The organism is Paraburkholderia aromaticivorans (assembly GCF_012689525.1).
In the GTDB taxonomy this organism is placed as follows: domain Bacteria; phylum Pseudomonadota; class Gammaproteobacteria; order Burkholderiales; family Burkholderiaceae; genus Paraburkholderia; species Paraburkholderia aromaticivorans_A.
This window is the reverse complement of the sequence record NZ_CP051516.1, coordinates 57672-115342: the sequence shown is the minus strand read 5'-3', so window position 1 is coordinate 115342 and position 57671 is coordinate 57672. Positions and strand designations below refer to the sequence as shown.

Here is a 57671-nt window from a genome sequence, read left to right as displayed (position 1 = left end):
GTTAACGCCCGCCGCATATTCAGGGATCGGGCCAGGTAAAAATAACCCCTCTGCGCAAATGCAGGAGGGTACCGGTCCGATTCCTCGTGGCACATGGACAATTGGCCATCCGTTCACGCACCCGCACGCCGGACCTTGCACACTGCGACTCTCCCCGCAACCGAGTACAGTCACCTTCGGCCGCTCGGGTTTTCTGATTCACGGCGATAGTAGCGCCCATCCGGGTCAGGCTTCAAATGGCTGCATCATTACCGGCATGCACAACCGCCAACACATATGGGCGAGCGGCGACCACACGCTTATCGTGACGCAATGAACGCCGTCACGCGCGTTGCCGCCCTCGCGCTGGTGGCCCCTGCCCTGTGCTTCGCAGGCTCACCCCTTGGGTGCAAGAGTTGGCCAACGAGTATCGCAATCGTCTATTTGAAAAACGCGGGGATAACCGATCCGACCAGGCTGGACGAATCGAAAACCCGGGCGGTTCGTCTTACCTCGGAGAAGATCGGCAAAGATCTTTGGCGCGATGTCTATGACATCACGTTTCGCGAGCACAGCGGACGCACGATCGAGGTCATCACATCGAGCGCGGCCAGTTCGGTAGAGTGCTCGATGTCTGATCCGGTTGTGTGGGTCGTCTCGGAAAAACTCCCCAAATAGTCAAGGCCACTTACAGGTCGGCACGAGCGTCGAGAAGACGCGCGCGTCGAAACTAATCACCCGACCGGCCATCACGCGTCGTGCTTGGCCCGGCATCCCACGATGCTTACTTCGTCCGTCCAAGGTTGATTCTTGACTGGCAGCGTTGGATGTTTAGGTTTCGTTAGCGGGTTGACGCAATGTCTTCTGTCTTCGCGTTTGGGTTTGGGTTTGGGTTTGGGTTTGGGTCCAGGATTAATATCGCACAACTCGGCTTTGCGCTTGGAACGGGTTATGGACTCTTGAATGTACGAACGCAACATTGCATTCTGAATTTTAATAAATCCTATCCGATGCAAACTTCATCGCCGAGGCTTCAGAGATGAGGCAATCAGGCTTATTCAAATGGCACCACTGAAAATTGGGCGACTATCCAGATTTATAAACATTGCAAAATTAGATAAATAGCCATTTGATTTCTAATTAATATCGGTTCGAACTGAATCCCTCAAGCAAGGTTGTACGCAGGATAAAAAGTGGGGCTTTGCTTTTCTGGGTGGTCTGCGATACGCAGCATAAGAGATGCATGCGACATCGGTTCTGGCAGATCACCGCAAGGAACTGCGTGAGATTCTCCAGACAGCGCCGGATACGAGGAAGGCGCGCGCCGAGAACGGGCTTGAGCGCTTCCAGTACGTACACACCGGTAGGGCGACTGGCGCCTTTATCGTCGTGGTGACGCACTGCCAGTTACGCCCATCAGCCGCGCTCAGCCTCAGGCCGTTCCATAGCATCGAATCGATATGGGGTTGGGCCAGCGACATGAGATGCATGCGGGCCAGTAAAAGAGCTCGGCCGACAACTCGCGGCGCGCCTTGCTGAAAGCCTCGCGCCTTAAATTAAGAACATTGCCCAGCACAAGGGCAACAGGAAAAGACCGATAAGAATTCGAGGCAAAGCCAACACCCTGCCAGCGCCCCGCGCAAAAAACCCCTCATAGCGCCCCAGCCCAATTTGTGCTTTACTTTTCGGCAGCCTTATAAAAAACCGAAGCACCCCAATCGGACCCGCGAACAGGCAACGAAAGAAAAAAGCAAAAGGTCCGGTCTCACCCCATAAGGAGACAACTTCATGGCGATCAGCATCAGTCTGACGGTGAACGGCGCGCCCATCAGCGCGTCAATCGACCCTGGCACCCTGCTAGTCCAGTTCCTTCGCGATCAGCTCCGTCTCACCGGCACGCACATCGGCTGCGACACGGCCCAATGCGGCGCATGCACAGTCCACCTGAACGGACGCGCGATCAAATCCTGCAACATCCTCGCGGTGCAGGCGGAAGGCGCGGAAATCACCACCATCGAAGGGCTCGCCAAAGACGGCGCACTTCACCCCATGCAGACGGCCTTCAAACACTGCCACGGCCTGCAGTGCGGCTTCTGCACGCCCGGCATGGTGATGAGCGCGGTCTCGCTCGTCCAGCATCAACCGGATCTCACCGGCGACGACGTGCGCGCCCAACTCGACGGCAATCTGTGCCGCTGTACGGGCTATCACAACATCGTCAAAGCCGTGCTCGAAGGCGCCGAAGGCATGAAGTCCTCCGGCTCGGCCAATTCGGCCGGGAATGCCAACGCACAGGCCGACGCGCAAGCCAACGCACCGGCCACCGCCTGAGGAGCCGACGATGAACGCACCCGACACTCACCTGATTGGCGCTTCCGTCGAACGTAAGGAAGACTATCGGTTCCTGACCGGCAACGGCCAGTACACGGACGACATCGTCCTGCCCCAGCAAACCTACGCGGTATTCCTGCGCTCGCCTCACGCGCACGCGAAGATCAACAGCATCGACACCGCCGCGGCCAAACAGTCGCCCGGCGTGGTCGCGATCTTCACCGGCGCGGACATGGCGGCTGACAACGTCGGCGGCCTGCCGTGCGGCTGGCTGATTCACAGCACCGACGGCAAGCCGATGAACGAGCCGCCGCATCCGATCATCGCGCATACGAAAGTGCGTCACGTCGGCGATCAGGTCGCGCTCGTGATCGCCGATTCGATCAAGGCCGCTAAAGACGCCGCCGAATTGATCGAAGTCGACTACGACGTGCTGCCAGCCGTCGTCGACACCGCGCATGCAGCCGACGCCGGCCAACCCGCCGTGCACGACGAAGTGCCGGACAACATCTGCTACAACTGGGGCCACGGCGACAAAGCCGCCACCGACGCCGCCTTCGCCAAAGCCGCGCACGTCACCACGCTCGACATCGTCAATAACCGCCTGATCCCGAACGCGATCGAACCGCGCGCGGTCAATGCGAGCTATTCGATGCAGGACGAGAGCTACACGCTCTACGTCGCGAATCAGAATCCGCACGTAGAGCGCCTGCTGATGGCCGCATTCGTGCTGTCGTTGCCGGAATCGAAACTGCGCGTGATCGCGCCAGACGTGGGCGGCGGCTTCGGATCGAAGATTTTCCTGTACGCGGAAGACGTCGCGCTGACCTGGGCGTCGAAGAAAATCCGCCGTCCAGTGAAGTGGACCGCCGAGCGCTCGGAAGCGTTCGTCTCGGACGCGCACGGCCGCGATCACGTGACCAAGGCCGAACTGGCCATGGACGCGGACGGCAAATTCCTCGGCATGCGCATCCACACGACCGCCAACATGGGCGCGTATCTGTCCACGTTCGCGTCGAGCGTGCCGACCATTCTGTATGCCACGCTGCTCGCCGGCCAGTACACCACGCCCGCGATCTACGCGGAAGTGAAAGCGGTCTTCACCCACACCGTTCCCGTCGATGCCTATCGCGGCGCGGGCCGCCCCGAAGCGACGTACGTGGTGGAGCGGCTGGTGGAAACCGCCGCGCGCGAAATGAAGCTCGATCCGGCGGAGATTCGCCGCCGCAACTTCATCCGCGAGTTTCCGTACGCGACGCCGGTCGGCCTCACCTACGACACCGGCGACTACGAGACCATCCTCGCCCGTTCGCTCGAACTCGCGGACGTCAAAGGCTTCGAGGCGCGCAAACAGGAATCCGAAAAGAACGGCAAACTCCGAGGCCTCGGCTACTCGTGCTACATCGAGGCGTGCGGTCTCGCGCCGTCGAATATAGCGGGCGCGTTAGGCGCGCGGGCCGGCCTGTTCGAAGTCGGCCAGATTCGCGTGCATCCCACCGGCTCTGTCACCGTGTTCACGGGCTCGCATAGTCACGGCCAGGGACACGAGACGACCTTCGCGCAAGTGGTGGCCGACCGGCTCGGCATTGCGCTGGACAGCGTCGAGATCGTCCACGGCGACACCGGGCGCATTCCGTTCGGCATGGGCACGTACGGCTCGCGCTCGATCGCGGTCGGCGGCTCGGCGATCATGAAGGCGCTCGACAAGATCGAAACCAAGGCGAAGAAGATCGCCGCGCACCTGCTCGAAGCCGCGGCGGAAGACATCGAGTTCAAGGACGGCGTATTCCGCGTCGCGGGCACCGATCGCACCAAGGCGTTCGCCGACATCTCGCTCGCCGCCTACGTGCCGCACAACTATCCGCTCGACGTGCTCGAACCGGGCCTCGAAGAAAGCGCGTTCTACGATCCGACCAACTTCACTTATCCATCCGGCGCGTACATCTGCGAAATCGAAGTCGATCCGGAGACGGGCGTGTGCCGGATCCAGCAGTTCACCGCGGTCGATGATTTCGGCAACGTGATCAATCCGATGATCGTCGAAGGACAGGTGCATGGCGGTCTCGCTCAGGGCATCGGCCAGGCGATGCTGGAGCGCTGCGTGTACGACAACGAGACCGGCCAGTTGCTGTCGGGCTCGTACATGGACTACGCGATGCCGCATGCGTCCGATCTGCCGAACTTCACCGTCGAAACCGTCAAAGGCACGCCGTGCACGCACAATCCGCTCGGCGTGAAAGGCTGCGGCGAAGCGGGCGCGATCGGCTCGCCGCCGGCGGTGATCAACGCGATCCTCGACGCGCTCGCGCCGCTCGGCGTGACCGACCTGCAAATGCCGGCGACGCCGCATCGTGTGTGGTCCGCGATTCACGCGGCCAAGCAACCCCATTGAGATCCTGAGCGGAGCATTCGACATGTATTCATTCGAGTATCAACGCGCGACGGATCCCAAAGCGGCCGCCGCCAGCCTCACCGCCGACAGCGACGCCAAGTTTCTGGCCGGTGGTCAAAGCCTGCTGCCCACCATGCGGCTGCGTCTCGCCCAGCCGTCGCAACTGATCGACGTGACGCGCATTCCCGCGCTCAAGTCGATTACCGTCGACGCGAACACGGTGACGATCGGCGCCGCCGTGTGTCACGCCGATGTGGCGGATCACGCGGAACTTCGACGTGTATCGCCGGGCCTCGCGGATCTCGCCGCGCACATCGGCGATCGCCAGGTGCGCGCGCTCGGCACGATAGGCGGCTCGCTCGCCAACAACGACCCGGCCGCCTGTTATCCGGCGGCGGCTGTGGGATTGGACGCGACCATCGTCACGGATCGACGGCGCATTGCATCGAGCGACTTCTTCGTCGGCATGTATGAAACGGCGTTGGCGCCCGACGAACTGATCATCGCCGTGGAGTTTCCGGTGCCCGAGCGCGCGGCGTACGAGAAATTCCGCAACCCCGCATCGCACTTTGCGCTGGTCGGCGTGTTCGTCGCGAAGTTTGCGAGCGGTGTGCGCGTTGCGGTGACGGGCGCGGCGTCGTCGGTGTTTCGTGTGCCGGAACTGGAAAGTGCGCTATCGGCGAACTTCACGCCGGAAGCCGCCCGCGCAGTGACGGTGTCGGCCGCCGATCTGAACACCGACATGCATGCGAGCGCCGACTATCGCGCGCATCTGATTCCAGTGCTGGCCGCGCGCGCGGTGACGAAGGCGAACGCTTAGCTTTTTCTCGCTGTTCGCGGCTGATGTGATCTGTGCTCGCGCAGGTCATATCAGCCGCATTCGCTCACGTGCGTGACTGCGGCTTCGTTTCGTTGGCGTCGCTTCATTGCGCAGATTCAGGAACACCATGCAGCCCGCTTCAATCGACGACACCCTCGCTCAACTCGCCGCCCAGAGCTATTTCGCCAGCCGCGAGCTGGCCACTTCGCTGTATCTCGCGCTGCGCATGGAGCGGCCGTTGTTCGTCGAAGGCGAGCCGGGCGTCGGCAAGACGGAGCTCGCCAAGGCCGCGGCGGGCATGCTCGGCACCTCGATGTTGCGCCTGCAATGTTATGAAGGTCTCGATACGGCCAGCGCGCTCTACGAATGGGACTACCCGCGGCAGATCATGGCGCTGCGTCTCGCCGAAGCCGCCGGCGAACGTCCCGACAACGACACCTTGTATCGCGGCGAATTCCTGCTGAAGCGTCCGTTGCTGCAAGCGCTGATGCCGGATGAAAATCATCCGGGCGCGCGGCGCGTGTTGCTGATCGACGAGATCGACCGCGCCGACGAACCGTTCGAAGCCTTTCTGCTGGAACTGCTTTCCGACTTCCAGGTATCGATTCCTGAATACGGCACGGTCCGCGCGGAGCAACCCCCGCTCGTCGTGATGACCTCGAACCGGACGCGCGAAGTGCACGATGCCTTGAAGCGTCGTTGCCTGTATCAATGGATCGGTTATCCCGAGCGCGATCGCGAACTGGAGATTGTCGCCGCTCGCGCGCCGCAAACGTCGGCGGAATTGCAGCGGCGGGCGGTCGATTTCGTGCATCGGCTGCGCGGCATGGATCTGTTCAAGGCGCCCGGCATCGCCGAAACAATCGACTGGTGCCGCGCGTTGGAGGCGTTGTCGGTGACGGAGCTCGATCCGCAATCCGTGCACAACACGCTCGGCGTGCTGCTCAAGTATCAGGATGATCTGGCGCGCGTCGATGCCGCGCAAATCGCGCAGTGTCTCGCCGCGCCTGGATAGCCAGCATGACGAACTCACTGGACGCGGGCAACGACGACGCTCCGGGCGAAAGCTCGAGATTCGACGCAAGCAACCGCGACGCGTCACGCCTAAGCTCCCGCGCGGGCTTAGCCGCTAAACAAGGGGTGCCGTCCGCCACTTCTGGTGAGCCAACTTCACCGCTCGACGACACGCCTACGCTCGCCCGCAACGTCGTCCATTTCGTGCGCGTGCTGCGCGGCGCCGGTTTACCGATGTCGCCCGCGCAATCCGTCGATGCGCTCGCCGCTTTGCACTGGATCGATCTGGGCCGCCGCGACGATGTGCGCGCCGCCCTCGCCGCGTCGCTGGTGTCGGCGCCCGACGAGCGCGATCTGTTCAACGCCGCGTTCGATCTGTTCTGGCGCGATCCCGATTGGGAAGGCAAGCTGCGCGCGCTGCTTCTGCCGAAAGTCCGCGACGGCCTGCCGCCGCCCGAACGCAACAACCGTCTCGCCGACGCGCTGGCCGTGCGCGCGCCAAAGTCGCCGCATAGCAAAGCGCAGCAGGAAACCGAGCAACACGAACTGCATGCGCACGTCACCTTCAGCGCAGAAGAGCGGCTGCGTCATCGCGATTTCGACACGCTTTCCGCCGATGAATGGCGCACCTTGCGTCATCTGATTCGCGGCCAGCGTCTGCCGCTCGCCACCGAGCCGACGCGTCGTCTGAAAGCCGCTTCGCACGGCACGCATGCGGACTTGCGCGCGAGCGCCCGGCACGCGGTGCGCGCGGGCGGCGATTGGACGGTGTGGAAGTATCGCGCGGTGGTCGAACGCAAACCGCCGCTGGTGCTGCTGCTCGACATCTCCGGTTCGATGAGCAGCTATTCGCGCGCGGTGCTGTATTTCTGCCACGCGCTGTTGCAGTCGCGCGAACGCTTGCAAGTGTTTCTGTTCGGCACGCGGCTCACCAACGCGACTCGTGCGCTGCGCGAGCGCGATCCCGACGTGGCGATCGCGACGCTCACCGAGCAGGTAGTCGATTGGTCGGGCGGCACGCGGATCGGCGCGGCGCTCGCCGAATTCAACCGCCGCTGGGCGCGGCGCGTGCTGACCGGGCGGGCCACGGTGCTGCTCGTCACCGACGGCCTCGATCACGAAGCGATCCACGTGCTCGACGCCGAAATGGCCCGCCTGCACCGCTTCGCACACCGTATCGTGTGGCTCAATCCGCTGCTCCGTTTCAGCGGCTTTTCTCCGAAAGCGCGCGGCGTGCAGGCGATCCTGCCGTATGTCGACGCGCATCGTCCGGTTCATAATCTAGACAGCCTGACGGCGTTCGGCCGCGACCTCGCGCAACTCACGCGCGCGCCGCGTCGCAGTGCCGGCGTCACGGGTACCGCAGGAGCGACATCATGGAATTGACCGAAACCCATACGCTGCCCGTTTCGCAGCAGCGCACATGGGACGCGCTGAACGATACCGAGGTTCTGCGCGCCTGCATTCCGGGCTGCGAAAGCATCGACCCGGACGGCGAAAATGCCTATGTGGTGGCGCTGAGCGCCTCAGTCGGCCCGGTCAAGGCGCGCTTCAAGGGACGCATGCAACTCACCGACATCGAAGCGCCGACCTCGTACAGCATCGTGTTCGAAGGCCAGGGCGGCGCCGCGGGCTTCGCCAAGGGCAACGCGCATGTCTCGCTCGAAGCCGACGGCGAGGCCGCCACGAAGCTCAGTTACACGGCGAGCGCGCAGGTCGGCGGCAAGCTCGCGCAGATCGGCTCGCGGCTCGTCGACGGCGCGGCGCGTAAAATCGCAGGCGAATTCTTCAAACGCTTCGGCGCCCAGGTCAGCGGCGACAGTGAGGGCGCAGCGGCCCCGGACGGCGGCGAGAATGCAGCCGATGAAACGGTGCCGCACAATACAGCATCGAATGAAGCCGCGGACGGCGAGTCCGGCGGCGACGCAACGAAAAGGAAGAAATCATGGACAGCGTGGATCTCGAAGTCCTGAAGTCCAGCGCACGTTGGCTGGAAGAGGGGCATCGCGCGCTACTGGTGACGGTGGTGAAGACGTGGGGCTCGTCGCCGCGTCCCGAGGGCGCGATGCTCGCGGTGCGCGACGATGGACTCGTGGTGGGCTCGGTATCGGGCGGCTGCATCGAAGACGATCTGATCGACCGCGTGCGGCAACGCGGTATCGAACAGACGCGGCCGGAGGCGGTCAAGTACGGCATCACGGCGGAAGAAGCGCATCGCTTCGGCTTGCCTTGCGGTGGCACGATCCAGTTGGTGCTTGAACCGTTGACGCTGCAAAGCGGCATCGCAGACCTGTGCAACGCGGTGGAGAACGGACGCCTCGTGGCCCGCGAAGTGAATATGACGACGGGCGCCACGCAACTCGAAAACGCGCAGGCAACCGACGGCGTGCACTTCGACGGCGAGCGTCTGCTGACGATTCACGGCCCGCGTTACCGCATGCTGGTGATCGGCGCGGGACAGTTGTCGCGCTATCTGTGCCACATCGCGGTGGGCCTCGATTATCAGGTCACGGTGTGCGATCCGCGTGAGGAGTACACCGAAGAGTGGAACATCCCCGGCACGAGGATCGTGCGCACCATGCCCGACGACACCGTGATCGAGATGAAGCTCGACGAACGCTGCGCCGTAATCGCGCTGACGCACGACCCGAAGCTCGACGATCTCGCGCTAATGGAAGCGTTGAAAACGCCGGCGTTTTATGTCGGCGCGTTGGGTTCGCGAAGGAATAATCAGGCGCGGCGCGAACGTCTCAAGGAGTTCGATCTGAACGATGCAGAGTTGGCCCGCTTGCATGGACCGGTCGGGATTTACATTGGCAGCCGCACGCCGCCTGAAATCGCGGTGTCGATTCTCGCCGAAGTGACGGCGGCCAAGAACGGCGTTTCGCTGCCGACCTTGCTTCAGGTCGAAGGCGCCAAGGCAGCGCGCGAAATCGCGGCTTCCGGCGGGACGGCTTGTAGCGTTTGAGTTTGACGCGAACACTGCCTGCACATTACATAATTAAACGGTTTGCTCAATCGTAACGCGCGGCATCCGCTTGACATCTGCGCGGCGCAAACCGACTCTAACAGGCGATCCCGTCAACGTCACGTTCGGATACCAGCCTGCCATGCGCCTCTCTTTCCTGGTCTGTCTTGCCTCTCTCGGCTGGCTTGCCGGCATCCACGGTGCGGGCGCGAGCGTCCCGACCAGACTGGATGATCCCTACACCAACGAAGGCGAGACGCAGACCTTCACCGTCAGCGCCGACGGCTCCTTCTCGAAGCTCGATTCGATGACGCTGCACGTGAATAACGAAGCGGGCGTCGCGCGGGTCGCGCAGCAATACGTCTGGTTCAACCGCAATATGGCGGACGTGCAGATCCTCGAGGCCTACACGACCACCGCCGACGGCGTGCGTCACGACGTGCAGCCCGAGCAGATCCGCGATGTCCAGGAAGCCCGTTCGTTCGACGCGCCGATGTTCCAGGACATCCAGGAAAAGGTGATCGTGTTTCCCGCCGTCGAGCCGGGCGCGCGCGTGCATCTCACCTATCGCAAGACGCAGAAGCAGCCGATCGTGCCGGGCGAATTCAGCGACTTCACGCCGCCCGATCTCGCGCCGACGCACAACTTCCGCCTGATCTACGATCTGCCCGCCGACAAGCCGCTTTATGCCGACGCGCGCGGTTTCACCGTTGTGCAACCCGTGACGCGCGACGGCCGCACGCGTTACGAATATCGCTACGACAAGGCGCACTTTAGCCGGCTGGAACGCGGCTCCGTTGCCTACGTGTCGTATGGCGACCGGCTGATGGTCTCGACCTTCCCTGACTACGCCGCGTTCGCCGCGACCTACCGCGAATCCGCAGCGGACCCGAGCGCGCACGACACGGCCGTCATGCGTCTCGCGCAACAGCTCACCGCGCACGACCGCACGCCGCGCGACAAGGCCAAGACGCTGTACGACTGGGTGCGCCGCAACGTGCGCTACGTGGCGATCAACGTCGGACGCGGCGCCGTTGTGCCGCACAGCGCGAGCGCGGTGCTCGCGAATCGCTACGGCGATTGCAAGGATCACGTGGCGCTGTATGGCGCGCTGCTCGACGCGGCCGGCGTGCGCAACGAACCGGCCTTGATCAGCAGCGGCACGATCTACACGCTGCCGAGTGTGCCGGGCTACGGTGTCATCAATCACATCATTACGTGGCTGCCGGATTTGCAACAATACGTTGACTCGACCGCCTCGAATGTCGAATTCGGGTTTCTGCCGTCGTCCGATATGAATCGGCCGACCGTCCTCGTCGGCGAGGGTGTGCTCTCGCGCACGCCGGCCACCGCGTTCATGACGCGCAGCACCGATCTGTCGATCAAAGTCGAACCGGATGGCTCGGCGAGCTTCACGTATCGGCTGGAAGCAGCCGGCGCCTCGGCTGAACAGGCGCGCGCGATGTTGCGCACGCAGACACCCGCACAACGCGAGGAGTCGATTCAGGCCGAATTGCGCAGCGCCAATCTGCGCGGTACTGCCACGCTCGCCACCAATGACCTCAGTGTTGCCGACGGCCCGCTCGTGATCACGATGAAAGGCACGCTGGAAAGTCTCGTGGTGCCGGGCGCGGCTGCATCGATTCCGGCGTTGACGAGTCTGGCCGGCGGCTTCGAAGCAGATACGCGTTACTGGCTCGGCGAGCGTCAGCGCACGCAGCCGTTCGTCTGCCACAACCTGGCGTTGCATGAACGCGCGCGCATCGAGTTGCCCGCCAATTTCCGCGTGCTCGACATGCCGGAGGCGAAACAAACCCAGGACCGCTTCGTCGATTTCCAGTCGCAGTACACGTTCGATCCGCTCAGCAACGTCGTCACGATGACGCGCGACGGCGCCACGCATTTCGATAGCGACGTCTGCACGCCCGACGACTTCGCGCAGATGCGTCCCGCGATCGAAGCGATCGGACGCGACGTGCGTGCGGAAGTGATCGTCAGATCGACGCTGGTGGAGTCGTCGAGCGTTGCTTCGCAGGCGCCGTGAGCGCCTGCGTCAGAGCGCACTCACTCAAACGGGCCAGAGCGGCCCTTCCTGCATCGCGCCGAGTTGCTCGCGCAACTCGAGGATGCGGTCTTCCCAGTAACGTTGCGTGTTGAACCACGGAAACGCCGCGGGGAAAGCCGGATCGTCCCAGCGACGCGCGAGCCACGCCTGATAGTGAATCAGCCGCAGCGTGCGTAGCGCTTCGACCAGATAGAGTTCGCGCGGCTCGAAGTCGCAGAAGTCTTCGTAACCGGCGAGCAGATCCGCCAGCGCGCGCGACGCTTCAACACGCTCGCCCGGCAGCAACAGCCACAAATCCTGCACCGCCGGTCCCATGCGGCTGTCGTCGAAATCGACGAAGTGCGGCCCCGCGTCGGTCCACAACACATTGCTCGGATGGCAATCGCCATGCATTCGCAACATGCGGATGTCGCCGGCCCGTTCGAACGCACGCTCCACGCCTTCGAGCGCGAGGTTCACCACGGTTTCCCACGCGGTGCGCACATCGTCCGGCACGAAACGGTGCGCGAGCAGAAAGTCGCGCGGCTCGTAGCCGAAGGTGTGGATGTCGAGCGTGGGACGTTCGGCGTAATTCTGCGTCTGGCCGACGGCATGAATGCGGCCGATGAAACGCCCAAGCCACTCGAGCGTGTCGCGCCGGTCAAGGTCCGGCGCGCGGCCGCCGCGACGCTCGAAGATGGAAAAGCGGAAGCCGTCGAAGCTATGCAGCGTGCGGCCTTCGAGCGCGAGCGCGGGAACCGCCGGAATCTCAAGCGCGGTGAGACCGGCAACGAAAGCATGTTCTTCGAGAATGGCGGCGTCGCTCCAGCGCTCGGGGCGGTAGAACTTTGCGACCACGGGCGGGCCGTCTTCCACGCCCACCTGGTACACGCGGTTCTCGTAGCTGTTGAGCGGGAGCATGCGGCCGTCGGTGCGGACACCGACTGTGCTGAGCACGCTGTCGAGCGCGTCGAGCACGATTTCCGGCTTGAGCCGGGCGAAAGGCACGGCGCTGTTCGCGCTGTCCTGTGGATCGAGGATGTCGTCGTTCATGCCCGCATTGTGCGCCGCGCCGCCGTCAAAGACGAGGGCGACGGCTCACAAGCGGAACGACCCGCGGCTTACAACTTGCACACGGCTCGCACTCAAACGGCCTTCAATGCATCTGCGCGCTCGACGGTCGGACTTGCTCGCCCGTATCGATCAGGTCTTCAAGGAAAAAGGGTTCAGTATTCAGGTGCGGCGAAGCGCCGGGCTCGCCGGCATACCACGCCACCATGGCCATGTCGCCGAGAATGCGCATGACGATCCCGCGCGCGCCTTGCGGCACCGCGATATGCACCGATCGGACAATCGAACCGATTTGCATGATGTTTCCCCGTTTCTCCCATAGCCGGCTTTATAATTTCGCGCCGGTCAATGTGATGATAAAAGCGTCGCTCCGCCGATAACGTTGCGTACGCACCCAATCTGCTGCGCGTGATACGCGTGAGAGGTTCGAGTCATTGTTCCCGTTTTGCGGGGCCAAGGAAAGCGCGAACTTAAGGCTCTTTACCCCTTGTTTCGCCCTATTCCCATTACAGCGCGCTGGACCGATGATTCGGAGCGTAACGCGTCGCAACGAGATCATCATAAACCCTGCTGGGGTGAGATATCAAAAACGTGCACCAACTAGACCATTTGCTCAATCCGACCGCCGCGCCGGCCTGCCCGCATCGCCGCGGTGCGCGTCACGCTCGCCTCGTCCGCCATGTGGATGGCGCCGCCTTGCGCGGGTTTGAGCGGCTCAACTAGTCATGTGGATCGTTCGTCTCGCGCTGCGGCGCCCCTACACGTTCGTCGTCCTGGCCCTGCTATTGCTGATCGTCGGACCTTTGACGATCCTGCGCACGCCCACTGACATCTTCCCCAATATCGACATTCCGGTGCTCTCGGTGATCTGGTCGTATAACGGCCTGCCCGCCGACGAGATGGAAAAGCGCATCGTGCTCAACTACGAGCGCGGGCTGTCGACGGCGGTCAACGACATCGAGCACACCGAGTCGACCTCGCTGAACGGCATCGCGGTGGTCAAGATCTTTTTCCAGCCGCATGCGAATATCGATGAGGCGCTCGCCGAGGTCACCGCGCTGTCGCAAACGCAATTGCGCTCGCTGCCGCCCGGCATCACGCCGCCGAATATCCTGCGCTACAACGCCTCGACGGTGCCGATCCTGCGGCTCGCGCTGTCGTCCGCGTCGCTTACCGAGCAGGAGCTATTCGACTTCGGCAACAACTTCCTGAAGACGCAGCTCGCCACCGTGCCGGGCGCTTCCGCGCCGCTGCCGTATGGCGGCAAGCAGCGCCAGATCATGGTCGATATCGATTCGCGCAAACTGCAGGAGCGCAATCTGTCGCCGATGGACGTGGTCAACGCCGTCACCGCACAAAATCTGATCCTGCCCTCGGGCACCGCGAAAATCGGCTCGACCGAATACTCGGTAGAAATGAACGGCAGCCCGGATTCGCTGGCAGGCCTGAACAATATCCCGATCAAATCCACCGCCAACGGCACCGTCTATATCCGCGACGTCGCTCATGTGCGCGACGGTTTCCAGCCACAGACCAATACCGTGCGCGTGAACGGCCAGCGCGCGGCGCTCCTCACCATCAACAAGAGCGGCAACACGTCCACGCTCGAAATCGTCGACCGCATCAAGACCATGATGCCGACGCTGCGCAATCTCGTGCCCGCTTCGCTGAATATCGACCCGGTTGCCGACCAGTCGCTGTTCGTGCGTGCTTCGGTGCAAGGTGTGCTGCGCGAAGCGCTGATCGCGGCATGCCTGACCGGTCTGATGATTCTGCTGTTCCTCGGCAATTGGCGCGCCACGTTGATCATCGCCGTGTCGATTCCGCTGTCGATGATCACGTCGATCATCGCGCTCTCCCTGCTCGGCGAAACCATCAACATCATGACACTCGGCGGGCTCGCGCTCGCGGTCGGCATTCTGGTGGACGACGCGACCGTGGCGATCGAAAACATCAGCCATCAACTCGAACAGGGCAAGACACTCGAGCAGGCGATTCTCGACGGCGCGCATCAGATTGCCATTCCGACGCTGGTGTCGACCTTGTCCATCTGCATCGTCTTCGTGCCGATGTTTCTGCTGACGGGCGTCGCGCACTATCTGTTCATTCCGCTCGCCGAGGCGGTAGTGTTCGCGATGCTGGCGTCCTACTTCTTCTCACGAACGCTCGTGCCGACGCTCGCGAAATATCTGCTGCGTCATCACCATAAGCCGGCTGATCTGCATCACGCGCCGGCGCAAACGCGTAATCCGTTCATGCGCGTGCACTACGCATTCGAAGGCGGCTTCTCGCGTTTGCGCGACCGCTATCGCGTGTTTCTCGAAGCGCGCGTCGCGCGGCCGGGTCTGTTCGTGACGCTGTTTCTGGTCTGCTGTGGCGCGTCGATTTTGCTGATGCCGTTTCTGGGCCGCGACTTTTTCCCGGCGGTCGATGCCGGCACGATCGCGCTGCATCTGCGCGCGAAAACCGGCATGCGGGTCGAGGAAACCGCGGTGGTGACCGATCGTGTGGATACGCGAATCCGTCAGTTGATACCGCCGGGCGAGCTGCATTCGATCATCGACAACATCGGCTTGCCGGTCTCGGGCATCAACCTCTCGTACAGCAACACCGGCACGATCGGCACCTCGGATGCGGACGTGCTGATCACGCTCAATCCCGATCATCATCCGAGCGCCGACTATGTGCGCACACTGCGGCGCACGCTCGCCGACGAATTCCCCGGCGTGCAGTTCGCCTTCCTGCCAGCGGACATCGTCAGTCAAACGCTCAACTTCGGCATGCCGTCGCCGATCGATATTCAGATTGTCGGCCGTGACGTGGCCGGCAATCGCGTGTTCGCCGCGAATTTGCTGAATCGGCTGCGCACGGTGCCCGGTCTCGTCGATGCGCGCATCCAGCAGCCCGCCGACTTGCCGCGCATCTTTATCGATGTGGACCGCACGCGTGCGCAGCAAGCCGGCTTCTCGCAACGCGACATCGCGAGCAATCTGCTGATTACACTGTCGGGCAGCCAGCAAACCACGCCGACGTTCTGGCTCAATCCGCGCAACGGCGTGAGCTACAACGTGATCACGGAAGCGCCGCAATACACGATCGATTCGCTGCAATCGCTCGCGAACATTCCACTGAACGCGAACGGCCGCAGCAACATTCTCGGCTCGCTCGCCACCATGAGGCGCGAAGCGGGTAACGCGACGCTCACGCACTACAACGCGCAGACCACCATCGATATTTTCGGCACCGCCGACGGCCGCGATCTGGGCGGCGTGTCCGACGACATCCGCAAGATCATCGACGACGCCAAGGCCGATCTGCCCAAAACCTCGACCATCGAAGTACGCGGCCAGGTGCAGACCATGAACGATTCGTTCTCGGGCCTGTTCGCGGGTCTGGTGTTCGCGATTCTGCTGGTATATCTGCTGATCGTGGTGAATTTCCAGTCGTGGCTCGATCCGTTCATCATCATCACCGCGCTGCCGGGCGCGCTCGCGGGCATCGTGTGGATGCTTTTTCTCACGCACACCACGCTGTCGATTCCCGCGCTCACCGGCGCGATCATGTGTATCGGCATCGCCACCGCTAACTCGATTCTCGTGATCAGCTTCGCGCGCGAGCAGTTGCTCGAACACGGCGACGCCACGCGCGCGGCGATCGAAGCGGGCTTCACGCGTTTTCGTCCGGTGCTGATGACGGCGCTCGCGATGGTGATCGGCATGGTGCCGATGGCGATCGGTCTCGGCGAAGGCGGTGAGCAGAACGCGCCGCTCGGGCGCGCGGTGATCGGCGGCCTGACGATCGGCACATTGGCCACGTTGATTTTCGTGCCGGTGGTGTTTTCGATGATCTACCGGCGACTCGCGGCACGTCGCTTGCGCGCGGCTGAGCACGTGGTGGGGAAGCCGTGATGCAGAGCGCCGTCGCGATCGTGTCAGCAATTGCAGGCAACACAAGAGGCAGCGTCGACTGCCCACGCATCTTCACCGCAACTATTGCATGGGACAAGAGTACGTGCTTTGCATGGGACCAGAGTAAGCGCTTAAGCGCCAACTCTGATCGACAGCTAAAGCGCCAACTCCGGTCGACAGGGGAAGTTTGATGGAAGGAAAACGTCCAGACAGCTCCAGCGCCGCGCACGATCCGCAAAAGGTGAAACGCGCACGCTGGATCGGCATTGCGGTTGCCGTGGCGGTCATCGCGCTGGCGGCCCAAGGTATCTGGTCGCGCCACGATGCGCACGCGGCGCTCGAACGCGATGCCGAGCACACGAGTCAGACGAGCGTCGAAGTCGTGCGGCCGCAGAAGTCGACGGCCGGGCTCGATCTCGTGCTACCCGGCAACGTGCAGGCCTTTCTCGACACGCCAATTTACGCGCGCACCAACGGCTATCTGAAGAAGTGGTACGCCGACATCGGCGCGCACGTCAAAAACGGCCAGTTGCTGGCGGAGATCGACACGCCGGAAGTGGACGATCAACTGCGCGCAGCCCGCGCCGATCTCGCGAACGCCAACGCCAACTATGCGCTCGCGAAAAGCACCGCCGACCGCTGGACCGACATGCTGAAAAGCAAATCGGTCTCGAAGCAGGAAACCGACGAGAAGGTCGGCGACATGCTCGCGAAGAAAGCCACGCTCGACGCCGCGCGTTTCAACGTGGCGCGGCTCGAGAAGACGCAGTCGTTCCAGAAGGTGTATGCGCCGTTCGACGGCATCGTGACGGCGCGCAATGTCGATGTCGGCGCGCTGATCGACGCGGGTAGTTCCGGTGGCCCGGCGAAGGAACTGTTTCATGTCGCGCAGGCGGATCGGTTGCGCGTTTATGTGAATGTGCCGCAGGCTTACGCGCAGCAGGTTCGCCCGCAGCAGAACGCGTTTCTGACGCTGACCGAAACGCCGTCGAAACATTATCCGGGCACCGTGGCACGCACCGCGGGCGCCGTCGATCCGCAACAACGCACGATGCTGGTGGAGGTCGATGTCGACAATCGCAATGGCGACTTGCTGCCGGGCGCGTATGCGCAAGTGCACTTCGCGTTGGGCACGGGCGCGGCACCGTTTACGCTGCCCGGCAACGCGCTGCTGTTCCGCCCGGATGGCGTGAAAGTCGCGACTGTCGACGCGCAACACAAGGTGAAGCTATTGCCGGTGTCGTTGGGAACGGACTTCGGCACGCGTGTGGCGATCGTGTCCGGTTTGCAAGGCGATGAGCAGGTGATCCTGAATCCGCAAGACTCGATCGTCGATGGCGCGCCGGTGCGGATTGTGGCGGCGAAAGCGGGTGCGGCGACGGGTGCGTCGTCATGACCGCGCCGACATCCTGTCGCCGTTTCGTCGCGCCGCCGCTGCGACATGTCTCGCTACGCGCGTCCGCTTTGGTAATGGCGTTGGCTGGCGCGTGCGCACTCACCGCTTGCACCGTCGGCCCAGACTACGTGAAGCCAACCGTCACCGCCTCCGCAACCTACAAGGAACTCGACGGCACAGGCTGGAAACCCGCCCAACCCGCCGACACACTCACGCGCGGCGCGTGGTGGAGCGTCTACGCAGACCCGTCGCTCGACGTACTCGAACAACAGGTCGCGAGCGCGAACCAGAACGTGCAGGCCGCCGAAGCGCGCTTTCGCGCCGCCCGCGCAACGGTGGCGCAATATCGGTCGAGCTTCTTCCCGGTCGTCACCGCGAATGGCGCCTATTCGCGCGCGCGTTCGTCGGAGAACGTGCTGCACAAATCGACCGCCGGCCTCACGCTGAACGATTACCTCGTGCAAGCCGACGCGTCGTGGGAACCCGACCTGTGGGGCCGCGTGTCGCGCAGCGTCGAAGGCGCAAAAGCCGAAGCGCAGGCCAGCGCCGCCGATGCGCAAGCCGCGCTCCTGTCGATGCAGGCCGAACTCGCCACCGACTATTTCGAGCTACGCGGACTCGATCAGGAGCGTCAACTGCTCGACGACACGATCGAGGCCTACAAGCAAGCCCTCGATCTGACGCAGCACCGCTACACCGGCGGCATCGCCACGGATGCCGATGTCGCGCAGGCGCAGACGCAACTGAAGACCACCCAGGCGCAGGCACTCGACCTCGGCGTGCAGCGCGCGCAGCTCGAACACGCGATCGCGATCCTGATCGGCCAGCCGCCTTCCACGTTTTCGCTGCCGGTCGCGCCGCTCGCCGCGGTGCCGGTCGTGGCGGCGGCGGGCGTGCCGTCCGCGCTGCTCGAACGCCGCCCGGACATCGCGGCGGCGGAACGGCACGTCGCCGATATGAACGCGCAAATCGGCGTGGCGACGGCGGCGTTTTTTCCGAACCTCATTTTGTCGGTGACGGGCGGCCTCGAAGCCACCAACTACAGTCAATGGTTGCTCGCGCCGAGCCGGCTGTGGTCGTTGGGGCCGACGTTGGCGGGCACGCTGCTCGACTTCGGCGGACGCGCCTCCGTGAAGGAACAGGCCCGCGCGCATTACGACGAAAGCGTCGCGCAATACCGGCAGACGGTGCTGAGCGCCTTCGGCCAGGTTGAAGACAATCTCGCTGCGCTGCGCGTGCTCGAACAGGAAGCGACCGCGCAAGACGATGCGGTGGCCGCCGCGCAACGAGCGCTGGCGGTCGTATCGAATCGCTATAAGAACGGCGCAATCACCTATCTCGACGTGGTGGTCTCGCAAACCACCGCGCTCACCAACGAGCGCGACGCCGTGTCGATCGCGCGTCGGCGGATGGCCGCGAGCGTCGCGTTGATCAAGGCACTGGGCGGCGGTTGGGACGCATCCGCGCTGCCGACGGACGAACAGATCGTGCATCCGTCCGCACCCGCGAGTGATGCAGCCGCGCGCGGGTAGCCACGGTCCTTCGATGCCGCGAAAGGCCGTCGGGTACGCCGTCTGGTCGCGTCGCAGCGGCGGCCCGCTAAACGCCGCGCCGACTCGCGCGCCCTTTTCAGCGTATCCTTAACTCCTTTGTCCTTTGCATCCCTGAGGAGATTTTTTCGTGACCCCGCCGCCGGACGCCCACCGGACTGCTGCTTCGGCTGCTCCTGCGTCTTCGATCGATTCCTCGCCCGCTTCTTCCAACGCTTCCGCCGTGCCCGACATCCCTTACCTCGAACGAGGCACACGCGCCTACTGGCGCGCCAGCATCGCGCTGCTGTTCGCCGGCTACGCGACGTTCTCGCTTCTCTATTGCGTGCAGCCCTTGCTGCCATCGTTTTCGACGGCGTTCAACGTGACGCCGGCACAAAGCAGCCTGTCGCTCTCGCTGACCACGGCCGCGCTCGCGCTTGCCGTGTTCGTCGCCGGCTTCGTTTCGGAAGGCTGGAGCCGTCACAAGCTGATGACGCTGTCGCTCACCGTTTCCGCGTTGCTGACCGTTGGCGTATCGATCGCGCCGCAGTGGCATCAACTGCTCGTGCTGCGCACGCTCGAAGGTCTCGCACTCGGTGGCGTGCCCGCCGTCGCCATGGCCTATCTCGCGGAAGAAGTGCACCCCGATGGCCTCGGCCTCGCAATGGGACTCTATGTCGGCGGCACGGCGATCGGCGGGATGGCTGGACGCGTGATCACCGGCGTTGTCGCGGATGTGTTTTCGTGGCGCGTCGCGATCGGCACGATCGGCGTGCTCGGCATTCTGTCGATGCTCGCGTTTCGCGCGCTGCTGCCGCCGTCGCGTCATTTCGTGCCGCGGCGCGGACTCGGCTTCACGCATCACCGCACCGCCCTGCTCAAGCAATTCACACGACCCGGACTGTCTCTGCTGTTTCTGCTCGGCTTCGTGCTGATGGGCAGCTTCGTCACGCTGTACAACTACATCGGCTACCGGTTGCTCGCGCCACCTTATCAGTTGAGTCAGACGGAGATCGGCGCGATCTTCGTCGTGTATCTGACTGGCGTGGTCGCCTCGCCGTGGTCGGGACGCATGGCCGATACGTTCGGCCGCGCGCGCGTGCTCATCGCCAGCTTGCTGTTGATGGTGCTCGGTCTCGCGCTCACCCTGTTGCATCCGCTGGCGGCGATCGCGGCCGGCATCGCGTGCGTGACGTTTGGCTTCTTCGCCGGACATTCGGTGGCGAGCAGTTGGGTCGGACGCCTCGCCAAGGATGCCAAAGGTCAGGCCGCCGCCCTGTATCTGCTCGCGTATTACATCGGCTCGAGCGTGGTCGGCTCGTACGGCGGTCACGTGTGGGCCAGTTTCGGATGGAACGGTGTTGCGGGACTGGTGGGCGTGTTGCTCGTCATCGGACTCGTTGCAGCGATGCGCTTGCGCGAGTGTGAGCAACCTCGCATTTGATGCTCGCGCTTCGACCCAGTGCGCATTGAATGACGCTTAAAAGTAAGGACAACGTAAGCGAATGCTTAAAGTTTTTCATCGTAATTGCTGCGTCGCGGCAATCGCGGCGGCCCTTGCCGCGCCGGGTTCAGCGGCTTGCGAATAGCCGCTGCAGCGCCGCAAAGCGTCGCTATATCGACCTGACTTGTCTCCTATACTCAAATCGAGCGTGGGCGGCGCATGACTCTATAAATCGAGCCGCCGCCTTCGCAGGGATATATAAGGAGACGAGAATGACGACCTACTTCACGATCGGCGATTTCATCCTGGTCATTCCGATGGCGTTGGCCGGGGCCTTGTTTGTCGGTGCGCTGCCCTGTAAGACGGAATTCCGGCACAACGCGTTGCGCGTGCTTGGCGCGCTGATCGGCGTGGTGTTCGCCGTCGTGCTGGTGGAAGGTTTGCCGGCGCTCGTCTAGAAGAAAAAAGCCGCCTCGTGGGCGGCTTTTCTATTGCTACCGTGTGAATGGTCAAGTCGCGGGGATCAGATTGCCTGATCCGTCGACGGCTTTTCCCACAGGTTGATGCCACCTTCGGTTGCGTAGCGATCGATCTCGGCCAGTTCGTCCTTCGAGAACGCGAGATTCTTCAGCGCGCCGACGTTCTCGCGCACCTGCTCCGCACGGCTCGCGCCGATCAGCACGGACGTCACGCGCGGATCGCGCAGCGCCCAGGCGAGCGCCATCTGCGCCAGGCTCTGTCCGCGACGTTGCGCGATGTCGTTGAGCTTGCGCACGTGCTCGATGTTCTGCGCGCTCAAATGCTCCTGCTTCAACGAACCGCCGCCCGGCTTGTTGACGCGCGCATCGTCCGGCACACCGTTCAGATATTTGCCGGTGAGCAGACCCTGAGCCAGCGGCGTGAACGCGATGGCGCCCGCGCCGACCTTCTCCAGCGTATCCAGCAGTTCGTGTTCGATCCAGCGATTGAGCATGTTGTACGCGGGCTGATGAATCAGCAGAGGCACCTTGTACTCGGCGAGCAGCTTCGTCATCTCGAGTGTCTTGCTTGCCGAGTACGACGAAATCCCGATGTACAGCGCCTTGCCCTGCTGCACGGCGCTGGCCAATGCGCCCGCGGTTTCTTCGAGCGGCGTATCCGCATCGAAACGATGCGAATAGAAAATATCGACGTAGTCGAGGCCCATGCGCTGCAGGCTCTGATCGAGACTCGCGAGCACATATTTGCGCGAGCCGCCGCCTTGACCGTACGGACCCGGCCACATGTCCCAACCGGCCTTCGACGAGATCAGCAGCTCATCGCGATACGGCTTGAAGTCGTCCTTGAAGAGCCGGCCGAAATTGGTTTCGGCGCTGCCGTACGGCGGCCCGTAGTTGTTGGCGAGGTCGAAGTGCGTAATACCCAGGTCGAAGGCCGTGCGCAGGATGTCGCGCTGCGTGGAGATCGGCGTGGTGTCGCCGAAGTTGTGCCACAGACCGAGCGACAGCGCCGGCAGTTTGAGACCCGACTTGCCGCAGACGCGGTAGTGCATATCCGAATAGCGTTCTGAAGCTGCTTCGTAAGCCATTGCTAGTGTCCTTGATGGTGAAGGCGCCCGACCAGTGCGGGCATGGGCAATTGCATGCTGCGGGAGACGTGCCGCTTTATTTTTGGAGGTGGGGGATGCGGCCAGACCGCTATGGTAGCGAATCGACGTGATGCATGCAGACACCCAGTATGCGGGATGGACGATCGCTTGCGGCTCCCCTACACTTTGCCCGACTCAAGCTCAGGGGAGAGATAGATGACGAAGGCGATTTCCATCGCGTTGATTGTCGGCGGTATCGTGCTGCTGTATTTCGGCGGGCAGGCGTTCAATTCGGTGAGCAGCGACGTCGCGCGCGTCTTTACCGGTTCGCCGACCAACAAGGCGATCATGCTGATCGTGGGCGGCGTCGTGGCCACGATCGCCGGCCTGACGGGAATGGCTTTGTCGGGACGCAAGCGCTAACGGCCAGCGCGACTACGCGGCGCTTCGGATTCTTCGTACGTGGACCCGAAGCGCCGCCGCGAGAGATCAAAAAACCTAGAACGCGACCTCGGGCTTCGCAGCCGAACGGGTCCCCGGCAACGGCACGTTGCTCGCACCGTGATAGGTGTACACCAGCGAAAACTTCACCTGATCGGTGATGTTCTTGCCAGCCGAATGCAGCGTATTGCAGTGAAAGAACACCACGTCGCCGGGCTTGAGTTCAGGTGACACCGCGGTGCGGATCCACTCCTGATTCTCTTCCAGATCGGAGCGGAAAAATTTGGCCTGATCGAACCGGTCGGACGTGAACGCGGCGCTGTGCGACTTCGGCACCAGCCACAGCGCGCCGTTATCCACCGTCTCCGCGCCGACCGCAAGCCACACCGACACCAGATCGTCCCGCTCGAACGACCAATACCGCACGTCGCGATGCCAGCCGGTCAAGCTGCCATGCGCCGGATGCTTGGTCATCATGCAGTTGTGGTGCGCGCGTGACAGATGCGGCTCCTCACCGAAATACAGTTCCATCCAGCCGCGAATTTCCGGCGCGGTCGCCCATTGCGCGAAACTCGGATGGCGTCCATACGCATCCAGCAGCCGCCGCACTGTATGGCCGCCGGGCGCCTGTTTGGAGGTCGGCGCGCCGGGATACTGCAGATCCGCCTCGAACTCGATCGGCGCGGCCGCTTCCTGCAACTGACGCTGCGCAATCTCTTTCAATTCGTCGCAACGCTCGGGCGACACCAATCCGGGCACCACGACAAAACCCTGCTCCCGCAACGTCTGAATCTGCTCTTTCTTGGAATGAAGTGACATGGTGTTCCGTTACTGTCGACAAGCTGATGCACGATTGTAAAACGGGCGCGATCGCAAAGTGTGCTGTTTCAGCCGCTGGAAACCACAGCCTTAGCACTACTTTCATGCGCGGCGCTCAATTTCGCGGCACTTTCACTGGGCAAACGCGCACGAAAATCGACCGCAAAGGGCGCGACCACGCTCGCCGCAAATCGCGAACTACCCCGTAAAAACCCGTATTCGCAGGGTAAAAACCGACTTTATGACGTCACGAATCGCGTGTAACCTGCGCTGCATGTTGATCGCCGCTCCCGCACTTTCGCGCCGCGTACAGGCCGCCGAGGCCGACTCCGCCGTACACCGTGCACTTTTCCGTCGAATTCCAGGCTTTCGCGCCGTCCATCGCGACACCGCCATTGGCACATTTGGTGCTCTTCATGGCGCACATTCCGTCGCGCGGCGCGTTACCTACTTGTGAAGCCATGCATACTCTCCTGAGCACCCGTCTTACCCGTGCAGCACTGAAAGCCGCGCGTCCCGCGCGCCGCCATGTCGTGCGCGCGCTGCGCCATCACGCTACCCGCACCCGCGCGTTGGGCGAACAATGGCGCGAGACCAAAGCCGTCGACGGCATTCGTACCTGGTTCAACACGTTCTTCTCCGCCTTGCGTCTGCAAGGCAGTTCGCGCCGTTTTTCGCTGCGCACGCTGCTGCGCAAACCGACGCCGCTGCGCCTCACCGCGCAACGTGCCCCGGTCGCCGTGCCGCAGAACACGAGCCGCCGCCCGCGTCGCATGTCGACGAATGGCAGCACCGGCTGGTTCGCGTTTGCGTTTGCGAGCCGTTAAGGCGATTACAGAACGCAGCACGCTTCTGGACCGGCGCAGCCTCAACGGCCGCGTTGATGCGAGAACACATCGCGACCGTTGAAGCCGCCGAGCAACTGCGCAGTAAAGCAACCGTCGCAAATGAAAAAACCCCGCCTGGCTCACGCCGGCGGGGTTTTTTGCTGAAACGAACGGCTTGCGCTTAGTCGGCCAGCGCGGCAACCGGTTCCGTGCCGGCGGCTTCGGCGAGTGTCAATGCCTTGTCCGTGGATTCCCACGTGAATTCCGGCTCTTCGCGGCCGAAGTGACCGTAGGCCGCGCTCTTCTCGTAGATCGGGCGCAGCAGGTCGAGCATCTGGATGATGCCCTTCGGACGCAGGTCGAAATGCTCCTGCACCAGACGCGTGATGGTCGCATCCGACACGCGGCCCGTGCCGAACGTGTTCACCATCACCGACGTCGGCTGGGCGACGCCGATAGCGTACGACACCTGAATCAGGCAGCGCGAAGCCAGGCCCGCGGCCACGATGTTCTTCGCGACATAACGGCCGGCGTAAGCCGCCGAACGGTCGACCTTGGACGGATCCTTGCCCGAGAACGCGCCGCCGCCGTGCGGTGCGGCACCGCCGTACGTATCGACGATGATCTTGCGGCCGGTCAAACCGCAATCGCCTTGCGGACCGCCGATCACGAAACGACCCGTCGGGTTCACGAGAAACTTGATGTCGCCCTTGATGAGCTCGGCCGGCAGCGTCGGCTTGATGACTTCTTCGATCACGGCTTCGCGCAGCGTGTCCAGATCGATATCCGGCGAATGCTGCGTGGACAGCACCACGGTGTCGATCGCATGCGGCTTGCCGTCGACATAACGCACGGTGACTTGCGACTTCGCGTCCGGACGCAGCCACGGCAGACGGCCGTCACGGCGCAGATTCGCCTGACGCTCCACCAGACGGTGCGACAGGTGGATCGGCAGCGGCATCAGTTCCGGCGTTTCTTCGCACGCGTAACCGAACATCAGGCCCTGGTCGCCGGCACCTTGATCGAGGTTGTTGTCGTGCGCGCGGTCCACGCCCTGGGCGATGTCCGGCGATTGCTTGTCGTATGCGACGAGCACCGCGCAGCCGCGGTAGTCGATACCGTAGTCGGTGTTGTCGTAGCCGATGCGCTTGATCGTGTTGCGCGCGACCTGGATGTAATCGACGTTCGCGGTGGTGGTGATTTCACCTGCCAGCACGACGAGACCCGTGTTGCACAGCGTTTCCGCGGCGACACGCGAGTATTTGTCTTGAGCCAGAATGGCGTCGAGAATGGCGTCCGAAATCTGATCCGCGACTTTGTCGGGATGGCCTTCGGAGACGGATTCGGAAGTGAAGAGATAGTCGTTTGCCACGTTGCAGACTCCTGTTGTGTGGTTACGGTTGAGTTTCACGTAGCCAGCTTCGGGAGCCTTGAAGCGGCGACGCTTTAGCGGATTACCTTACCGACAGGCGCAAACACATGGTTTGCAGCCACCGGCTTCGCCCCGCAAGTTGTCTATTAACTCGGCGAAGCCCTTATTATAGCGACTTCCTTTGATTGTCACAGAGTGATCACCCGTGCTGTATTTCGACCCGTCTTCAGGTTTCTTGAGCAAAGCGTCGCTCGACGCCCTACACGGAGGGGTGGCATGCTAAATCGTCTTGGTGCCCACCTGGCCATCGGACTGCTGAAATTTCTGGCGTTGCTGCCGTACGGTTTCGTTGCGCGACTGGGCGACGGGCTGGGCTGGCTGCTCTATCAGATCCCCAGCAACCGTAAGCGCATCGTCCACATCAATCTGAGCTTGTGCTTCCCGGAGTGGAGCGCCGAGCACCGCGAGGAGATCGCGCAGAAACACTTCCGCCACGCGATCCGCAGTTATGTCGAGCGCAGCGTGCAGTGGTTCGCCTCGGCGAAGAAGCTCGAAAAGCTCGTGCAGGTGGATAGCGAGATCGACCTGCTGGATCCCGACATGCCGCCCACCCTGTTGCTTGGCGCGCATTTCGTCGGTATCGAGGCAGGCTCCGTGTTCATCAATCACGCGCTGCGCCGGCAGTGCGGCGCGCTCTATCAGCCGATGTCCAACAAGGTGCTCGACGACGTGGCGAAAGCCGCGCGCGGCCGCTTCGGCGCGGACATGGCGAGCCGCGCCGACAGCGCGCGCATCGTCCTGCGCTGGCTCCGCGACCGCAAGCCCGTGATGCTCGGCGCCGACATGGACTACGGCGCGCGCAATTCCACCTTCGTGCCGTTCTTCGGCGTGCCGACCTGCACGCTGACCGCGGTCGGGCGTCTGGCCGCGGTGGGCCACGCGCAGATCGTGCCGTTCATCGGCGAAGTACTGCCGAACTACAAGGGCTACCGGCTGAAAGTGTTCAAGCCGTGGCAAAACTACCCGACCGGCGACGACGACGCGGACGCCCGTCGCATGAATGCCTTCCTCGAAGAACAGATTCCGTTGATGCCCGAGCAGTACTACTGGGTACACAAGCGCTTCAAGACCCGGCCGCCGGGCGAACCGAGCGTGTATTGAACGGCCGCTGGCGCGCCGTCGCCCAAAAAAACGCCCGAGCGCGGAAATAACGCGGCGTTCGGCGCACCCGTGGGCGCGTCACTTACAATAGCGTGATGAAACTGAAATTCACCAAAATGCAGGGCGCGGGCAACGACTTCGTCGTGCTCGACGGCTACACCCAACCGGTCAACCTGACGCCGGCGCAGGTGCGCGCGCTCGCGGACCGGCATTTCGGCGTCGGCGCCGACCAGTTGCTGCTGGTCGAGAAGCCCACGGTGGCGGGCGTCGATTTCAGGTATCGCATCTTCAATTGCGACGGCGGCGAAGTCGAGCATTGCGGCAACGGCGCGCGCTGCTTCGTCAAGTTCGTGCGCGACAGCGGCCTCACCGACCAACGCAGCGTGCGCGTGCAGGTGCAAAAGGGCACCATCACACTGACCATGCAAGAAAACGGCGAAGTGCTGGTCGACATGGGCACGCCGGTGTTCGACCCGGACCGCGTGCCGTTCGCCACCAAAGGCCTGGAAGGCCGCCGCGAAGGCGCGGACACGCTCTGGCCGCTCGACGTGAACGGCACGACGCGCTGGATTTCGGCGGTGTCGATGGGCAATCCGCACGCCGTGCAAGTGGTCGACGACGTCGAAGCGTTCCCGGTGCTGGTCGAAGGTCCAGTGATCGAACGTCATGCTCGTTTTCCGCAGCGGGTGAACGCGGGCTTCATGCAGATCGTCGGCCGTAGCGAGGTCAAACTCCGAGTGTACGAACGCGGAGCGGGTGAAACGCTGGCGTGCGGCACCGGCGCCTGCGCGGCCGTCGCGGCCGGCATCCGGCGCGGGCTGTTGGACACACCGGTGCTCGTGCACACACATGGCGGCAAACTGACGATCACGTGGGACAACGCGCAAGAAGGCGAGCCGCTGCTGATGGCAGGCCCTGCCGCGACCGTCTTCGAAGGCGAAATTGAACTGCCCGACTCACTAGCCGATTCACAGGCCGCTTAAACTCATTGACCGATGCGCCGCCCCAAGGCGTCGCCCCGTAGTCCTTTAGCCGAAACCATGAACGATCGCGAAGTCGCCGAATATCTGCTCGCCAATCCTGAATTTTTCGCCGAACACGCGGAAATGCTCGCGACGATCCGCCTCGCGAATCCACACGGCAAAGCCGCGGTGTCGCTGCAGGAACGGCAGATGGAAATGCTGCGCGACAAGAACAAGCACCTCGAACGCCGCCTCGCCGAACTCCTGCGCTACGGCCACGAGAACGACAGCATCGCGTCGAAATTCAACCGCTGGACCATTCGCGTGATGGCCGAGCGCGATCCGTATGCGCTGCCGCGCACGATCGCCACCGGTTTGCGCGACATTTTCGACGTGCCGCAAGCCGCGCTGCGCGTGTGGGATGTGGCCGAGCCGTATGCTCAGGCCGAGTTCGCGCGCCATGTCGGCGAAGAAGTGCGCATCTTCGCCAACAGCCTGACCACGCCGTATTGCGGCGCGAATACCGGCTTCGAGGCGGCGCAGTGGCTGGCGCCGTCTGTGGCCGCGGTGAGCGACGAGGGTTCAGCCGGCCACGCGGCGTCTGAGTCGGCGCATGCTACCGAATCGATCGCGCTGCTCGCGCTGCGCGATCCGGAAGGCAAGGAAGAAGCGCCGACCTTCGGCCTGCTGGTGATGGGTTCGGCCGACGCGCGCCGCTTTCACGACGGCATGGCCACCGACTTCCTCACGCAGATCAGCGCGCTGGCCAGCGCCGCGCTGAGCCGTCTGCTGCCGCGCTGAGCGGCGTTCCGCTCCGCGCCAGCCGCTCGAAAAACGCACCGTGACCGCCGCCGACCCGATCGCCGCCTATCTGTCGAATCTCGAACACGAGCGGCGGCTCTCGGCGCATACGCTGCGCGGCTACACCCACGAACTGGAAGAACTCAAGCGGTTGGCCAAAGGCCGGCCGCTCGAAAGCCTGACGGCCGTCGACATTCGCGGCGCCGTTTCGCGAGCGCACGCGGGCGGCCTGACGGCGCGCTCGATCAGCCACCGGCTGTCGGCGTGGCGCGCGTTTTACCGCTGGCTCGCCGGCCGCGTCGATCTACCGGCCAATCCGGTCGCGACCGTGCGCGCGCCGAAGCAGGCCAAACCGCTGCCCAAAGCGCTATCCGTCGACGACGCCACGCGTCTGATGGAAAGCCCGCCAGCCGCATCGCCCGAAGGTTTGCGCGATCACGCCATCCTCGAACTGTTCTACTCGTCGGGCCTGCGACTCGCGGAACTCGTCGGCCTCGACGCCCGTTTCGCCGATGCTGACGGCTACCGCTCGGCCGGCTGGCTCAAGCTCGATTCCGCCGAGGTCGAAGTGCTCGGCAAGGGCAATCGGCGCCGCGTCGTGCCGGTCGGCAGCAAGGCGCTGGAAGCCTTGAGCGCCTGGCTCGCCGTCCGTGACCAGATGGTGAAGCACGATCCGTATCCGCTGTTTCTCTCGGCGCGCGGCAATCGCCTGTCGCCGAATGTCGTGCGCGATCGTGTGAAGCGCGCGGCGCTGGTCGCCGGCATTCCCGCCAACGTGCATCCGCACGTGCTGCGGCATTCTTTCGCCACGCACGTGCTGCAGTCGAGCGGCGATCTGCGCGCCGTGCAGGAACTGCTCGGCCACGCCAGCATCACCGCGACGCAGGTCTACACCGCGCTCGATTTCCAGCATCTCGCGCACGTCTACGATCAGGCGCATCCGCGCGCCAAAAAACGCGACTGACTCCGCGGCTCGATTCGCGGCGTGCGGTCTCCGCCTTCGCTTTACCTGCCGCGTGCGCTGTGCCGCGCGGCCCATTGCTCTCTCTGACACCCTGATGAATACCGTTACGCTCAAACCGTCGAAAGAAAAGTCGCTGCTGCGCCGCCATCCGTGGGTCTATGCCAACGCGATCGACCGGATCGACGGCAATCCCGCGCCCGGCGCCACCGTGCTGGTGCGCGCGCACGACGGCCGTTTTCTCGCGCGCGCGGCCTACAGCCCGCATTCGCAGATCCGCGCCCGCGTGTGGAGCTTCGACGAAAGCGAGCCGATCGATCACGCGTTCTTCAAGCGCCGCGTGCAGCGCGCGCTCGCGCATCGTCAGACGATGGTCCACGACACCGGCGCGGTGCGGCTGATTTTCGGCGAGGCGGACGGCCTGCCGGGCTTGATCGTCGATCACTACGTGGCCGAGGACGAAGGCCAGCGCAGCCAGTTAGTCTGCCAGTTCATGGCGGCGGGCGTGGAGGCGTGGAAGGAAGCGATCGTCGCGGCGCTGACGGGCGCGACCGGCTGCCCGAACGTCTACGAACGCTCGGACGTGTCGATTCGTCAGAAGGAAGGACTCGAACAGATCACCGGCGTGCTGGCGGGCGAAGCGCCGTCGGAAGCGTTGATCGCGAGCGAAAACGGCGTGCGGTATCACGTCGACGTGCGCAATGGCCACAAGACCGGCTTTTACGTCGACCAGCGCGACAACCGCCTGCTGGTGCAGCAGCTCGCGCAGGATCGCGAGGTGCTGAACTGCTTCTGCTACACGGGCGGCTTCTCGCTGGCAGCGTTGAAAGGTGGCGCCAAACGCGTGGTGTCGATCGATTCGTCGGGCGACGCGCTGGCGATCGCCCAGCAGAACGTGGCGGCCAACGGCTTCGACGCCGAGCGCGCCACCTGGCTCGACGCCGACGCCTTCAAAACGCTGCGCCGCCTCTACGATGAGGGCGAGCGCTTCGACCTGATCGTGCTCGATCCGCCGAAATTCGCGCCGTCGCGTGAACATGTGGACCGCGCGTCGCGCGCTTACAAGGACATCAACCTGACCGGCCTGAAGTTGCTGCGCCCGGGCGGCCTGCTCTTCACCTATTCGTGCTCCGGCGCGATCGACGCTGAGCTTTTTCAGAAGATCGTGTCCGGCGCGGCCGCCGATGCGCGCGTGGACGCCCGGATTCTCAAGCGGCTTGGGGCCGGTGTGGATCACCCCTTGCTCACCGCGTTCCCGGAAGGCGAATACCTGAAGGGCCTGCTGTTGCAAATCGCCTGATCGCCCATAGGTTCGGGTTTATTTCCGGCGTCGCCGGCATGGCGAAAGCGGGCTCGAACCAGGGTCCGCCAGCGTCGCCTTGACAGATATGTTTCAATAACCGCCTGGACAGGGCAGCGCGCCACCCGGCTGCGCGCCTGGCCCACGCACTCGATTACGCACCGTTACACGACCATACAGGCGACCCACATGATCCCAGTCACCATCCTGACCGGCTTTCTCGGCAGCGGCAAAACCACCCTGCTCAAGCGCATCCTGAATGAAAAGCACGGCATGAAGATCGCCGTGATCGAAAACGAGTTCGGCGAAGAGAACATCGACAACGAAATCCTCGTCCAGGACACGGGCGAGCAGATCATTCAGATGAGCAACGGCTGCATCTGCTGCACGATTCGCGGCGACCTGTCGCGCGTGCTGGGCGATCTGGCGGCGCAGAAACAGTCGGGCAAACTGGATTTCGATCGCGTCGTGATCGAAACCACCGGTTTGGCCAATCCGGGTCCGGTTGCTCAGACGTTCTTCATGGACGACCAGATCGCCAATGAATTCCTGCTGGACGCGATCATCACCCTGGTCGACGCCAAGCACGCGAACCACCAGTTGGACGAACACGAAGTCGTGCAGCGCCAGGTCGGTTTCGCCGACCGCCTGTTCATCACCAAGTCGGATCTGGTCGATGAAAAACACATGGCCGATCTGCGTCACCGTCTGCTGCATATGAATCCGAGGGCGGCGATCAAGGTCGTCAATTTCGGCGAGGCGGACATCAAGGAAATCTTCGACCTGCGCGGCTTCAACCTGAATTCGAAGCTTGAGATCGATCCGGACTTCCTCGTCGAAGACGAGCATGCGCACGGCCACGCTCACGCGCATGACGAACACGGCCACACCCACGACGATCACGCCAACTGCGATCACGAGCACGATCATTGCGATCACGAAGGCCATGATCACGCGCATCACCACCATGCGCACCATGACGACAAGATCAAGTCGTTCGTCTACCGCAACGACCGCCCGTTCGATCCGAACAAGCTGGAAGACTTTCTCGGCGGCATTCTGCAGATTTACGGCGAGCGCCTGCTGCGCTACAAGGGCGTGCTCTATATGAAGGGCGTCGACCGCAAGGTGGTGTTCCAGGGCGTCCATCAGATGATGGGCAGCGATCTGGCCGCAAAATGGCAGCCGGTCGAGAAAAAGACCAACAAAATGGTGTTTATCGGCATCGAATTGCCGCAAGACCTGATCACCGACGGTCTGGACGCCTGCCTCGCCTAAGAAGCGTGAAGCCCCGGCTTGCCCGGGGCTTGTCGTTTATTCAGACCGAAAGCGGTACGACACGGCATGCGCCGTGCTGTAGTGCCTGAAACGCAGATATGCGCAAAGCGCGCGCCGGCCAAATCATCTGCGGAATCCGCCTTAACGGCGGCCGAAAGCTCACTGAAAAGTCGCGTGTATGAAAAGCGCGTGAAAACCCTGCTGTATTAAAGCGTGCACGACCATCGCTTTTTGGTCGTGCGCGCGTTATATTTTCGGGATATCGGGTGCCGTACGGGGATTTTCACCACTTGCGGTGCTAGATTGTGATTCAGTTACAATACGTGCCCACTGGAGAATGACAACGAATTGCCCGGTCAGCGCGTATCCCGCGACGGGCCTGAAAGGCGCCGGAAAATCTTATCCGGACGATACGCCGACAATGCCGGCTGGCAGCGCCTGAAAAGGCGCGCTGTCGGCAAGCAATGCCTCAGGAGCATTTGAGAATCGGTTTCCAGAGGAGTTCGGCCCCGCATTAGCGTTGCGACGCCCGGCGTGTGGGCGCCAGGCGCTTCGGCGTCACGACAGTCCACCGTCCGTGCCCGCCTTGGCGCTCAGCGTCCTCGAGGCGCATTTGCGGGCAATACGAAAGTGCGGGCACTATGTAAGAGTTTTGCCTCACATTGAAGAAGTAAGCCAGATGACGACGAAACGACTCTTGACCGAAGCCGAAATCCTGAAGATGAGCGACAAGGATTACATGAATGAGGATCAGCTCGCCTTCTTCAAGAACAAGCTCGAACAACTGCAGGCGGATATTCTCCGCAATGCCGGCCAGACGACCGAAAACCTGCGCGAGACGGTAATCGTGCCGGACCCGGCCGACCGCGCAACGATCGAGGAAGAGCATGCGCTCGAACTGCGCACGCGCGACCGCGAGCGCAAGCTGCTGAAGAAGGTGCAGCAGTCGATCGCGCGCATCGACTCGGGCGACTACGGCTGGTGCGAAGAAACCGGTGAGCCGATCGGCATCCCGCGTCTGCTCGCACGGCCCACGGCCACCCTGTCGCTCGAAGCGCAGGAGCGCCGCGAACTGCGCCAGAAGCTGTTCGGCGACTGAACGCTTGCGGCGCGGCTTCGGCTCCGCGCCCTGAAAAGCTGCTTCGTCGAGAGGCGCACGGTGAGCCGTGCGCCTTTTTGTTTTGTGTGACGCATGCTTGAGGCATTGCCGTGAGACGGCTACCGGCGGCGATATGCATGAATTCGCGCGCAATCCGGTCGCGTTCGGCGCGTCCGCCTCTCTGCTCTGGTCCGCCGTGATGCAGGCTGTCACCCACCTCGCCTCGACACCGCCTATCGGCGTAACCGCCGCGTTCGCTCCCGAATCCATCTGTATTTGTCCTACGCCATTTGCCGGCTCGCGACCGGGATTCGCGCTATCCCAGCCCCGCGCCGCCCGATGCCGCGGGCCCGCACCCCGCACCAATTCACGTGTTTTTTGTCTTATGCCATTTGCCGGCTCTTGATATGACCGCGCACGCCCTAAAATAAATCGGACATGCGCTGCACGAGCGCGCGCCGGCCGGTTCGTTTGTTAGCGTCGCGCGCCGTCCGCTTTCAGGATTCATGCGGTAGCGCAGTGCGCTGCCGCGTCCTACCCGTTTTGCAAAGAGGAACGCATATGGAGCAATTTCACGGCACGACGATCGTTTCCGTGCGCCGCGGCGACAAAGTCGCGCTCGGCGGCGACGGCCAGGTGACGCTAGGCAACATCGTCATGAAAGGCGGTGCGAAGAAAGTCCGGCGCATCTATAACGGCAAGGTGCTGGTCGGCTTCGCCGGCGGCACGGCCGACGCCTTCTCGCTGCTCGACCGCTTCGAAGCGAAGCTGGAAAAACATCAAGGCAACCTCACGCGCGCCGCCGTCGAACTCGCCAAAGACTGGCGCACCGACCGCATGCTGCGCCGTCTCGAAGCCATGCTGATCGCCGCTGACGCCACCACCACGCTCGTCATCACCGGCAATGGCGACGTGCTTGATCCGGAAGGCGGCATCTGCGCGATCGGTTCCGGCGGCGCCTATGCGCAAGCCGCCGCGACTGCGCTCGCTCACAACACTGAACTGTCGCCCCGTGAAATCGTGGAGAAGTCGCTAGAGATTGCCGGCGACATGTGCATCTACACGAACCATAACCGCGTTATCGAGACGATCGAGTAAGGACACACGATGAGCACCATGACCCCTGCCGAGATCGTCTCGGAACTCGACAAACACATCATCGGCCAAGGCCGCGCGAAAAAAGCGGTGGCTGTGGCGCTGCGCAATCGCTGGCGCCGTCAGCAGGTTGAAGATCCGCTGCGTCAGGAAATCACGCCGAAGAACATTCTGATGATCGGACCGACCGGCGTCGGCAAGACCGAAATCGCGCGGCGTCTGGCAAAACTGGCCGACGCGCCGTTCATCAAGATCGAAGCGACCAAGTTCACCGAGGTCGGCTATGTGGGCCGCGACGTGGACAGTATCGTGCGCGACCTGATGGAAATCTCGGTCAAACAGACGCGCGAAACGGAAATGCGCAAAGTGCGGACCAAAGCCGAAGATCAGGCCGAAGACCGCATCCTCGATATTCTGCTGCCAAGCGCGCGCCCGGTCGGCTTCGGCGCGAGTTCGAGCGCCGCGGATACCGTCGACGAAGGCAGCACCACGCGCCAGACATTCCGCAAGCGTCTGCGCGAAGGCCTGCTCGACGACAAGGAAATCGAGCTCGCCGTGGAACAGCCGCAAGTCGGCATGGACATCATGGGGCCGCCGGGCATGGAAGACATGACCGAGCAGATCCGTTCGATGTTCGCGAACATCGGCGGCGGCAAGAAAACGCGCCGCAAGCTGAAGGTCAAGGAAGCGCTGAAGGTTCTCACCGACGAAGAAGCCGGCAAGATGCTGAACGACGAAGAGGTGAAAGCCAAGGCCGTGCAGAACGTCGAGCAGAACGGCATTGTGTTTCTTGACGAGATCGACAAGATCGCCTCGCGCAACGAAGCCGGCGGCGGCGAAGTTTCGCGTCAGGGCGTGCAGCGCGATCTGTTGCCGCTGGTCGAGGGCACCACGATCAACACCAAGTACGGCATGGTGAAGACCGACCACATTCTGTTCATCGCGAGCGGTGCATTTCACCTGGCCAAGCCGAGCGATCTGATTCCGGAACTGCAAGGGCGTTTCCCGATTCGCGTCGAACTGGATTCGCTGTCGGTGAAGGACTTCGAATCGATCCTGGTGTCCACGGACGCGAGCCTCGTCAAGCAATACCAGGCACTGCTGGCCACCGAAGACGTGCACCTCGAATTCGCCGACGACGGCATTCGCCGCCTTGCGGAGATCGCGTACTCGGTCAACGAAAAGACCGAGAACATTGGCGCACGCCGTCTGTACACGGTGATCGAAAAGCTGCTTGAGGAAGTCTCGTTCGCGGCCGGCAATCACTCGGGCCGGACGGTGCAGATCGACGCGACCTATGTCGATCGCGCGCTGAACGAAGTGGCGGAAGACGAGGATCTGTCGCGCTACGTGCTGTGATGTCGATGCAGATACCGCCGCATGTGGTGTTCATCGCTTGAGGCGAATCAGATGTGATGCGTAAGAAAAACGGGCTGCCTTCGATCAGGCGGCCCGTTTTCATTTGTTTGCGGCAAGCGGAGCCAAAACGACTCGCTTACTGCTTGACCGGCCGCTTCGCCAGCTTGCGCTGCAGCGTGCGCCGATGCATGTTCAACGCGCGCGCGGTAGCCGAAATATTGCCGCCGTGCTCGGCGAGCACGCGTTGAATATGCTCCCACTCCAGACGCGCCACCGACAACGGCGTGGGATGCTCGATCGCCTCTTCTGCTTGCAGCGCGCTCGCTTCACTTTGCAGCGCCGACAGAATCGTCTCGACGTTGGCAGGCTTGGCCAGGTAATTATCGGCACCGTCTTTCACCGCCTGCACCGCGGTGGCGATGCTCGCATAACCCGTCAGCACCAGCATGCGCGCGTCGGGCTGCAAATCGCGCAATGGCGCGACGAGCGTGAGACCGGAATCATTGCCGAGATGCAGATCCACCGTGATCTGGCTGAACTTCTGCCGATTCGCCAGCTTGATGGCCTCATCCGCGTTGTGCGCCTCGCTCACCGTGTAGCCGCGCCGGGTGAGCCCACGAGCGAGGATGCCGGAGAACACCTCATCGTCGTCGATCACCAGAAAATTCATATCGCTCATGCCTGTTTCTCCGTGTTGGATGGCGCAGCGCCTTGACGGCCTTTGCCAGAAAATTTGCGTCCGGCGAGCGGCAGCTTCAGGACCGCGCGCGTGCCACGCGGCTTGATCGCACTGACATCGGTCAGTTCGATCGATCCATTCAGACGCGCCGCCGCCGAAAACGCCAGATAGAGGCCCACGCCGTGTCCACCTTGCGTACTCTCGACCGGCATCGCTCCGAGCGAGCCGCGCAACGTGGCCGGAATGCCCGGGCCCGCATCACATACTTCGAAGACGATCTGGTCGCCGCGCGCCGCCAGCGCGCAGGACAGCGTCACGTGATCGCGGCTTGCACGCGCGGCGTTGTCGAGCAAAATCGTGAGAATCTGACTCACGGCCACCGAATCGTCAAGACTGACATCCGCGGGCGGCACGCCGACCCGCTCGAACTTCACATGCGGATGACGCAAGCGCCACTGCTCGGCAAACGATTCGAGCCACTCGCCGACCAGTTGCCGGTTGGTGGTCGTCGACGCCCGGCTGCGCAAGCGCGCAAGCGCCGACGTACACAATGTCATTTGTTGTTCGAGCAATTCGAGATCTGCGCTATAAGGCGCAAGTCCCTTATCGGAACGCGCTGCATCTCGTAATTCTTCGGACAACATGGCAATTGTAGACAACGGCGTACCGATTTCGTGCGCCACAGTGGCGGCCTGGACACCCAGAGCGACCGCGCGTTCGTCGTGAAGCAAGCGCTGCTGCGCGTCTCCGAGTGCTGCGTCACGTAGCCGCAACGCTCGCGACATGCGCGCGACGAACCATGCAATGAGGCCAACGCTGACCATGAAGTTCACCCACATGCCCGCGCGGTAGTAGTCGAACAGGTTCGCCGGATTGTCGAGATTCAGCGGCACGGAATCGAAACCGAGGACCGCGTAGCAGGCCACGGCGAACGCCGCGAGCCACGCCATCAGATGCCACGGCAGCACGGCCGCCGCGATGGCGAGCGATGGCAGATAGAGCGAAACGAATGGATTGGTGGTGCCGCCGGAGAGAAACAGCAGTGCCGACAACGCGCCCAGATCGACCCAGATCTGGCCGAACAATTCCATGTTGGATTCGGGGCGCTGCTGCGAGACGCGCCACCACGTGATTCCGTTGAAGATCACTTCGAGCGCGATCACCAGCAGCATGGCGGGCAACGGCAAGTGCACGCCGATGAAGATCTGCACGAACGCGATCGTCATCAATTGGCCAATGATCGCGAGACTGCGCAGCCAGAACAGATGCCCGAGATTGACGCGGCCAGTGTTGGTGATTCGATGCATGACTTTAATTTACCTGTTCGGACTAGTCCGACTTACCTCGCGGCCTTGTGTCGGTAACATGGAATTTTTGCGATAGCGCCTAACGGGAACGAACTTTTCTTCGTGTCCTCCATTGCGCAACCCATCCATGCTACCGACTTCCCACAGCGAGGCCGACGCCTCTTCAGCTTTCCTGACTGTTCTGCGACAAGCCGCCGCAGCCCGGCAAACCGGCACGGCGCAGGCCGAAGCCGACTGCCTCGACGCTGCGGTGCGAATCCATCCACTCGACCACGCGGCGCTCGATTCGCTCACGACCAAGCTGCTCGAACAACACCATTCCGGCGACGCAATCGAACTCGCCGCCATTATTGCCCAACTCGATCCGCGCAACGCTCTTGCACACTTTCGCCTCGGCTACGTGCTGCAGATGGCGAACCGGCATGCCGAAGCCATCGCACCCTATCGCCATGCACTTGCAATCGATCCGCGTTTGCCGCGCCTGCGCAACAATCTCGCCGCTGCGCTGACGTTCACGGGCGGCGACCTGAACGAACAGATCGCGCTGCTGGAAAATGCCGTCCGCGATGAACCCGATGAGGGCGACGGGTGGACCAATCTCACGCACGCTTGTCGCACAAAAATGGATCTGCCGCGCGCGCTCGAAGCCGGCGCAAAGGCCGTGCAATGCGCACCGCATAGCTCGCTGGCGCACAACAACTATGCGCTGACGCTGCGTGAGGCGCAACGCTGGGACGACGCGGTGCAAGCCGCCCAAACCGCTTGCGCGCTGGCCCCCAACGACGCCTGCATGCGCTCCAATCTCTCCATGCTGCAACTCGTGCGTGCCGATTATGCGCACGGCTGGGCATCGCACGAAGCGCGCTGGGACGGCTCTTCGGAATTGGGCGGCAACCGTCCGGTGATGCCGGCGCCGCTTTGGCGCGGCGAACCGCTCGCCGGCAAGACGCTGCTGGTGTGGGGCGAGCAAGGCATGGGCGACCTCTTGCAGTTCTGCCGCTATATTCCGATGCTGGCCGAGCGCGTCCATCGCGAAGGCGGCCGTCTCATCTGGAATTCGTTCCCGCAGATGGGAGCGCTGCTCACGCGCAGCCTCGGCGGTCATGCGGACGAGTTTTCAGCCGGCGGCGGCGTCGAATCGCTACCGGCGTTCGATTACGAGATTCCGTTGCTGAGCCTGCCGCTGATATTCGACACGCACGAGGAAACGATTCCGGCGGCGCCCTATTTGCGAGCTGACTCAACAGCCACCAAGTCGTGGCAAGAGCGGCTTGCCGGGGAATCGCGGCTCAAAGTCGGGCTAACGTGGACCGGCAGCCACGGCCACCAACGCAATCCGTTCCGGCGCGTCGGCTGGGAACGCTATGCGGCTCACTTCGGCGGCGTGCAGGATGTGGCGTTCTATTCATTGCAGCCGGGCGCCGGCGCGGACGTGGCGGCGGCACGCGCGGCCGGCTTGCCGATGACCGACCACACCGCCGAATTCGCGACCTTCGACGATACCGCCGCGTTTGTCGGCGCGCTTGATCTTGTCATTACGGTTTGCACGTCTGCGGCGCATCTGAGCGGCGCGATCGGCCAGCGCACCTGGGTGCTGCTTGACGTCAATCCGCACTGGGTCTGGTTGCTCGACCGCCGCGACAGTCCGTGGTATCCGAGCGCCACGCTGTACCGGCAGCCGCAATTCGGTCAGTGGGAGCCGGCGCTGGAAGCCGTCGCGCGTGACCTGAGTGCGCTTGCAGGCGAGCACCGCCGGGCGGCATAAGTCGGCAGCGGTTTGGTAAGCCGGCAGCGCTCTCATCGGGCCGTGGAGCTCCCGTAAGTCGGCAGCGTTTTTGTAAGCCGGTAGCACCCTCGTAAATCGGCGGCGTTTTCGTACGCCAGCAGCACACTCGTAAGCTGGCAGCGCTCCCATCGGCCGCCGGCACGTCCTCAAACACTGCCGCATCCAGCACCCTCAGCGCAAATCACACGCCACCCGGCCGCGCCTGAGCCGCTCGCGCAATCTCCGCGGCAAGACATTCGGGGCACAGGCAGCGTCTGGCCGGATCGAGCCGGTCCACCGGTAACGGCGGCATCTCGCGGCACCAGCAGTCGAACGGCTGCCCATGCATGGCGCAGTCGAACGCGTTGCCGCAGCTCGGGCAGCGCGCGCTGCTTTCAGAACGGGAAACGGACGGTTTCATGACGGGCCGGATAGTCTCGCTTCAGCCGGGATCAGGAAATGATGCCACGACTGGCGAACCTCCGTGAGTCGTCCGTTCGGCTAATTTACCGGCACGTCCGAAGCGCGGTACGCTTCGTCGTCCGCTGGCGTCCGCGGGCTGTCATTGCGCGGCGCGCAAAGCCGGGAGCGCCCGCCGCCCGCGCAACTATCGAAAACCCTGTTGCAGCGCGCCAGTCCTGTACAATTCGCCCTGTTTTAACTGTTCCGTGCCTGAGCCTGCCGCCATGTCCGAGCTTCCCGACCTTTCGCAGATCGCGCCCACCCTGAAGGCTGAAATCCTGGCCGAGGCGCTACCCTACATTCGTCAGTATCACGGTAAGACCGTGGTCATCAAATACGGCGGCAACGCCATGACCGAAGAGCGGCTCAAGCAAGGCTTCGCGCGCGACGTGATCCTGCTCAAGCTGGTCGGCATCAATCCGGTCATCGTGCACGGCGGCGGTCCGCAGATCGACCAGGCGCTGAAGAAAATCGGCAAACAGGGCACGTTCATCCAGGGCATGCGCGTCACCGACGAAGAGACGATGGAAGTCGTCGAATGGGTGCTCGGCGGTGAAGTGCAGCAGGACATCGTCACGCTCATCAACCACTTCGGCGGCCACGCGGTCGGCCTGACGGGCAAAGACGGCGGCCTGATCCACGCGCGCAAGATGCTGATGCCGGATCGCGATAATCCGGGCCAATACGTCGATATCGGCCAGGTGGGCGAAGTCGAGGCGATCAACCCGGCGGTCGTGAAAGCATTGCAGGACGACGCATTCATTCCGGTGATCTCGCCGATCGGTTTCGGCGAAGACGGCCTGTCGTACAACATCAACGCGGATCTGGTCGCGGGCAAGCTGGCGGTGGTGCTGAACGCCGAAAAGCTCGTGATGATGACCAACATCCCCGGCGTGATGGATAAGGAAGGCAATCTGCTGACCGATCTGTCGGCGCGCGAAATCGACGGCCTGTTCGCCGACGGTACGATCTCCGGCGGCATGCTGCCGAAAATCTCGTCGGCACTGGACGCGGCCAAGAGCGGCGTGCGGTCGGTGCACATCATCGACGGCCGTATCGAGCACTCGGTGCTGCTGGAAATTCTCACCGAACAGCCGTTCGGCACGATGATCCGCTCGCATTGATTCCTGCCTCAAACCCGGCACACGCGACACGTCAGCATGGCGTGCACTGTGTGCCGTGCTGTTGCGCCGGCCAGTCGTACAGCGTGTACGGCAAGCGCTACACCTTCTGCGGCTCGCAACAACGCGCCGCCATGGCGCGCCAACCCGTTCTCCCCTCCTTTCCCGCCACCCGCACCGTGAACCGTTCGCGTTCGCCGCGTGAGGCAACTGTTCGCGCCTGAACGGCGCTCTCCACCATGCGCACTCCCACCTCCCGAAGCCGTCGTCCGCACATCGCAGGTGGCCGTCCGGTCTGGCTGTTCGACCTCGACAACACGCTGCATCACGCATCGCACGCGATCTTTCCGGCAATTAATCAGGGGATGACGCAGTACATCATCGACGCACTGCAAGTGGACATCGACGAAGCCAACCGTCTGCGCACCGGCTACACGCAACGCTATGGCGCAACGCTGCTCGGCCTGACGCGCCACCATCCGCTCGATCCGAACGACTTCCTGAAAGTCGTGCACACCTTCCCCGATCTCGGCTCGATGATCCGCCATGAACGCGGCGTCGCGCGCCTCGTCGCGGCGTTGCCGGGCCGCAAGATCGTGCTGACCAACGCGCCCGAGGCCTATGCACGCGCCGTGCTCGCCGAACTGCGTATCGAGCGTCTGTTCGAACAGGTGATCGCCATCGAGCACATGCGCGATCGCCGCCGCTGGCGCGCCAAGCCCGACCACGCGATGCTGCGCAAGGCCATGCGCGACGCGCACGTATCGCTGAAGGACGTGATCCTCGTCGAAGACACGCGCTCGCACTTGAAGAACTACCGGCGGCTCGGCATCCGCACGGTGTGGATCACCGGCCATCTGCCGCGCAAGCCGCACGCGGACGGCGTGCCGACGCGCCTGCCCGGCACCGGCCGGCCACACTATGTCGACAGAAGCATTCGTTCGTTAAAATCATTACGACTGAGCACCCGCTCGGTTCGATTGAAGAGACAGCAGACGGGACGACAGCCATGCAGCCGATCGACAAGCCTGACGAAGTCTTAACCGAACACGAACCGAACACCACGCTCGCCGCCCCGCGCGCGCAGCGCCTGAAGCCGGGCGAGCGCCGCGTGCACATCCTCCAGACGCTCGCCGCGATGCTGGAGGCGCCGAAAAACGAAAAGATCACCACTGCGGCACTCGCCGCCCGGCTTGGCGTTTCGGAAGCCGCGCTGTACCGTCATTTCGCCAGCAAGGCGCAAATGTTCGAAGGGCTCATCGAGTTTATCGAGCAGACCATCTTCGGGCTGATCAACCAGATCGCCGACAAGGAGAGCAACGGCGTACTGCAAGCGCGCTCGATCGCGCTAATGCTGCTCAACTTCCCCGCGAAGAATCCTGGCATGACGCGCGTGCTGACGTGCGAGGCGCTGGTCGGCGAGCATGAACGGCTGACCGAGCGCGTCAATCAGATGCTGGAGCGCGTCGAGTCGTCGTTGAAGCAATGCCTGCGGCTTGCGCAAATGGAGGCGAACACCGCTGCGAGTTCGGGTGAGAACGCCGTCCCGCTGCCCGCCGGCTACGATCCCGCGATTCGGGCGAGTCTGCTGCTGAGCTACATCATCGGCCGCTGGCACCGCTATGTGCGCAGCGGCTTCGCACGCCCGCCCGCTGAACACGCCGACGCGCAACTGCTCCTGATTCTTCAGTAGTCCGCTCGGCATGCGCCGCCCCACGCTCTGCGCCCGCGACGTTGCCGCACAAAAATTTCCGCTATACTTTGCGCCTGACTGCGGCACCCCGATTCATTCGGAACCGCTGTCCGCAACACCCTGAACACCTGCTTGAAAACCATCTACGCGCCGATTTGCTGACTCGATTGCGGGCGCGCGAACTGCCGGGAACGTTTCCCGCGGTTCACTATAAATGCGGCTAAAGAGGTCGTCAGCCGCGCACACAGTCGTTCCTCCGTGCTTTTGCCGACGCCGTTTAGCCGCCTGTTTTGATAAATGGCGGAATGAATGGAATCGATCGGTATCGTCGCTCCCCAAAAAATGCATTTCACCGAGCCGCTGCAGTTGCAGAACGGCAGCTCGCTGGCCGGTTACGACCTGATGGTCGAGACCTACGGCACGCTCAACGCCGCGCGTAGCAACGCGGTGCTGGTGTGCCATGCGCTCAACGCCTCGCATCACGTGGCGGGCGTGTACGCCGACAATCCCAAGGACATCGGCTGGTGGGACAACATGGTCGGCCCAGGCAAGCCGCTCGACACCGACAAGTTCTTCGTGATCGGCGTGAACAACCTGGGATCGTGCTTCGGCTCGACCGGACCGATGAGCATCGATCCGGCCACCGGCAATCCGTACGGCGCGACGTTCCCCGTCGTAACGGTGGAAGACTGGGTCAACGCCCAGGCGCGCGTCGCCGACCAGTTCGGCATCACGCGCTTCGCCGCGGTGATGGGCGGCAGCCTCGGCGGCATGCAGGCGCTCGCGTGGAGCATGATGTATCCGGAGCGCGTGGGCCATTGCATCGTGGTCGCGTCCACGCCCAAGCTGTCCGCGCAGAACATCGCGTTCAACGAGGTTGCGCGCTCGGCGATCCTCTCGGACCCCGACTTCCATGGCGGCAACTACTACGCGCACAACATCAAGCCGAAGCGCGGCTTGCGCGTCGCGCGCATGATCGGCCACATCACGTATCTGTCCGACGACGACATGGCCGAGAAATTCGGCCGCTCGCTGCGTCGCGCGGAAGGCGCGGTAGACGCCTATAACTTCAACTTCGACGTGGAATTCGAAGTGGAGTCGTATCTGCGTTATCAGGGTGACAAATTCGCCGACTACTTCGACGCAAACACCTACTTGCTGATCACGCGCGCGCTCGACTATTTCGATCCGGCCAAAGCCTTCGACGGCGATCTGACGGCCGCTGTCGCGCACACCACGGCGAAGTATCTGATCGCCAGCTTCTCGACCGACTGGCGGTTCGCGCCGGCCCGCTCGCGCGAACTGGTGAAGGCGCTGCTCGACCACAAGCGCACCGTCACCTACGCGGAAATCGACGCGCCGCACGGCCACGACGCCTTCCTGCTCGACGACGCGCGCTATCACAACCTGATGCGCGCCTATTACGAACGTATTGCGAACGAGGTGAACGCATGAACCAGCGAGCACTCGATTACCTGGCGCTGCGCCCGGACTTCCGCGCGATCGCCCGCTGGGTCGAACCGCGCGCCACGGTGCTGGATCTGGGCTGCGGCGACGGCTCGCTGCTCTCGCTCCTGACCGAAGAGCTGGAGGTGCAGGGCTACGGCATCGAAATCAACGACGCGGGCGTGCTGGCGTCGACACAAAACGGCGTCAACGTGATCCAGCAGAATCTGGAAGACGGCCTGCGCCTGTTCGAAGACGGCAGCTTTGATTTCGCGATTCTGTCGCAGACGCTGCAAACCATTCATCAGACGGCGGCAATCCTGCGCGAGACCGTGCGGGTCGGCAAGGAATGCATCGTGTCGTTCCCGAACTTCGGCTACTGGGCGCATCGGCTGTCGGTGTTGCAGGGCCGCATGCCGGTGTCGAAGTCGCTGCCTTATCAGTGGCACAACACGCCGAACGTGCGGGTACTGACGATCGAAGATTTCGAGGCGCTCGCGCCGGAAGTCGGCATCGAGATTCTCGACCGCGTGGTGCTGCACGACGGTCAGGTGGTGCGTTGGGGCGTGAACTGGCGTGGTAGTCTTGCGGTCTATCGCGTCAAGAAAAGCTAACGCAACTTATACACATGTCGAACCCGCCGCACGAGGCGCCTGCACTTACCGCTCACGAAGAACATCCCGGCTGGCGCGCGTTCCTGAATACGCGCATGCTGATCTGCGTCTTTCTCGGCTTTACGTCGGGATTGCCGCTGTTCACGCTCGTCTATCTGGTGCAGGCGTGGTTACGCTCCGAAGGCGTCAATCTGAAGGAAATCGGCCTCTTTGCGCTGATCCAGTTCCCGTACACCTGGAAATTCATCTGGGCGCCGCTGATGGACCGCTACGTCCCGCGTTTTCCGGGCTGGCGTCCGGGCAGACGGCGCGGCTGGATGCTGGTCACGCAGATTCTGGTGGCCGGCGCCATCGCCACCTTGGGGTTCGTGTCGCCTAAAGACTCGATCTGGACGGTGGCGGCTTTGACGGCGCTGGTCGCGTTTTTCGGCGCGAGCCAGGACATCGTGATCGACGCCTACCGGCGCGAGTTGTTGAGCGATACGCAGCAGGGGCTCGGCAACGCGGTGCATGTGAACGCGTACAAGATCGCGGCACTCGTGCCCGGTTCGCTCGCGTTGATCCTGTCCGACCATTTGCCGTGGAGCACCGTTTTCATCGTGACGGCCGCGTTCATGCTGCCCGGCATGGTCATGACACTGGTCGTGCGCGAACCCGAAGTCCACGGCACGCCGCCCAAGAACCTGCGCGAAGCAATCGTGCAGCCGTTCAAGGAATTCATTCAACGCGACGGCTGGCGCGGCGCGCTGTTCGTGCTCGGTTTCATCTTCCTGTATAAGCTCGGCGACACGATGGCGACCACGCTGTCTACGTCGTTCTTTCTCGACATCGGCTTTTCGCGCACGCAGATCGGTGTGATCGCGAAGACCACTGCTTTCGGCGCGAGCCTGGCGGGTGGGATCGTCGGCGGAATCTGGCTGATGAAAATCGGCATCGGACGTGGGTTGTGGATCTTCGGCATCCTGCAGATGGTGTCGACGCTCGGCTTTGCATGGCTCGCGCATCTCGGACCGGCTTCGCCCGGTCTCGTGGCTATCTACGACATCGCCGTCGGGTTGAGCGAAGGCACGACGAAACTGCTGGCGCTGGTGGGCGTCGATTGGGCTGTGCAGCTCGAGCCGCGTTCAGTTGCGCTGGCGCTCGTCTACGGGTTGGAAACCTTTGCCACTGGGCTGACGATGGCGGCATTCACCGCCTATATCGCCAGTACCACCGATCCGCGCTACACCGCTACCCAGTTCGCGCTCTTCACGAGCCTCGCTTCCGTGCCGCGCACGCTGGCTTCTGCGGCAAGCGGCTACGTGGTCGCGCGGATCGGCTGGTTCGATTACTTCATCGTTTGTACCGCGTTGGGTTTGCCCGGCATGTTGCTTCTGCTGCGCATCGCGCCGTGGAGGAAGCAGTCGTGAAGTCGCTTCTTTCGAAGGGTGCGGCGCGCTCGATTGCGTCCCGGCGTGCTGCGGTCAAGGGCAGCCGCGTGGCGCTGCACGCCGTATGGGCGCTTGGCTGTGTGAGCCTGACGTTCGCCGCGCCATTGAACGCCTATGCGGCAGCCGTGCCGGCAGCCGCTACCAGTGCACCCGCAGCGGCGCCGGCCACGACGTCAGCGCCGACGGCGAAGCCCGCAGCGGCGACGGCCGCGAGCCCTGAAAATGCGACATCGGCGGCACAAGGCGCGAACAATGCCACCAGCGCGCCTGCCGCTGCAACGCCGCCTTCGTCGCCTTCGTCGCCTTCATCACCTTCGTCACCCCAATCGACGCAACCGCCGCCGGCTCCGGTCACGGCCAGAACGCCCGCTGCGACATCTTCTCCGCCCGCGACCGCCAAAGCGCCTAGTGTCCCGTCGATGCCCGCCCCGGCGTCCGCGTCGTACACCCCGAACACGCAGTTGCGCTACGGCGGCTATCTGGTGTTCCGCAACCTGATCCCATCGCCGATGCTCGAAGCGCAAGCCGCCGAAGAGTTCAACCAGATCGCCTACGGCGCCGAGCACGCAAACCGTCTGTACGCCGACACCGACGCGCATGTCACGCGCGTGCGTTCGATCGTCGACAAGATGATTCCGTACTCGCTGAAATGGAACGAGCGGGCCAAGAACTGGAAGTGGGATGTGGCGGTGGTGCGCTCGACCGATATCCGCATGTACTGTCTGCCGGGCGGCAAGATCGTCGTCTACGGCGGCCTGCTCGACCGCGCGCGTCTGAACGACAACGAACTCGGCATGCTGATCGGCCATGAGATCGCGCATGCGCTGCGTGAACATGCACGCGAGCGGCTCGGCCAACTGCAGGCGAGCCAGCTCGACTCGTCCGGCACGATCCCGCAGCTATTCGGGCTCGCCGATCTGGGCGCGGCACCGCTCGGCATCGGCTCGCGCCTGCTGGAAATGAAGTACGAAAATACCGACGAAACGGAAGCCGACGTGATCGGCAGCGATATCGCGTCGCGCGCCGGCTTCGATCCGCGCGCGGCGGTCACGCTCTGGGACAAGCTGGCGCAAGCCACGCGCAGCAATCGCAATCAGGGCTTCATCTACGTGCATCCCTACACGCCGGCGCGCCGTCAGGACATCATCAAGCGCTTGCCGGACATGCTGCCGCTCTATGCGAAGGCGATCGGCAAGACGGTGGACGCGCTGCCGGACTACGCCGGCATGGGCCGTCCGCGCCGCAAACTGATCCGCGACTGAGGCGCGCGGGCCTTAAGCGCCCGCTTCTTCCGCGACAACGCTTTCCACAGGGCCAACTGCCGGTTCGCTTGCTGCGCGCTCGCGCCTCTGGCCTGACAAGGCGAGACTTCAGCCTCGCCTGCCGTGCTTACTTCTTGACCTTGTGGTCGTAATCCACCGTCAGCGGCGCATGGTCGCTGAACTTGATATCGCGGAACACGTCGGTGCGTTTCGCCTTGCTCGCGATACCCGCCGTCGCGATGTGATAATCGATCCGCCACCCGACGTTCTTCGCGTACGCCTGGCCGCGATTGCTCCACCACGTGTACTGTTCCGGCCGCTGGTCGAGCGTGCGGAACACGTCGACGTAACCCACTTCATCGAATAGTTTGGTGAGCCATGCGCGCTCTTCCGGCAGGCAACCCGAATTTTTCTGGTTGCTCTTCCAGTTCTTGATATCGATTTCCTTGTGGACGATGTTGACGTCGCCGCACACGATCACTTCACGCTCCTGAGACAGTTCCGCGAGATGCGGCATGAACTCGTCCATGAAACGGTATTTGGCCTGCTGACGTTCGTCGCCGCTCGAACCCGACGGCACGTACACCGAAATCACCGACAGCTTGCCGAAACGCAATTCGACATAACGCCCTTCCGGGTCGAACTCTTCACTGCCGAAACCGATCACCACTTCGTCCGGTTCGTGACGCGTGTACACGCCCGCACCGCTATAACCCTTCTTCACGGCGTGTTGAAAATAGCCGGTGAAGTTGTGCGGAGCCATGAATTCCGGCGTCATGTCGTCCTGCGAGCATTTGATTTCCTGCACGCACAGCACGTCGGCCTTCTGTTCTCCGAACCAGTCGAAAAACCCCTTCTTCGCCGCTGAGCGAATGCCGTTCAGGTTCGCGGTAATCACACGCAACATGTCGTTCCTTTTATGTTCGATTCGTTTATGGAGCAAAAGGGCACGGTCACTCGACCTTGATGCCCTTCAGCGACTCTTTGGCAGGGGGATATTCGAGCTTCAGCGCTTCGAACGTGCGCAACAGCAACTCCGCGACCATCACGTTGCGATGCGTCTTCGAGTCGGCCGGAATCACGTACCACGGCGCGTATTCCGTCGATGTCGCGGCCAGCCCGTCCTGATACGCCGCCTGATACTTGTCCCACTGCTTACGCGCTTCGAGATCGGCGACGTCGAACTTCCAGTGCTTGCTCGGATCGTCGATGCGCGCCTGCAGACGCGCACGTTGCTCGTCTTTCGAAATGTGCAGCATGCACTTGACGATGGCCGTGCCGCTATACGCCAGCAACTGTTCGAACTGGCGAATGTGGCAGCAGCGTTGCACGAACGCTTGCTCATCCAAAGTGCCGAGCACAGTGGGGACCAGCAGATCTTCGTAGTGACTGCGGTTGAAGATCGTCAGCTCACCGGCGGCAGGCGCTTGCGAATGCACGCGCCAGAGGAAATCGTGTGCGAGCTCGACGGGCGTCGGCGCCTTGAATGGCACGATGCGCAAACCGAGCGGATCGACTTCATGAAACACCGCGCGGATCGTACCGTCCTTGCCGCTCGTGTCCATGCCCTGCAGCACCAGCAACACACGGCGCGTCTGCTGCGCGTGCAAACACTCTTGCAGAGTGTCGAGCTTCGCGCCGATCTCCGACAGACGCGCCTTGTCGGAATCTTTCGAACCGGTCGAAAACGGCTTGGCGGCCGGGTCGAAATCGCTCAGCGAGAATTTGCTTTTTTTCTTGCCGTCGTCGAAATACGGCACGCGGAAATCGTCGAGTTCGGGTTGCTTGGCCATCCACACACTCCGTGATCTGCGTTCGTTTAACGGACCCGCAAAATGAAACGGGCCGTTGCCCCACTTTCGTTTCCGGCAACAGCCCGTGATAGCTGAAGCGCGAACGCTTCAGCCGCGCTTCTCTACTTCAGCGTCAACTCAGGACAGCTTCTTCTTCAACAGTTCGTTCACCTGCGCCGGATTGGCCTTGCCCTTCGTCGCTTTCATTGCCTGACCGATCAGCGCGTTGAATGCCTTTTCCTTGCCGGCGCGGAATTCCTCGACCGACTTGGGGTTCGCGGCGAGCACTTCGTCGATGATCGCTTCCAGCGCGCCCGTATCCGAAATCTGCTTCAGCCCTTTCGCCTCGATGATGCGGTCGGCGGCGGCTTCGTCGGTAGCCTTCTCTTCCCAGATCGCGAGGAAAATTTCCTTCGCGATCTTGTTGGAGATCGTGCCGTCGGCGATACGCTGCAGCAGCAACGCAAGTTGCGCAGACGACACCGGGCTCCCGGCAAAGTCGAGACCCTCGCGATTCAGTTGCGACGACACTTCGCCCATCAGCCAGTTAGCCGCAGCCTTGGCGTTGGCCGGGCCGACTTTGCTCACCACCGCTTCGTAGTACGCGGCCATGGCTTTGCTCGACGTCAGCACGTTGGCGTCGTACGGCGTCAAACCGTATTGCGACACGAAGCGCTGTTGAATCGCCACCGGCAGCTCCGTCATCTCTGCCTTGACGCGCTCGATCCACGCCGCGTCGATCACGAGCGGCATCAGATCGGGATCGGGGAAATAGCGGTAATCGTGCGCGTCTTCCTTGCTGCGCATGGAGCGCGTTTCGCGCTTGTCCGGATCGTACAGACGCGTTTCCTGCACCACCGTGCCGCCGTCTTCGATCAGTTCGATCTGACGGCGTACTTCGTACTGAATCGCTTCTTCGAGGAAGCGGAACGAGTTCAGGTTCTTGATCTCGGCGCGCGTGCCGAATTCGGCCTGGCCGACCGGACGCACCGACACGTTCGCGTCGCAACGGAACGAGCCTTCCTGCATGTTGCCATCGCAGATGCCGAGCCACGTGACGAGCGTGTGCAGCGTCTTCGCGTAGGCGACTGCTTCGGCCGCGCTGCGCATTTCCGGCTCGGTGACGATTTCGAGCAACGGCGTGCCCGCACGATTCAGGTCGATGCCGGTCATGCCCGCGAAGTCTTCGTGCAGCGATTTGCCCGCGTCTTCTTCGAGGTGGGCGCGCGTCAGGTTAACGACTTTCTCGTACGCTTCCTTGCCCGCCTTTTCATTGGCCGGCACCTGAATCGTCACCTGGCCGCCCTGCACAACAGGGATTTCGTACTGGCTGATCTGATAGCCCTTCGGCAGATCGGGGTAAAAATAATTCTTGCGCGCGAAGATGCTGCGCGGCGCCACCGTCGCGCCGATCGCGAGGCCGAACTGGATCGCGCGTTCCACAGCGCCGCGGTTCATTACCGGCAAGGTGCCGGGCAAGGCCAGATCGACCGGGCTGGCTTGCGTGTTCGGCGCCGCGCCGAATTGCGTCGCGGTGCCGGAAAAAATCTTCGATTGAGTCGACAGTTGCGCGTGGGTCTCCAGACCGATCACGACTTCCCATTGCTTGGCCATGGTGTTCACACTCCTGCCGGTGCTTTACGGTGCCAGTCGGTCGCGCGCTGGAACGCGTCGGCCACCTGGAGCATCCGGGCTTCATTGAAATAGTTGCCGATGATCTGCAAACCGACCGGACGCTGCGCATTCGCGCCCGCGCCGAAGCCGCACGGCACGCTCATGCCCGGCAAACCGGCGAGGCTTACCGACAGCGTATAGATGTCCGCCAGATACATCTGCACCGGATCGTCGCCCTTCGCGCCGAGGTCCCACGCCACCGAAGGCGCGACAGGTCCCATGATCACGTCGCACTGCTTGAACGCTTCCTGGAAATCCTGCGCGATGATGCGGCGGATCTTCTGCGCCTGCAGGTAGTACGCGTCGTAATAGCCGTGCGACAGCACGTACGCGCCGACCAGAATGCGGCGCTTCACTTCCGGGCCGAACCCTTCGGCGCGCGACTTCTTGTACATGTCGAGCAGATCGCGATACTCCGCGGCGCGATGACCAAAGCGCACGCCGTCGAAACGCGACAGGTTCGACGAAGCCTCCGCCGGCGCAATCACGTAATACACCGGAATCGACAACTCTGTTTTCGGCAGCGAGACTTCGACCAGCGTGGCGCCGAGCGCTTCGTATTGCTTCAGCGCGGCGTCGATCGACGCGCGCACGTCATCGGCGAGGCCGGCGCCGAAATACTCTTTCGGCAGGCCGATGCGCAGGCCAGCGAGCGGCTTGTCGGCGCCGTCTTCTTTCCACGATTTGCCGAGGTAACGCGTGTAGTCTTCGTCGTCGCGCACGAGGCTGGTCGAATCGCGCTCGTCGAAACCAGCCATGGCGTTGAGCAGCGTGGCGCAATCCGCGGCGCTTTGCGCCATCGGACCGCCCTGATCCAGCGACGAGGCGAACGCGATCATGCCGTAACGCGACACGCGGCCGTACGTCGGCTTGATGCCGGTGATGCCCGAGAACGACGCCGGCTGACGGATCGAGCCGCCGGTATCCGTACCAGTCGCGGCAGGCGTGAGGCGAGCGGCCACAGCCGCAGCCGACCCGCCCGACGAACCGCCCGGCACAGCCTTAACATCCCACGGATTCTGCACGGGACCAAAGTACGAATTCTCGTTGGATGAGCCCATTGCGAACTCGTCCATATTGGTCTTGCCCACGCACACCATGCCGGCCTTCTGCAGACGCGCGACCACGGTCGCGTCGAACGGGCTCTCGTAGTTCGACAGCATTTTCGAGCCGGCGGTGGAGCGCCAGCCCTTGGTGACGAACACGTCCTTGTGCGCGATCGGCAGGCCGACCAGCGGGCCGGCGTGGCCGGTATGGAGCAGCGCGTCCGCGGCTTTCGCCTGCGCGAGCGTCAGATCGGGATCGACCTGGATGAATGCGTTCAGGCTGTTGGCCGCGTCGATCCGCTTCAGATAGAGCTGCGCCAGTTCGACTGCGGAGCATTCCTTGGCCGTCAGTGCGGCGCGCAGTTCGGTCAAACTTTTTTCATGCATTGCGTTTTATCCTGAAGAGCGCGGCAGCGTAGTCACGCTGCCGTGGAGGCATTCGGCCGCCCGCCGGCAAGCCGAGCCGAGGAAGCCAGAGACGACGATCATGCAAGCACTGGAGTCACGAGGCGATATGCCGCTGCGTGGTGACTCGCCGGAAGGCTGACTTGCGCGCCGCGCCGGGCTCGATGCGCGGGTGTTACTCGATCACCTTCGGCACTAGGTACAGGCCTTCCTGCACGGCCGGCGCCGGGCGCTGGAAAGCTTCGCGTTCGACCGTTTCGGTCACCGCGTCGTCACGCAGACGCAGCGCAACGTCTTCGATCTGCTCGATCGGATGGGCAAGCGGCGCGATGCCGGTGGTATCGACCGCCTGCATCTGCTCGACAAGGCCGAAAAAATCGTTGAGCTGGACGAGCGTGTGCTCAGCGTCGGCGTCGGCCAGTTCGAGCCGCGCAAGATGCGCGATGCGTTTTACATCGGTCAGGGTCAGAGCCATGCAGTCACCGGAAAATGTGGTGGACCGCCGCAGCACGGAAAAAAACAGCGCTGCGACAGTGGGTTACGACGCTGGAGGAAGACCTCGAAAAAGGGGCCAGCGGAGGCAAAAAGTGCCGTCCGTTTCCTTCAAAACATCCAAAATTATAAGGTATCATTACGCGTTCGACCCAAACCCGGACCGACTTACCAGAGCCTTTCTGAACAATTCCCAAAGATAGTTCGGATTTTTCTGACCTGGCTTTGCATCGGCCTCCGGTAGACTCCCACGCAGCTTCAAGTTCCTGTGGCGCCGCCTCCGCCCGGTTGAAGCTGTTATTTTTTCCGCTGCCGCCCTGCGCATATGGTGCGAGGCCCGGCCCCCAGCGAGACAGGATTTTGAATGTTCGGTTTTTTGCGCAGCTACTTCTCCAACGATCTGGCCATTGACCTCGGTACGGCCAACACGCTCATCTACATGCGTGGCAAGGGCATCGTTCTCGATGAACCGTCGGTGGTCTCGATCCGCCAGGAAGGCGGTCCCAACGGTAAGAAAACCATCCAGGCAGTCGGCAAGGAAGCCAAGCAGATGCTCGGCAAGGTGCCGGGCAACATCGAGGCGATCCGCCCCATGAAAGACGGCGTGATCGCCGACTTCACCGTCACCGAGCAGATGATCAAGCAGTTCATCAAAACTGCTCACGAATCGCGCATGTTCTCGCCGTCGCCGCGCATCATCATTTGCGTGCCGTGCGGTTCGACTCAGGTCGAACGCCGCGCGATCAAGGAAGCCGCGCACGGTGCGGGCGCTTCGCAGGTCTACCTCATTGAAGAGCCCATGGCCGCTGCCATCGGCGCCGGCCTGCCGGTGTCGGAAGCCACCGGCTCGATGGTCGTCGACATCGGCGGCGGCACGACCGAAGTCGGCGTGATCTCGCTCGGCGGCATCGTGTACAAGGGCTCCGTGCGCGTGGGCGGCGACAAGTTCGACGAAGCCATCGTCAACTACATCCGCCGCAACTACGGCATGCTGATCGGCGAGCAAACCGCCGAAGCCATCAAGAAAGAAATCGGCTCCGCCTTCCCGGGCTCCGAAGTCAAGGAAATGGAAGTGAAGGGCCGCAATCTGTCGGAAGGCATTCCGCGCAGCTTCACCATCTCCAGCAACGAAATTCTCGAAGCCCTCACCGATCCGCTGAACCAGATCGTGTCGTCGGTGAAGATCGCGCTCGAACAAACGCCGCCGGAACTGGGCGCGGACATCGCCGAGCGCGGCATGATGCTCACGGGCGGTGGCGCACTGCTGCGCGATCTGGACCGCCTGCTCGCCGAGGAAACCGGCCTGCCGGTGCTCGTCGCCGAAGACCCGTTGACCTGCGTTGTGCGCGGCTCGGGCATGGCGCTCGAACGCATGGACAAGCTGGGCAGCATCTTCTCGTACGAGTAAGCGAGCCCGCCTCCATGTCAGTAGCGCGGATCTGGCAAACGGCCCCTTGCGGGCCGGTTTGCCGTTGGCTGGGCCTACCAGCCTCCGCGCGCTGAACGCGCGTCCCTCGCGCGCCGCCGTCTCACCCAACCGCTCACGCCCCCGGCGCCGACCATGGAATACAGTCCGCCGCCCCTGTTCAAGCAAGGACCGTCCGCCCTCGCACGACTCGTGTTTTTCGTCGTGCTGGCGCTCGCCCTGCTGATCTCCGACGCACGCTTCAAAACGCTCGAAATCGTGCGTGGCGTGCTCGGCGCGGGTCTTTATCCGTTGCAACGCGCGGCTCTCGTGCCGCGCGATATGTTCGTGGGCGCCGCCGACCTGGCCGTGACCAGCGCCACGCTGCGCGGCGAAAACGACAAACTGCGCAACAAAGATCTGCAGCTTTCGCAGCAAGCCAATACGGCCGCTGAACTGGCGGCCGAGAACGCGCATTTGCGCGCATTGCTGCAACTGTCGCAGCGCTCCACCACGGAATCGCTGCCCGCCGAAATCCAGTACGACACGCGCGACCCGTTCACGCAAAAGGTCGTGATTGGCCGGGGTGCGCAGCAAGGCATCCAGAACGGTTCGCCGGTCGTCAATGAAGACGGCGTGATCGGCCAGGTGACGCGCGTCTTCCCGCTGCAAGCCGAAGTGACGCTGCTCACGGACAAGGATCAGGCGGTGCCCGTGCAGATCGTGCGCACCGGCCTGCGCAGCGTGATTTACGGCACGCCGAAGGGCGACACGCTGGATCTGCGCTTCGTGCCGATCAGCGCCGACATTCAGACGGGCGACGAACTCGTCACCAGCGGCCTGGACGGCGTGTATCCACCGGGCCTGCCGGTTGCCAAGGTGGTGCGGGTCGACAAGCAGGCCGATACGGCGTTCGCACGCGTGATCTGCTTGCCGATCGCGCCGGTGCGCGGCGCACGTCAATTGTTGGTGCTGCATTACGTGAACAATGTGCCGCCGCGCCCCGCCGAAGAGCCCGACGCAGCCACGGCCGCGAAAGCGAAAAAGGGCACTAAACCGGCCGACGGCAAAGCCGCGGCGGACAAATCTCCGGCGAAAGCAGGCGAAAAACCCGTCGCCGAGAAACCGGCAGCCGCCAAGCCCGCCGAAAAAACGCCGGCCAAACCGGCCGCCGCGGAGAAAAAGGCCGCCGCCGAAAAGAAACCGGCCGCTGAGAAGAACGCGAAGCCGCCAGCCAAGCCAGGGGCTCAGCCATGAACCGTCCGCAATACATTCTGCAGCCGGTCAATCCCTACTTCATCTCGTTCAGCCTCGCCGCAGCGTTCCTGCTGAACCTGATGCCGTGGGGGCGCCTCGCCGGCGTGCCGGACTTCGTGGCGCTCGTGCTGCTGTTCTGGAACGTGCATCAGCCGCGCAAAGTCGGCATGGGCATCGCGTTTTCGCTCGGTTTGTTGATGGATGTGCATAACGCCAGCCTGCTCGGCGAGCACGCGCTGGCCTATACGTTGTTGTCGTACGGCGCGATCACGATCCATCGCCGCGTGTTGTGGATGTCGCTCGGCGTGCAGACCTTCGCGGTCATGCCATTGCTGGTCGTCGCGCAACTGGTGCCGTTCGTGATCCGTCTGCTGACGGGCGCGGCGTTTCCGGGTTGGGGTTATCTGATCGACGGCTTCGTCGAAGCCGCGTTGTGGCCAGTCACCAGCGTGTTGTTGCTGATGCCGCAGCGCCGCCCGGCCGATCCGGACGATACCAGGCCAATTTGATCACGCTTCGGGCCCGCCGGCCGTTCTCACCAGAACCCACTTTGCCGGCCCGCTCGACGCGCGTCGCTGTTCATGCCTTCCGGCTCAGGCCGGAAAAGGCGCACACTCATGATGGCCGTCACCCGGCCTTTTGCAGAATCGCATGACCGAATTCAAGGACACTCAGCAACAGCTCTCGAAGTTCCGCCTGCGCGTCGCGGCGGCGGGTCTGTTCGTGTTCGTCTGCTTCGGGCTGATCGGCTTCCGCTTCCTGTTCCTGCAGGTCTGGCACTACAGCAAATACTCGCTGCAGGCCGACGAAAACCGCATCTCAGTCGCGCCGATCGTGCCGAACCGCGGCATCATCACCGATCGCAACGGCATCGTGCTGGCCAAGAACTACTCGGCCTACACGCTCGAACTTACGCCGTCGAAGCTGAACGATTCGCTGGAAAACGTGATCGACAACCTGGCCACGGTTGTCTCGATCGACGCGCGCGACCGCCGCCGCTTCAAGAAACTGCAGGAAGACTCGAAGAACTTCGAGAGCCTGCCGATCCGCACCCGCCTGACCGACGACGAAGTCGCGCGCTTCACCGCGCAGCGCTTCCGTTTTCCCGGCGTGGAAGTGCGCGCGCGCCTGTTCCGCCAATATCCGCTCGGGCCGACCGCGGCACACGTGATCGGCTACATCGGCCGGATTTCGCAGCGCGATCAGGATCGTATCGACGACGCCAGTGATCAGAACGACAGCGATCCGGACCACTACGATCCGCGTCTGGACGCGAACAACTACAAGGGCACCGACTACATCGGCAAGATCGGCGTCGAGCAAAGTTACGAGACCGAGCTGCACGGCCAGACCGGTTTCGAGGAAGTGGAAGTGACCGCCGGCGGCCGTCCGGTGCGCACGTTGTCGCGCACCCAGGCAACGCCTGGCAACAACCTCGTGCTGTCGCTGGATATCGGGTTGCAGCAGGTCGCCGAGCAGGCCTTCGCGGGGCGCCGCGGCGCGCTGGTCGCGATCGAGCCGTCGACGGGCGACGTGCTCGCGTTCGTGTCCGCGCCGAGCTTCGATCCGAATTCATTCGTCGACGGCATCGACCAGCAGACCTGGGACGATCTCAACAACTCGCCCGACCACCCGCTGCTCAACCGGCCGCTGCACGGCACCTATCCGCCGGGCTCGACTTACAAGCCGTTCATGGCGCTCGCCGCGCTGACTTTGCATAAGCGCACGCCGGGCTGGGGCTTCCAGGATCCGGGCTCGTACACCTTCGGCGGCCACACGTTCCGCAACGACGTGCGCTCGGGTCAAGGCTGGGTCGACATGAACCGTGCGATCGTGGTGTCGAACGACACGTATTTCTACATGCTCGCGCACGATCTCG

52 protein-coding genes (2 of these 52 cut by a window edge) are annotated in these 57671 nt (G+C 63.0%); 38 read left to right on the top strand and 14 right to left on the bottom strand.

Annotation, left to right across the window (positions count from 1 at the left end):
* From HF916_RS28530 to HF916_RS28485, 10 genes are all read left to right on the top strand, one after another.
* Positions 1 to 316: the 3' portion of a tlde1 domain-containing protein gene (locus HF916_RS28530; protein ID WP_168792269.1), read on the top strand. The gene continues 53 nt to the left of window position 1, outside the view; the window shows 316 of its 369 coding nt (coding positions 54-369); its start codon lies off the left edge, out of view; its stop codon occupies positions 314 to 316.
* A complete protein-coding gene (locus HF916_RS28525) occupies positions 313 to 657 on the top strand; it encodes a hypothetical protein (RefSeq protein WP_168792268.1) in 345 nt (114 codons plus the stop codon). The genes HF916_RS28530 and HF916_RS28525 overlap by 4 nt, the downstream gene beginning before the upstream one ends.
* A 1110-nt stretch (positions 658 to 1767) precedes the next feature.
* The gene (locus tag HF916_RS28520) at positions 1768 to 2310 is read left to right on the top strand and encodes a (2Fe-2S)-binding protein (RefSeq protein ID WP_168792267.1); all 543 of its coding nucleotides are present in this window, start codon (positions 1768 to 1770) and stop codon (positions 2308 to 2310) included.
* A gap of 10 nt (positions 2311 to 2320) precedes the next feature.
* Positions 2321 to 4702, top strand: a complete 2382-nt coding sequence (locus HF916_RS28515; RefSeq protein ID WP_168792266.1) for a xanthine dehydrogenase family protein molybdopterin-binding subunit — start codon at positions 2321 to 2323, stop codon at positions 4700 to 4702.
* A 22-nt stretch (positions 4703 to 4724) separates the two neighbouring features.
* Entirely contained in the window at positions 4725 to 5522 is a 798-nt protein-coding gene (locus tag HF916_RS28510) for an FAD binding domain-containing protein (protein WP_168792265.1), read from the top strand.
* Positions 5523 to 5649: 127 nt separating this feature from the next.
* A complete protein-coding gene (locus tag HF916_RS28505) occupies positions 5650 to 6537 on the top strand; it encodes an AAA family ATPase (RefSeq protein WP_168792264.1) in 888 nt (295 codons plus the stop codon).
* Positions 6538 to 6542: 5 nt separating this feature from the next.
* On the top strand, positions 6543 to 7922 hold the full coding sequence (locus HF916_RS28500; protein WP_240975745.1) for a vWA domain-containing protein: 1380 nt from the start codon (positions 6543 to 6545) through the stop codon (positions 7920 to 7922).
* Positions 7913 to 8509 carry a CoxG family protein gene (locus HF916_RS28495; protein ID WP_168792263.1) on the top strand — a complete coding sequence of 199 codons (597 nt, stop codon included), beginning with the start codon at positions 7913 to 7915 and terminating at the stop codon, positions 8507 to 8509. The genes HF916_RS28500 and HF916_RS28495 overlap by 10 nt, the downstream gene beginning before the upstream one ends.
* Positions 8482 to 9504 (top strand): XdhC family protein, encoded by a 1023-nt coding sequence (locus HF916_RS28490; RefSeq protein WP_168792262.1) that lies wholly within the window; start codon positions 8482 to 8484, stop codon positions 9502 to 9504. Before HF916_RS28495 ends, HF916_RS28490 begins: the two co-directional genes overlap by 28 nt.
* 142 nt (positions 9505 to 9646) lie before the next feature.
* Complete coding sequence (locus HF916_RS28485) at positions 9647 to 11548, top strand: DUF3857 domain-containing transglutaminase family protein (protein WP_168792261.1); 1902 nt, start codon at positions 9647 to 9649, stop codon at positions 11546 to 11548.
* 24 nt (positions 11549 to 11572) lie between these two features.
* Here the strand turns inward: HF916_RS28485 and HF916_RS28480 are convergent, their stop codons facing one another.
* Positions 11573 to 12601, bottom strand: coding sequence for a serine/threonine protein kinase (locus HF916_RS28480; RefSeq protein WP_168792260.1), 1029 nt, complete (start codon positions 12599 to 12601; stop codon positions 11573 to 11575).
* A 103-nt stretch (positions 12602 to 12704) separates the two neighbouring features.
* Positions 12705 to 12917, bottom strand: coding sequence for a hypothetical protein (locus HF916_RS28475; protein WP_042327325.1), 213 nt, complete (start codon positions 12915 to 12917; stop codon positions 12705 to 12707).
* Between the two features lie 427 nt (positions 12918 to 13344).
* Between HF916_RS28475 and HF916_RS28470 the strand changes: the two genes are divergently transcribed.
* The 5 genes from HF916_RS28470 (at position 13345) to HF916_RS28450 (ending at position 21357) form a co-directional block, all read left to right on the top strand.
* Positions 13345 to 16527 (top strand): efflux RND transporter permease subunit, encoded by a 3183-nt coding sequence (locus HF916_RS28470; protein ID WP_168792259.1) that lies wholly within the window; start codon positions 13345 to 13347, stop codon positions 16525 to 16527.
* A gap of 190 nt (positions 16528 to 16717) precedes the next feature.
* On the top strand, positions 16718 to 17923 hold the full coding sequence (locus HF916_RS28465; protein WP_168792258.1) for an efflux RND transporter periplasmic adaptor subunit: 1206 nt from the start codon (positions 16718 to 16720) through the stop codon (positions 17921 to 17923).
* The gene (locus tag HF916_RS28460) at positions 17920 to 19455 is read left to right on the top strand and encodes an efflux transporter outer membrane subunit (RefSeq protein WP_168792257.1); all 1536 of its coding nucleotides are present in this window, start codon (positions 17920 to 17922) and stop codon (positions 19453 to 19455) included. Before HF916_RS28465 ends, HF916_RS28460 begins: the two co-directional genes overlap by 4 nt.
* A gap of 148 nt (positions 19456 to 19603) precedes the next feature.
* Positions 19604 to 20899 (top strand): MFS transporter, encoded by a 1296-nt coding sequence (locus HF916_RS28455; RefSeq protein ID WP_168792256.1) that lies wholly within the window; start codon positions 19604 to 19606, stop codon positions 20897 to 20899.
* 272 nt (positions 20900 to 21171) lie between these two features.
* Positions 21172 to 21357 carry a hypothetical protein gene (locus tag HF916_RS28450; protein ID WP_007179669.1) on the top strand — a complete coding sequence of 62 codons (186 nt, stop codon included), beginning with the start codon at positions 21172 to 21174 and terminating at the stop codon, positions 21355 to 21357.
* Positions 21358 to 21422: 65 nt separating this feature from the next.
* Here HF916_RS28450 and mgrA read toward each other — a convergent pair whose 3' ends face one another.
* Positions 21423 to 22466 carry an L-glyceraldehyde 3-phosphate reductase gene (gene mgrA, locus HF916_RS28445; RefSeq protein ID WP_168792255.1) on the bottom strand — a complete coding sequence of 348 codons (1044 nt, stop codon included), beginning with the start codon at positions 22464 to 22466 and terminating at the stop codon, positions 21423 to 21425.
* A gap of 216 nt (positions 22467 to 22682) precedes the next feature.
* Between mgrA and HF916_RS28440 the strand changes: the two genes are divergently transcribed.
* The gene (locus HF916_RS28440; protein WP_168792254.1) at positions 22683 to 22889 is read left to right on the top strand and encodes a DUF3185 family protein; all 207 of its coding nucleotides are present in this window, start codon (positions 22683 to 22685) and stop codon (positions 22887 to 22889) included.
* A 75-nt stretch (positions 22890 to 22964) separates the two neighbouring features.
* Here the strand turns inward: HF916_RS28440 and HF916_RS28435 are convergent, their stop codons facing one another.
* On the bottom strand, positions 22965 to 23726 hold the full coding sequence (locus tag HF916_RS28435) for a phytanoyl-CoA dioxygenase family protein (protein WP_168792253.1): 762 nt from the start codon (positions 23724 to 23726) through the stop codon (positions 22965 to 22967).
* A 247-nt stretch (positions 23727 to 23973) separates the two neighbouring features.
* Positions 23974 to 24189 (bottom strand): hypothetical protein, encoded by a 216-nt coding sequence (locus HF916_RS28430; protein ID WP_168792252.1) that lies wholly within the window; start codon positions 24187 to 24189, stop codon positions 23974 to 23976.
* On the opposite strand from HF916_RS28430, the gene HF916_RS28425 reads away from it, so the two are divergent.
* Complete coding sequence (locus tag HF916_RS28425) at positions 24188 to 24553, top strand: hypothetical protein (RefSeq protein WP_168792251.1); 366 nt, start codon at positions 24188 to 24190, stop codon at positions 24551 to 24553. The two genes, HF916_RS28430 and HF916_RS28425, sit on opposite strands and share 2 nt — an antisense overlap.
* A gap of 181 nt (positions 24554 to 24734) precedes the next feature.
* On the opposite strand, the gene metK is transcribed toward HF916_RS28425, so the two are convergent.
* The gene (metK, locus tag HF916_RS28420) at positions 24735 to 25925 is read right to left on the bottom strand and encodes a methionine adenosyltransferase (RefSeq protein WP_168792250.1); all 1191 of its coding nucleotides are present in this window, start codon (positions 25923 to 25925) and stop codon (positions 24735 to 24737) included.
* 276 nt (positions 25926 to 26201) lie between these two features.
* Here metK and HF916_RS28415 point away from each other — a divergent pair, with 276 nt between their 5' ends.
* From HF916_RS28415 to hslU, 9 genes are all read left to right on the top strand, one after another.
* Positions 26202 to 27086, top strand: coding sequence for a lipid A biosynthesis lauroyl acyltransferase (locus tag HF916_RS28415; RefSeq protein WP_168792249.1), 885 nt, complete (start codon positions 26202 to 26204; stop codon positions 27084 to 27086).
* Positions 27087 to 27181: 95 nt separating this feature from the next.
* The gene (gene dapF / locus HF916_RS28410; protein ID WP_168792248.1) at positions 27182 to 28069 is read left to right on the top strand and encodes a diaminopimelate epimerase; all 888 of its coding nucleotides are present in this window, start codon (positions 27182 to 27184) and stop codon (positions 28067 to 28069) included.
* Positions 28070 to 28126: 57 nt separating this feature from the next.
* On the top strand, positions 28127 to 28849 hold the full coding sequence (locus HF916_RS28405) for a DUF484 family protein (protein ID WP_168792247.1): 723 nt from the start codon (positions 28127 to 28129) through the stop codon (positions 28847 to 28849).
* Between the two features lie 40 nt (positions 28850 to 28889).
* On the top strand, positions 28890 to 29813 hold the full coding sequence (gene xerC, locus HF916_RS28400) for a tyrosine recombinase XerC (RefSeq protein WP_168792246.1): 924 nt from the start codon (positions 28890 to 28892) through the stop codon (positions 29811 to 29813).
* Positions 29814 to 29907: 94 nt separating this feature from the next.
* Complete coding sequence (locus HF916_RS28395; protein WP_168792245.1) at positions 29908 to 31110, top strand: class I SAM-dependent rRNA methyltransferase; 1203 nt, start codon at positions 29908 to 29910, stop codon at positions 31108 to 31110.
* Positions 31111 to 31299: 189 nt separating this feature from the next.
* Positions 31300 to 32388 carry a CobW family GTP-binding protein gene (locus HF916_RS28390; RefSeq protein ID WP_168792244.1) on the top strand — a complete coding sequence of 363 codons (1089 nt, stop codon included), beginning with the start codon at positions 31300 to 31302 and terminating at the stop codon, positions 32386 to 32388.
* Between the two features lie 679 nt (positions 32389 to 33067).
* Entirely contained in the window at positions 33068 to 33487 is a 420-nt protein-coding gene (dksA, locus tag HF916_RS28385) for an RNA polymerase-binding protein DksA (RefSeq protein WP_012431412.1), read from the top strand.
* A 561-nt stretch (positions 33488 to 34048) separates the two neighbouring features.
* Positions 34049 to 34585, top strand: coding sequence for an ATP-dependent protease subunit HslV (hslV, locus tag HF916_RS28380; protein WP_168792243.1), 537 nt, complete (start codon positions 34049 to 34051; stop codon positions 34583 to 34585).
* Positions 34586 to 34594: 9 nt separating this feature from the next.
* Entirely contained in the window at positions 34595 to 35941 is a 1347-nt protein-coding gene (hslU, locus tag HF916_RS28375; protein WP_168792242.1) for an ATP-dependent protease ATPase subunit HslU, read from the top strand.
* A gap of 136 nt (positions 35942 to 36077) precedes the next feature.
* Here hslU and HF916_RS28370 read toward each other — a convergent pair whose 3' ends face one another.
* Together HF916_RS28370 and HF916_RS28365 are read right to left on the bottom strand one after the other, a co-directional pair.
* Positions 36078 to 36620, bottom strand: a complete 543-nt coding sequence (locus HF916_RS28370) for a response regulator transcription factor (RefSeq protein WP_168792241.1) — start codon at positions 36618 to 36620, stop codon at positions 36078 to 36080.
* The gene (locus HF916_RS28365) at positions 36617 to 37927 is read right to left on the bottom strand and encodes an ATP-binding protein (protein ID WP_168792240.1); all 1311 of its coding nucleotides are present in this window, start codon (positions 37925 to 37927) and stop codon (positions 36617 to 36619) included. The genes HF916_RS28370 and HF916_RS28365 overlap by 4 nt, the downstream gene beginning before the upstream one ends.
* 127 nt (positions 37928 to 38054) lie before the next feature.
* On the opposite strand from HF916_RS28365, the gene HF916_RS28360 reads away from it, so the two are divergent.
* A complete protein-coding gene (locus HF916_RS28360) occupies positions 38055 to 39692 on the top strand; it encodes a tetratricopeptide repeat protein (RefSeq protein ID WP_168792239.1) in 1638 nt (545 codons plus the stop codon).
* Between the two features lie 202 nt (positions 39693 to 39894).
* On the opposite strand, the gene HF916_RS28355 is transcribed toward HF916_RS28360, so the two are convergent.
* Positions 39895 to 40113, bottom strand: coding sequence for a cysteine-rich CWC family protein (locus HF916_RS28355; RefSeq protein WP_168792238.1), 219 nt, complete (start codon positions 40111 to 40113; stop codon positions 39895 to 39897).
* 265 nt (positions 40114 to 40378) lie between these two features.
* Between HF916_RS28355 and argB the strand changes: the two genes are divergently transcribed.
* From argB to HF916_RS28320, 7 genes are all read left to right on the top strand, one after another.
* Positions 40379 to 41278 carry an acetylglutamate kinase gene (argB, locus tag HF916_RS28350; RefSeq protein ID WP_007179687.1) on the top strand — a complete coding sequence of 300 codons (900 nt, stop codon included), beginning with the start codon at positions 40379 to 40381 and terminating at the stop codon, positions 41276 to 41278.
* 236 nt (positions 41279 to 41514) lie between these two features.
* Positions 41515 to 42318 carry a pyrimidine 5'-nucleotidase gene (locus tag HF916_RS28345; RefSeq protein ID WP_168792237.1) on the top strand — a complete coding sequence of 268 codons (804 nt, stop codon included), beginning with the start codon at positions 41515 to 41517 and terminating at the stop codon, positions 42316 to 42318.
* The gene (gene slmA / locus HF916_RS28340; RefSeq protein ID WP_168792236.1) at positions 42285 to 42968 is read left to right on the top strand and encodes a nucleoid occlusion factor SlmA; all 684 of its coding nucleotides are present in this window, start codon (positions 42285 to 42287) and stop codon (positions 42966 to 42968) included. Before HF916_RS28345 ends, slmA begins: the two co-directional genes overlap by 34 nt.
* A gap of 309 nt (positions 42969 to 43277) precedes the next feature.
* Positions 43278 to 44423 (top strand): homoserine O-succinyltransferase MetX, encoded by a 1146-nt coding sequence (metX, locus tag HF916_RS28335; protein ID WP_168792235.1) that lies wholly within the window; start codon positions 43278 to 43280, stop codon positions 44421 to 44423.
* Positions 44420 to 45028: a methionine biosynthesis protein MetW gene (metW, locus tag HF916_RS28330; protein ID WP_168792234.1), complete on the top strand. Its 609-nt coding sequence runs from the start codon at positions 44420 to 44422 to the stop codon at positions 45026 to 45028. The genes metX and metW overlap by 4 nt, the downstream gene beginning before the upstream one ends.
* A 14-nt stretch (positions 45029 to 45042) precedes the next feature.
* A complete protein-coding gene (locus tag HF916_RS28325; protein WP_168792233.1) occupies positions 45043 to 46437 on the top strand; it encodes an AmpG family muropeptide MFS transporter in 1395 nt (464 codons plus the stop codon).
* The gene (locus tag HF916_RS28320; RefSeq protein ID WP_431311447.1) at positions 46434 to 47720 is read left to right on the top strand and encodes a M48 family metallopeptidase; all 1287 of its coding nucleotides are present in this window, start codon (positions 46434 to 46436) and stop codon (positions 47718 to 47720) included. The genes HF916_RS28325 and HF916_RS28320 overlap by 4 nt, the downstream gene beginning before the upstream one ends.
* A gap of 127 nt (positions 47721 to 47847) precedes the next feature.
* Here the strand turns inward: HF916_RS28320 and HF916_RS28315 are convergent, their stop codons facing one another.
* The 5 genes from HF916_RS28315 to gatC form a co-directional block, all read right to left on the bottom strand.
* Entirely contained in the window at positions 47848 to 48627 is a 780-nt protein-coding gene (locus HF916_RS28315; protein WP_168792232.1) for an exodeoxyribonuclease III, read from the bottom strand.
* Positions 48628 to 48673: 46 nt separating this feature from the next.
* On the bottom strand, positions 48674 to 49513 hold the full coding sequence (locus tag HF916_RS28310; RefSeq protein WP_168792231.1) for a PPK2 family polyphosphate kinase: 840 nt from the start codon (positions 49511 to 49513) through the stop codon (positions 48674 to 48676).
* Between the two features lie 138 nt (positions 49514 to 49651).
* On the bottom strand, positions 49652 to 51127 hold the full coding sequence (gene gatB, locus HF916_RS28305; protein WP_168792230.1) for an Asp-tRNA(Asn)/Glu-tRNA(Gln) amidotransferase subunit GatB: 1476 nt from the start codon (positions 51125 to 51127) through the stop codon (positions 49652 to 49654).
* Positions 51128 to 51132: 5 nt separating this feature from the next.
* Positions 51133 to 52620: an Asp-tRNA(Asn)/Glu-tRNA(Gln) amidotransferase subunit GatA gene (gatA, locus tag HF916_RS28300; RefSeq protein WP_168792229.1), complete on the bottom strand. Its 1488-nt coding sequence runs from the start codon at positions 52618 to 52620 to the stop codon at positions 51133 to 51135.
* A gap of 193 nt (positions 52621 to 52813) precedes the next feature.
* The gene (gene gatC / locus HF916_RS28295) at positions 52814 to 53113 is read right to left on the bottom strand and encodes an Asp-tRNA(Asn)/Glu-tRNA(Gln) amidotransferase subunit GatC (RefSeq protein ID WP_132376407.1); all 300 of its coding nucleotides are present in this window, start codon (positions 53111 to 53113) and stop codon (positions 52814 to 52816) included.
* A 381-nt stretch (positions 53114 to 53494) separates the two neighbouring features.
* On the opposite strand from gatC, the gene HF916_RS28290 reads away from it, so the two are divergent.
* The 4 genes from HF916_RS28290 to mrdA form a co-directional block, all read left to right on the top strand.
* A complete protein-coding gene (locus HF916_RS28290; RefSeq protein WP_004189550.1) occupies positions 53495 to 54538 on the top strand; it encodes a rod shape-determining protein in 1044 nt (347 codons plus the stop codon).
* 153 nt (positions 54539 to 54691) lie between these two features.
* The gene (mreC, locus tag HF916_RS28285; protein WP_168792228.1) at positions 54692 to 55792 is read left to right on the top strand and encodes a rod shape-determining protein MreC; all 1101 of its coding nucleotides are present in this window, start codon (positions 54692 to 54694) and stop codon (positions 55790 to 55792) included.
* Positions 55789 to 56301, top strand: coding sequence for a rod shape-determining protein MreD (gene mreD, locus HF916_RS28280; protein WP_168792227.1), 513 nt, complete (start codon positions 55789 to 55791; stop codon positions 56299 to 56301). Before mreC ends, mreD begins: the two co-directional genes overlap by 4 nt.
* A 142-nt stretch (positions 56302 to 56443) precedes the next feature.
* Positions 56444 to 57671: the 5' portion of a penicillin-binding protein 2 gene (gene mrdA / locus HF916_RS28275; protein WP_168792226.1), read on the top strand. The gene runs 1082 nt beyond the window's last position; the window shows 1228 of its 2310 coding nt (coding positions 1-1228); the start codon lies at positions 56444 to 56446; its stop codon lies beyond the right edge, outside the window.

Excerpts from the sequence above, each read along its gene's own strand:
- HF916_RS28525 (WP_168792268.1), top strand. The coding sequence starts at position 313 with ATGAACGCCGTCACGCGCGTTGCCGCCCTCGCGCTGGTGGCCCCTGCC.
- HF916_RS28520 (WP_168792267.1), top strand. The coding sequence starts at position 1,768 with ATGGCGATCAGCATCAGTCTGACGGTGAACGGCGCGCCCATCAGCGCG.
- HF916_RS28515 (WP_168792266.1), top strand. The coding sequence starts at position 2,321 with ATGAACGCACCCGACACTCACCTGATTGGCGCTTCCGTCGAACGTAAG.
- HF916_RS28510 (WP_168792265.1), top strand. The coding sequence starts at position 4,725 with ATGTATTCATTCGAGTATCAACGCGCGACGGATCCCAAAGCGGCCGCC.
- HF916_RS28505 (WP_168792264.1), top strand. The coding sequence starts at position 5,650 with ATGCAGCCCGCTTCAATCGACGACACCCTCGCTCAACTCGCCGCCCAG.
- HF916_RS28500 (WP_240975745.1), top strand. The coding sequence starts at position 6,543 with ATGACGAACTCACTGGACGCGGGCAACGACGACGCTCCGGGCGAAAGC.
- HF916_RS28495 (WP_168792263.1), top strand. The coding sequence starts at position 7,913 with ATGGAATTGACCGAAACCCATACGCTGCCCGTTTCGCAGCAGCGCACA.
- HF916_RS28490 (WP_168792262.1), top strand. The coding sequence starts at position 8,482 with ATGGACAGCGTGGATCTCGAAGTCCTGAAGTCCAGCGCACGTTGGCTG.
- HF916_RS28485 (WP_168792261.1), top strand. The coding sequence starts at position 9,647 with ATGCGCCTCTCTTTCCTGGTCTGTCTTGCCTCTCTCGGCTGGCTTGCC.
- HF916_RS28480 (WP_168792260.1), bottom strand. The coding sequence starts at position 12,601 with ATGAACGACGACATCCTCGATCCACAGGACAGCGCGAACAGCGCCGTG.
- HF916_RS28475 (WP_042327325.1), bottom strand. The coding sequence starts at position 12,917 with ATGCAAATCGGTTCGATTGTCCGATCGGTGCATATCGCGGTGCCGCAA.
- HF916_RS28470 (WP_168792259.1), top strand. The coding sequence starts at position 13,345 with ATGTGGATCGTTCGTCTCGCGCTGCGGCGCCCCTACACGTTCGTCGTC.
- HF916_RS28465 (WP_168792258.1), top strand. The coding sequence starts at position 16,718 with ATGGAAGGAAAACGTCCAGACAGCTCCAGCGCCGCGCACGATCCGCAA.
- HF916_RS28460 (WP_168792257.1), top strand. The coding sequence starts at position 17,920 with ATGACCGCGCCGACATCCTGTCGCCGTTTCGTCGCGCCGCCGCTGCGA.
- HF916_RS28450 (WP_007179669.1), top strand. The coding sequence starts at position 21,172 with ATGACGACCTACTTCACGATCGGCGATTTCATCCTGGTCATTCCGATG.
- mgrA (WP_168792255.1), bottom strand. The coding sequence starts at position 22,466 with ATGGCTTACGAAGCAGCTTCAGAACGCTATTCGGATATGCACTACCGC.
- HF916_RS28440 (WP_168792254.1), top strand. The coding sequence starts at position 22,683 with ATGACGAAGGCGATTTCCATCGCGTTGATTGTCGGCGGTATCGTGCTG.
- HF916_RS28435 (WP_168792253.1), bottom strand. The coding sequence starts at position 23,726 with ATGTCACTTCATTCCAAGAAAGAGCAGATTCAGACGTTGCGGGAGCAG.
- HF916_RS28425 (WP_168792251.1), top strand. The coding sequence starts at position 24,188 with ATGCATACTCTCCTGAGCACCCGTCTTACCCGTGCAGCACTGAAAGCC.
- HF916_RS28430 (WP_168792252.1), bottom strand. The coding sequence starts at position 24,189 with ATGGCTTCACAAGTAGGTAACGCGCCGCGCGACGGAATGTGCGCCATG.
- HF916_RS28415 (WP_168792249.1), top strand. The coding sequence starts at position 26,202 with ATGCTAAATCGTCTTGGTGCCCACCTGGCCATCGGACTGCTGAAATTT.
- dapF (WP_168792248.1), top strand. The coding sequence starts at position 27,182 with ATGAAACTGAAATTCACCAAAATGCAGGGCGCGGGCAACGACTTCGTC.
- HF916_RS28405 (WP_168792247.1), top strand. The coding sequence starts at position 28,127 with ATGAACGATCGCGAAGTCGCCGAATATCTGCTCGCCAATCCTGAATTT.
- HF916_RS28395 (WP_168792245.1), top strand. The coding sequence starts at position 29,908 with ATGAATACCGTTACGCTCAAACCGTCGAAAGAAAAGTCGCTGCTGCGC.
- HF916_RS28390 (WP_168792244.1), top strand. The coding sequence starts at position 31,300 with ATGATCCCAGTCACCATCCTGACCGGCTTTCTCGGCAGCGGCAAAACC.
- dksA (WP_012431412.1), top strand. The coding sequence starts at position 33,068 with ATGACGACGAAACGACTCTTGACCGAAGCCGAAATCCTGAAGATGAGC.
- hslV (WP_168792243.1), top strand. The coding sequence starts at position 34,049 with ATGGAGCAATTTCACGGCACGACGATCGTTTCCGTGCGCCGCGGCGAC.
- hslU (WP_168792242.1), top strand. The coding sequence starts at position 34,595 with ATGAGCACCATGACCCCTGCCGAGATCGTCTCGGAACTCGACAAACAC.
- HF916_RS28370 (WP_168792241.1), bottom strand. The coding sequence starts at position 36,620 with ATGAGCGATATGAATTTTCTGGTGATCGACGACGATGAGGTGTTCTCC.
- HF916_RS28365 (WP_168792240.1), bottom strand. The coding sequence starts at position 37,927 with ATGCATCGAATCACCAACACTGGCCGCGTCAATCTCGGGCATCTGTTC.
- HF916_RS28360 (WP_168792239.1), top strand. The coding sequence starts at position 38,055 with ATGCTACCGACTTCCCACAGCGAGGCCGACGCCTCTTCAGCTTTCCTG.
- HF916_RS28355 (WP_168792238.1), bottom strand. The coding sequence starts at position 40,113 with ATGAAACCGTCCGTTTCCCGTTCTGAAAGCAGCGCGCGCTGCCCGAGC.
- argB (WP_007179687.1), top strand. The coding sequence starts at position 40,379 with ATGTCCGAGCTTCCCGACCTTTCGCAGATCGCGCCCACCCTGAAGGCT.
- HF916_RS28345 (WP_168792237.1), top strand. The coding sequence starts at position 41,515 with ATGCGCACTCCCACCTCCCGAAGCCGTCGTCCGCACATCGCAGGTGGC.
- slmA (WP_168792236.1), top strand. The coding sequence starts at position 42,285 with ATGCAGCCGATCGACAAGCCTGACGAAGTCTTAACCGAACACGAACCG.
- metX (WP_168792235.1), top strand. The coding sequence starts at position 43,278 with ATGGAATCGATCGGTATCGTCGCTCCCCAAAAAATGCATTTCACCGAG.
- metW (WP_168792234.1), top strand. The coding sequence starts at position 44,420 with ATGAACCAGCGAGCACTCGATTACCTGGCGCTGCGCCCGGACTTCCGC.
- HF916_RS28325 (WP_168792233.1), top strand. The coding sequence starts at position 45,043 with ATGTCGAACCCGCCGCACGAGGCGCCTGCACTTACCGCTCACGAAGAA.
- HF916_RS28315 (WP_168792232.1), bottom strand. The coding sequence starts at position 48,627 with ATGTTGCGTGTGATTACCGCGAACCTGAACGGCATTCGCTCAGCGGCG.
- HF916_RS28310 (WP_168792231.1), bottom strand. The coding sequence starts at position 49,513 with ATGGCCAAGCAACCCGAACTCGACGATTTCCGCGTGCCGTATTTCGAC.
- gatB (WP_168792230.1), bottom strand. The coding sequence starts at position 51,127 with ATGGCCAAGCAATGGGAAGTCGTGATCGGTCTGGAGACCCACGCGCAA.
- gatA (WP_168792229.1), bottom strand. The coding sequence starts at position 52,620 with ATGCATGAAAAAAGTTTGACCGAACTGCGCGCCGCACTGACGGCCAAG.
- gatC (WP_132376407.1), bottom strand. The coding sequence starts at position 53,113 with ATGGCTCTGACCCTGACCGATGTAAAACGCATCGCGCATCTTGCGCGG.
- HF916_RS28290 (WP_004189550.1), top strand. The coding sequence starts at position 53,495 with ATGTTCGGTTTTTTGCGCAGCTACTTCTCCAACGATCTGGCCATTGAC.
- mreC (WP_168792228.1), top strand. The coding sequence starts at position 54,692 with ATGGAATACAGTCCGCCGCCCCTGTTCAAGCAAGGACCGTCCGCCCTC.
- mreD (WP_168792227.1), top strand. The coding sequence starts at position 55,789 with ATGAACCGTCCGCAATACATTCTGCAGCCGGTCAATCCCTACTTCATC.